General features: G+C 65.6%; 48 protein-coding genes. 31 read left to right on the top strand and 17 right to left on the bottom strand.

The genetic code is table 11. From position 1 onward, the window contains the following. Positions 1-255: 255 nt before the first annotated feature. A complete protein-coding gene (locus CJ014_RS18540; RefSeq protein WP_100081986.1) occupies positions 256-681 on the bottom strand; it encodes a winged helix-turn-helix transcriptional regulator in 426 nt (141 codons plus the stop codon). A gap of 76 nt (positions 682-757) precedes the next feature. Between CJ014_RS18540 and CJ014_RS18545 the strand changes: the two genes are divergently transcribed. From CJ014_RS18545 to recQ, 3 genes are all read left to right on the top strand, one after another. Next, positions 758-1,081, top strand: coding sequence for a nuclear transport factor 2 family protein (locus CJ014_RS18545; protein WP_100081987.1), 324 nt, complete (start codon positions 758-760; stop codon positions 1,079-1,081). Continuing rightward, positions 1,078-1,860 carry an SDR family oxidoreductase gene (locus tag CJ014_RS18550; RefSeq protein WP_100081988.1) on the top strand — a complete coding sequence of 261 codons (783 nt, stop codon included), beginning with the start codon at positions 1,078-1,080 and terminating at the stop codon, positions 1,858-1,860. Before CJ014_RS18545 ends, CJ014_RS18550 begins: the two co-directional genes overlap by 4 nt. Positions 1,861-1,958: 98 nt before the next feature. Continuing rightward, positions 1,959-3,761 (top strand): DNA helicase RecQ, encoded by a 1,803-nt coding sequence (gene recQ, locus CJ014_RS18555; RefSeq protein ID WP_100081989.1) that lies wholly within the window; start codon positions 1,959-1,961, stop codon positions 3,759-3,761. Positions 3,762-3,874: 113 nt separating this feature from the next. On the opposite strand, the gene CJ014_RS18560 is transcribed toward recQ, so the two are convergent. Then, positions 3,875-4,753, bottom strand: coding sequence for a LysR substrate-binding domain-containing protein (locus CJ014_RS18560; protein WP_100081990.1), 879 nt, complete (start codon positions 4,751-4,753; stop codon positions 3,875-3,877). Positions 4,754-4,974: 221 nt separating this feature from the next. Between CJ014_RS18560 and CJ014_RS18565 the strand changes: the two genes are divergently transcribed. From CJ014_RS18565 to CJ014_RS18590, 6 genes are all read left to right on the top strand, one after another. Beyond that, a complete protein-coding gene (locus CJ014_RS18565; RefSeq protein WP_100081991.1) occupies positions 4,975-6,552 on the top strand; it encodes a cyclase family protein in 1,578 nt (525 codons plus the stop codon). Positions 6,553-6,661: 109 nt separating this feature from the next. Further along, a complete protein-coding gene (locus CJ014_RS18570; protein WP_165790903.1) occupies positions 6,662-7,882 on the top strand; it encodes an extracellular solute-binding protein in 1,221 nt (406 codons plus the stop codon). A 180-nt stretch (positions 7,883-8,062) separates the two neighbouring features. Continuing rightward, the gene (locus tag CJ014_RS18575) at positions 8,063-8,989 is read left to right on the top strand and encodes a carbohydrate ABC transporter permease (protein WP_100081993.1); all 927 of its coding nucleotides are present in this window, start codon (positions 8,063-8,065) and stop codon (positions 8,987-8,989) included. Further along, positions 8,986-9,825, top strand: a complete 840-nt coding sequence (locus CJ014_RS18580) for a carbohydrate ABC transporter permease (protein WP_100081994.1) — start codon at positions 8,986-8,988, stop codon at positions 9,823-9,825. The genes CJ014_RS18575 and CJ014_RS18580 overlap by 4 nt, the downstream gene beginning before the upstream one ends. A 34-nt stretch (positions 9,826-9,859) precedes the next feature. Further along, positions 9,860-10,948 carry an ABC transporter ATP-binding protein gene (locus CJ014_RS18585; protein WP_100081995.1) on the top strand — a complete coding sequence of 363 codons (1,089 nt, stop codon included), beginning with the start codon at positions 9,860-9,862 and terminating at the stop codon, positions 10,946-10,948. A 161-nt stretch (positions 10,949-11,109) separates the two neighbouring features. Beyond that, positions 11,110-12,168 (top strand): NAD(P)-dependent alcohol dehydrogenase, encoded by a 1,059-nt coding sequence (locus CJ014_RS18590; protein WP_100081996.1) that lies wholly within the window; start codon positions 11,110-11,112, stop codon positions 12,166-12,168. On the opposite strand, the gene CJ014_RS18595 is transcribed toward CJ014_RS18590, so the two are convergent. Together CJ014_RS18595 and CJ014_RS18600 are read right to left on the bottom strand one after the other, a co-directional pair. Continuing rightward, a complete protein-coding gene (locus CJ014_RS18595) occupies positions 12,156-13,073 on the bottom strand; it encodes a LysR family transcriptional regulator (protein WP_100081997.1) in 918 nt (305 codons plus the stop codon). The genes CJ014_RS18590 and CJ014_RS18595 overlap by 13 nt on opposite strands. A 180-nt stretch (positions 13,074-13,253) precedes the next feature. Next, the gene (locus CJ014_RS18600; RefSeq protein ID WP_165790904.1) at positions 13,254-14,201 is read right to left on the bottom strand and encodes a helix-turn-helix domain-containing protein; all 948 of its coding nucleotides are present in this window, start codon (positions 14,199-14,201) and stop codon (positions 13,254-13,256) included. 227 nt (positions 14,202-14,428) lie between these two features. Here CJ014_RS18600 and CJ014_RS18605 point away from each other — a divergent pair, with 227 nt between their 5' ends. From CJ014_RS18605 to CJ014_RS18620, 4 genes are all read left to right on the top strand, one after another. Continuing rightward, positions 14,429-14,989, top strand: coding sequence for a cupin domain-containing protein (locus CJ014_RS18605; RefSeq protein WP_207765805.1), 561 nt, complete (start codon positions 14,429-14,431; stop codon positions 14,987-14,989). A gap of 12 nt (positions 14,990-15,001) precedes the next feature. Next, positions 15,002-15,571 (top strand): carboxymuconolactone decarboxylase family protein, encoded by a 570-nt coding sequence (locus tag CJ014_RS18610; protein ID WP_100082000.1) that lies wholly within the window; start codon positions 15,002-15,004, stop codon positions 15,569-15,571. Between the two features lie 55 nt (positions 15,572-15,626). After that, positions 15,627-16,373: an alpha/beta fold hydrolase gene (locus CJ014_RS18615; protein ID WP_100082083.1), complete on the top strand. Its 747-nt coding sequence runs from the start codon at positions 15,627-15,629 to the stop codon at positions 16,371-16,373. A 68-nt stretch (positions 16,374-16,441) separates the two neighbouring features. Continuing rightward, on the top strand, positions 16,442-16,657 hold the full coding sequence (locus tag CJ014_RS18620; protein ID WP_100082001.1) for a 2TM domain-containing protein: 216 nt from the start codon (positions 16,442-16,444) through the stop codon (positions 16,655-16,657). A 160-nt stretch (positions 16,658-16,817) separates the two neighbouring features. Here the strand turns inward: CJ014_RS18620 and guaA are convergent, their stop codons facing one another. Next, positions 16,818-18,392 (bottom strand): glutamine-hydrolyzing GMP synthase, encoded by a 1,575-nt coding sequence (guaA, locus tag CJ014_RS18625; RefSeq protein WP_100082002.1) that lies wholly within the window; start codon positions 18,390-18,392, stop codon positions 16,818-16,820. Positions 18,393-18,574: 182 nt separating this feature from the next. Here guaA and CJ014_RS18630 point away from each other — a divergent pair, with 182 nt between their 5' ends. The 3 genes from CJ014_RS18630 (at position 18,575) to CJ014_RS18640 (ending at position 22,409) form a co-directional block, all read left to right on the top strand. Beyond that, complete coding sequence (locus CJ014_RS18630; protein ID WP_100082003.1) at positions 18,575-19,621, top strand: ABC transporter ATP-binding protein; 1,047 nt, start codon at positions 18,575-18,577, stop codon at positions 19,619-19,621. A gap of 62 nt (positions 19,622-19,683) precedes the next feature. Beyond that, positions 19,684-20,688 carry a Fe(3+) ABC transporter substrate-binding protein gene (locus CJ014_RS18635; protein WP_100082004.1) on the top strand — a complete coding sequence of 335 codons (1,005 nt, stop codon included), beginning with the start codon at positions 19,684-19,686 and terminating at the stop codon, positions 20,686-20,688. A 47-nt stretch (positions 20,689-20,735) separates the two neighbouring features. Further along, on the top strand, positions 20,736-22,409 hold the full coding sequence (locus tag CJ014_RS18640) for an ABC transporter permease (protein WP_100082005.1): 1,674 nt from the start codon (positions 20,736-20,738) through the stop codon (positions 22,407-22,409). Positions 22,410-22,529: 120 nt separating this feature from the next. Here the strand turns inward: CJ014_RS18640 and CJ014_RS18645 are convergent, their stop codons facing one another. Both CJ014_RS18645 and CJ014_RS18650 read right to left on the bottom strand, forming a co-directional pair. Continuing rightward, positions 22,530-23,792 (bottom strand): TIGR03808 family TAT-translocated repetitive protein, encoded by a 1,263-nt coding sequence (locus CJ014_RS18645; protein ID WP_100082006.1) that lies wholly within the window; start codon positions 23,790-23,792, stop codon positions 22,530-22,532. Positions 23,793-23,860: 68 nt separating this feature from the next. Further along, positions 23,861-26,143 carry a heavy metal translocating P-type ATPase gene (locus CJ014_RS18650; RefSeq protein ID WP_100082007.1) on the bottom strand — a complete coding sequence of 761 codons (2,283 nt, stop codon included), beginning with the start codon at positions 26,141-26,143 and terminating at the stop codon, positions 23,861-23,863. A gap of 82 nt (positions 26,144-26,225) precedes the next feature. Between CJ014_RS18650 and CJ014_RS18655 the strand changes: the two genes are divergently transcribed. From CJ014_RS18655 to fba, 3 genes are all read left to right on the top strand, one after another. Continuing rightward, entirely contained in the window at positions 26,226-26,648 is a 423-nt protein-coding gene (locus CJ014_RS18655; protein ID WP_100082008.1) for a MerR family transcriptional regulator, read from the top strand. 392 nt (positions 26,649-27,040) lie between these two features. Next, a complete protein-coding gene (gene pfkB, locus CJ014_RS18660) occupies positions 27,041-27,997 on the top strand; it encodes a 1-phosphofructokinase (RefSeq protein ID WP_100082009.1) in 957 nt (318 codons plus the stop codon). Between the two features lie 217 nt (positions 27,998-28,214). Continuing rightward, positions 28,215-29,279 carry a class II fructose-bisphosphate aldolase gene (gene fba, locus CJ014_RS18665; RefSeq protein ID WP_100082010.1) on the top strand — a complete coding sequence of 355 codons (1,065 nt, stop codon included), beginning with the start codon at positions 28,215-28,217 and terminating at the stop codon, positions 29,277-29,279. Positions 29,280-29,601: 322 nt separating this feature from the next. Here the strand turns inward: fba and CJ014_RS18670 are convergent, their stop codons facing one another. Beyond that, positions 29,602-30,582, bottom strand: a complete 981-nt coding sequence (locus CJ014_RS18670; RefSeq protein WP_165790905.1) for a helix-turn-helix domain-containing protein — start codon at positions 30,580-30,582, stop codon at positions 29,602-29,604. Positions 30,583-31,357: 775 nt separating this feature from the next. Here CJ014_RS18670 and CJ014_RS18675 point away from each other — a divergent pair. The 6 genes from CJ014_RS18675 to CJ014_RS18700 all read left to right on the top strand — a co-directional run bounded on the left by CJ014_RS18675 (position 31,358) and on the right by CJ014_RS18700 (position 37,361). Beyond that, the gene (locus CJ014_RS18675) at positions 31,358-33,115 is read left to right on the top strand and encodes a methyl-accepting chemotaxis protein (protein WP_133121882.1); all 1,758 of its coding nucleotides are present in this window, start codon (positions 31,358-31,360) and stop codon (positions 33,113-33,115) included. Between the two features lie 40 nt (positions 33,116-33,155). Then, complete coding sequence (locus CJ014_RS18680; protein ID WP_165790906.1) at positions 33,156-34,346, top strand: HD-GYP domain-containing protein; 1,191 nt, start codon at positions 33,156-33,158, stop codon at positions 34,344-34,346. A 1-nt stretch (position 34,347) separates the two neighbouring features. Further along, positions 34,348-34,692, top strand: a complete 345-nt coding sequence (locus CJ014_RS18685) for a hypothetical protein (RefSeq protein WP_100082013.1) — start codon at positions 34,348-34,350, stop codon at positions 34,690-34,692. A gap of 50 nt (positions 34,693-34,742) precedes the next feature. Further along, complete coding sequence (locus tag CJ014_RS27575) at positions 34,743-35,174, top strand: hypothetical protein (protein WP_133121883.1); 432 nt, start codon at positions 34,743-34,745, stop codon at positions 35,172-35,174. A 284-nt stretch (positions 35,175-35,458) separates the two neighbouring features. After that, on the top strand, positions 35,459-35,923 hold the full coding sequence (locus tag CJ014_RS18695) for a peroxiredoxin (protein WP_100082015.1): 465 nt from the start codon (positions 35,459-35,461) through the stop codon (positions 35,921-35,923). Positions 35,924-36,056: 133 nt separating this feature from the next. Then, positions 36,057-37,361 carry a peptidoglycan DD-metalloendopeptidase family protein gene (locus tag CJ014_RS18700; protein ID WP_165790907.1) on the top strand — a complete coding sequence of 435 codons (1,305 nt, stop codon included), beginning with the start codon at positions 36,057-36,059 and terminating at the stop codon, positions 37,359-37,361. An 85-nt stretch (positions 37,362-37,446) separates the two neighbouring features. Here CJ014_RS18700 and prfB read toward each other — a convergent pair. The 3 genes from prfB to CJ014_RS18715 form a co-directional block, all read right to left on the bottom strand. Beyond that, positions 37,447-38,578 (bottom strand): peptide chain release factor 2 gene (gene prfB / locus CJ014_RS18705; RefSeq protein ID WP_100082017.1). Its coding sequence is split into 2 segments (ribosomal slippage): positions 37,447-38,508 and positions 38,510-38,578, totalling 1,131 coding nucleotides; the frame shifts between segments, so codons are not numbered across the junction. 196 nt (positions 38,579-38,774) lie between these two features. Then, positions 38,775-41,252 carry a penicillin-binding protein 1A gene (locus CJ014_RS18710; protein ID WP_100082018.1) on the bottom strand — a complete coding sequence of 826 codons (2,478 nt, stop codon included), beginning with the start codon at positions 41,250-41,252 and terminating at the stop codon, positions 38,775-38,777. Between the two features lie 224 nt (positions 41,253-41,476). Continuing rightward, positions 41,477-42,715, bottom strand: a complete 1,239-nt coding sequence (locus tag CJ014_RS18715; RefSeq protein WP_245427441.1) for an N-acetylmuramoyl-L-alanine amidase — start codon at positions 42,713-42,715, stop codon at positions 41,477-41,479. Positions 42,716-43,547: 832 nt separating this feature from the next. Here CJ014_RS18715 and CJ014_RS18720 point away from each other — a divergent pair. Then, positions 43,548-46,196 (top strand): Rne/Rng family ribonuclease, encoded by a 2,649-nt coding sequence (locus CJ014_RS18720; protein ID WP_100082019.1) that lies wholly within the window; start codon positions 43,548-43,550, stop codon positions 46,194-46,196. 104 nt (positions 46,197-46,300) lie between these two features. On the opposite strand, the gene CJ014_RS18725 is transcribed toward CJ014_RS18720, so the two are convergent. Beyond that, the gene (locus CJ014_RS18725; protein ID WP_207765806.1) at positions 46,301-47,449 is read right to left on the bottom strand and encodes a pyridoxal phosphate-dependent aminotransferase; all 1,149 of its coding nucleotides are present in this window, start codon (positions 47,447-47,449) and stop codon (positions 46,301-46,303) included. A gap of 131 nt (positions 47,450-47,580) precedes the next feature. Between CJ014_RS18725 and CJ014_RS18730 the strand changes: the two genes are divergently transcribed. From CJ014_RS18730 to accC, 5 genes are all read left to right on the top strand, one after another. Next, positions 47,581-48,957: a M48 family metalloprotease gene (locus CJ014_RS18730; RefSeq protein ID WP_245427443.1), complete on the top strand. Its 1,377-nt coding sequence runs from the start codon at positions 47,581-47,583 to the stop codon at positions 48,955-48,957. A 35-nt stretch (positions 48,958-48,992) separates the two neighbouring features. Then, a complete protein-coding gene (locus tag CJ014_RS18735) occupies positions 48,993-49,757 on the top strand; it encodes a DsbA family protein (protein WP_100082020.1) in 765 nt (254 codons plus the stop codon). Between the two features lie 153 nt (positions 49,758-49,910). Further along, entirely contained in the window at positions 49,911-50,354 is a 444-nt protein-coding gene (aroQ, locus tag CJ014_RS18740; RefSeq protein ID WP_207765807.1) for a type II 3-dehydroquinate dehydratase, read from the top strand. Between the two features lie 26 nt (positions 50,355-50,380). Beyond that, on the top strand, positions 50,381-50,857 hold the full coding sequence (accB, locus tag CJ014_RS18745; protein ID WP_100082021.1) for an acetyl-CoA carboxylase biotin carboxyl carrier protein: 477 nt from the start codon (positions 50,381-50,383) through the stop codon (positions 50,855-50,857). 8 nt (positions 50,858-50,865) lie between these two features. Then, positions 50,866-52,218 (top strand): acetyl-CoA carboxylase biotin carboxylase subunit, encoded by a 1,353-nt coding sequence (accC, locus tag CJ014_RS18750; protein ID WP_100082022.1) that lies wholly within the window; start codon positions 50,866-50,868, stop codon positions 52,216-52,218. 77 nt (positions 52,219-52,295) lie between these two features. Here the strand turns inward: accC and pncB are convergent, their stop codons facing one another. From pncB to CJ014_RS27375, 5 genes are all read right to left on the bottom strand, one after another. Further along, positions 52,296-53,600 carry a nicotinate phosphoribosyltransferase gene (gene pncB, locus CJ014_RS18755; RefSeq protein ID WP_100082023.1) on the bottom strand — a complete coding sequence of 435 codons (1,305 nt, stop codon included), beginning with the start codon at positions 53,598-53,600 and terminating at the stop codon, positions 52,296-52,298. A 226-nt stretch (positions 53,601-53,826) separates the two neighbouring features. Then, a complete protein-coding gene (locus tag CJ014_RS18760; protein ID WP_100082024.1) occupies positions 53,827-54,555 on the bottom strand; it encodes a TerC family protein in 729 nt (242 codons plus the stop codon). A gap of 74 nt (positions 54,556-54,629) precedes the next feature. After that, entirely contained in the window at positions 54,630-55,346 is a 717-nt protein-coding gene (locus tag CJ014_RS18765; protein WP_165790908.1) for a CDP-alcohol phosphatidyltransferase family protein, read from the bottom strand. A 158-nt stretch (positions 55,347-55,504) separates the two neighbouring features. Further along, complete coding sequence (locus CJ014_RS18770; protein ID WP_100082026.1) at positions 55,505-56,245, bottom strand: DUF2182 domain-containing protein; 741 nt, start codon at positions 56,243-56,245, stop codon at positions 55,505-55,507. A 104-nt stretch (positions 56,246-56,349) separates the two neighbouring features. Continuing rightward, a complete protein-coding gene (locus CJ014_RS27375; protein WP_118847930.1) occupies positions 56,350-57,225 on the bottom strand; it encodes an OmpA family protein in 876 nt (291 codons plus the stop codon). Positions 57,226-57,671: the final 446 nt, after the last annotated feature.

Genomic DNA, 57,671 nt, shown 5'->3' on the forward strand with positions numbered 1-57,671 from the left:
GCAAAATGCGTCGATAGCGTCAGCATGAGGGCGGTTTGAACGGCGGTCATCTCTGAAGATCCTTTTGGCGAAGAATCTTCAATCTTACCCCTTCATCCCGCTCTCACTTAAACTGTCGTGTACGGTGAACAGGTTCGCCAAAAATGCTCTATCTCTTTGATTAGGCGCAATTTCGGACACAAAACCGGTTCCCACTTTTGCTGAAATTGCTCTAGAGCCGCGGGCGCGGGACCAGACGGATGGCCCTCGCCCCTGTCAAGTCTCGGCCATCTTCGCCGGCGCTCCCGGGTCCGCCGTGTCGGCGGCGTCATCGGGCGCCGGGCGATTGGCCGCCCACGTGAGCAGGGCATCCAAAGCCGGGCACAAATCCTGCCCCCAGTCCGTCAGGGCATATTCCACCTTCGGCGGAACCTGATGATGGACGATGCGGCGGACGATGCCGTCGCCTTCCATCTGCCGGAGCTGCTGGATCAGCATCTTCTGGGAAATGCCGGGAATGGCGCGTTCGAGATCGGAGAAGCGCATGATCCGGCCGCCGAAGAGATGGAACAGGATCACCAGCTTCCATCGGCCTTCCAGCAGTTTCAAAGCCTGTTCGACACCTTCGGCGGCCGTCTCGCGCGTATAGGCATGAGACTTACTTTCAGGTGAGTACCTAACTTTTTCGTGCGTTCTTGTCATTTGGTAAGGCTACAGCCATTTTCCGCCTCACGCAATCCGATGGCCGGATGCAAGCGCTCACCAAAGGAAGAACCACATGATCAATCTGCCGGCGCCGATAGCCGCCTACTTCACAGCCGATCTGAAAGACGGCGACGCCGTGGCGCAATGCTTCACGGATGCCGCCGTCGTCAAGGACGAAGGCCAAACCTACACGGGGCGCGAAGCCATCCAGGCATGGAAGACCGATGTTTCCGCCAGATACAGCTACGTCAGCGAGCCCAGGGCAATCGCCGTCGAGGGCGACAGGACCGTGGTCACCAGCCGGCTGACCGGCAACTTCCCGGGAAGCCCGGTGGATCTGCGTTTCCTTTTCCGCCTCGACGGCGACAGGATCGCCGCGCTGGAGATCACTCCATGAGCTTCGACCTCGAACTTGCCGGCCGCCGCGCGCTGGTCACGGCCGGCACGAAGGGCGTCGGCGCGGCCGTGGTCGCCACCCTCGCCGCCGCCGGCGTCGAAGTGATCGCCACGGCACGCACCGTGCCGGACGGTTCCCCGGAAAACGTCCACTATGTCGCCGCCAATATTACGAAGGCCGACGGTTGCGGCAGGGTCGCCGAAGCCGTCCTCGACCGTCTGGGCGGCATCGACATCCTCGTCGATGTGCTGGGCGGCTCGTCGGCGCCTGCCGGCGGCTTCGCGGCGCTGACCGACGAGCAGTGGTCGAGGGAACTCGATCTCAACCTCATGCCGGCGGTGCGCCTCGACCGGGCGCTGCTGCCGTCGATGATCGCGCAGGGGTCCGGCGTCGTCATCCACGTGACGTCGATCCAGCACGTGTTGCCGCTGCCGGACTCGACGACGGCTTACGCCGCCGCCAAGGCCGCGCTGTCGACCTACAGCAAGAGTCTCTCCAAGGAGGTCACGCCCCAGGGCATCCGTGTCGTTCGCGTCTCGCCGGGCTGGATCGAGACCGAGGCCGCGGTCGCGCTGGCCGAACGTCTGGCGGCCGGCGCCGGAACCGACTACGAGGGCGGCAAGCGGATCATCATGGATGCGCTCGGCGGCATTCCGCTCGGCCGGCCGGCCAAGCCGCAGGAGGTCGCCGACCTCATCGCCTTTCTCGTATCGCCGCGAGCCGCTGCGATCACGGGAACCGAATTCACCATCGACGGCGGCACGGTTCCCACCGCTTGATGCCATACCAATGAAGCATCATCGCGCTTCTCCATGCGGGCGGGCCGGCGACGAACCTGTTATGACATCTCGTCCCTCCGATTCTTTTCCGAGCCGTCGTGATCGCCGATCCCCTGCATATCCTGAAAACCGTCTACGGCTACGATGCCTTCCGCGGACTCCAGGCTGACATCGTCGACCACGTCATGGCCGGCAACAACGCCTTCGTGCTGATGCCGACGGGCGGCGGCAAATCCCTCTGCTATCAGATACCGGCGATGGCCCGGCCCGGCATGGGCCTCGTCGTCTCGCCGCTGATCGCCCTGATGGCCGATCAGGTGGCGGCGCTGCGGCAGGCGGGCGTCAAGGCCGCCGCGCTCAATTCCGACCTGCAGGGCGACGAGCGGCATATGCTGTGGCGCGAGATATCGAGCGGGGCGCTGGATCTCCTCTACGTCGCGCCCGAGACGCTGCTGAGACCCGACATTCTGGACCTGCTGCACCGCACGCCGCTGTCGCTGATCGCCATCGACGAGGCGCATTGCCTGTCGCAGTGGGGGCACGATTTCCGTCCCTCCTACCGTCAGCTCGACGCGCTCGTCGCGCAATTCCCCGACACGCCGCGCATGGCGCTGACGGCGACCGCCGATGCGCCGACGCGCGCGGAAATCCTGTCGCATCTCCGGATCGCCGAAAGCGATGCCTTCATTGCCGGCTTCGACCGCCCCAATATTCGCTATGCCATCGCGGAGAAGGACAATCCGCGGGCGCAACTGAAGCACTTCCTGAAGGAGCACGAGGGCGAAAGCGGCATCGTCTACTGCCTGTCGAAGCGAAAGACGGAGGAGATGGCGGCCTGGCTCCGCGACCAGGGCTATACCGCGCTGCCCTACCATGGCGGCATGGACAAGGCGGAGCGCCAGACGAACCAGACGCGTTTCCATCGCGAGGAGGCCGTCATCATGGTGGCCACCATCGCCTTCGGCATGGGCATCGACAAGCCCGACGTGCGCTTCGTCGCGCATCTCGACCTGCCCGGCAGCATCGAGGCCTATTACCAGGAGACCGGGCGCGCCGGCCGCGACGGACTGCCGTCGGACACGCTGATGCTCTACGGCCACGAAGACATCGTCCTGCGCAGGCGTTTCATCGAGGAGTCCGACGCGCCGGAGCCGCGCAAGCACACGGAGCGGCAGAAGCTTGACGCGCTCCTGGGCCTCGCCGAGACGGCAGGCTGTCGGAGACAGGCGCTGCTGGCCTATTTCGGCGACCATTCCGGGCCTTGCGGCAATTGCGACACCTGCGCCGAGCCGCCGGACCTGTTCGACGGGACGGTCGCCACGCTGAAGGCCCTGTCCTGCATCCACAGGACCGGCGAACGCTTCGGCCAGGCCTACATCGTCGAGGTGCTGCTGGGCGGATCGGACGAGCGCATCGCCCAGTTCGGCCACGACCGTATCTCGACCTACGGCATCGGCAAGGAGCACGACAGCCGGACCTGGCGGGCGATCCTGCGCCAGTTGATCGCGCTTCGGCTTGTCGACGTCGACCTGGCCGGCCACGGCGGGCTGTCGATCTCGGAGGCCGGCCGCCGGTTTCTGCGCGAAAGACCGTCCCTCATGCTGCGGGTGCCGACAAAACCGCGAGCCACCCGGGTCAAGGGCGCCGCCTCCCGGACGCCGACCGCCCTGCCGGAGACCGACCGGACGCTGTTCCAGGCGCTGCGCGAGAAACGCACCGAAATCGCCCGCGCGCAGAGCGTGCCGCCCTATGTGATCTTCCACGACAGGACGCTCATCGAACTGGCCGCCGCGCGCCCCGGCTCGCGGTCCCAGATGGCGAAGATCCCCGGCGTCGGAGAGGTCAAGCTCGATCGCTACGGCGATGCCTTTCTCGCCGTGATCGCCGAGCACGAAGAATAGCCCGGATTCCCGTTGGATGTCGGGCCGACTGCTCCCTCGGGGGCCGGTACTCTCGGATCCGTACGTCGTCATCGTGCCGCATGAATCCGGCGACAGAGTTGCCTGTACCTGGCTCACGACGACGCGCGCGGGGCCGTGGCCTGGCGGACGAGCCATTCGCCGAATTCGCGCACGCCGGGCTTGGCGCCGGAGTTCGGGTACAGGAAATAATAGGACAGATCGTCCTGGTAGTTGAGAAGAAACGGATAAAACAAGCGACCGAGGCGGACGTCCTCCTCGACGAGGATCGTCTCGGCGAGCGCGACGCCGACGCCTTCGAGCGCGGCCTGATAGCAGTATGAGCCGTGATCGAAGACCAGCCAGCCGGCCGGTTCCAGTTGGGCGCGGCCGGCGGCCTGAAGCCATTTCGGCCAGATATCGGAGCGCGTCCGCGACACGATGAGAACATGGCGGCCGAGGTCGGCTACCGTGTCGAGCGCTGGGTCGCCGGTGCGAAGCGGACGCGAGACCGGGCGAAAGACGATCGGCGCTACGTGCGTGGCGTGAAATCCCGGCCAGTCATCGCGGGTGCCGGTACGGATCGCGCAGTCGGCCTGGCTGCGGCGCAGATCGACCGGCCCGTTGTCGGCCGAAATTTCTACCTGGATGTGGGGATGCTCGGCGTAGAAGCTTGCAAGGCGGGGGATCAGCCAGCGCATGTTGAAGCTCTGGTAGCCGAGGAAACGGACCGTGACGCGCTCCTGAGGCTTGGCCAGCGCCCGCGTTACCTCGTCGAGTTGCGACAGCAGCTCGGTGATCTTCTCGAAATAGCTCCGCCCTTTCGCGGTCAGTCGAATCTCGCGATGGAGCCGCTCGAACAGTGGCTCGCCAAGCCAATCCTCCAGCGTCCTGACCTGCTTGCTCACCGCGGACTGCGTCACGTGCAATTCGTCCGCCGCTTCCGACATCGATTCCAGACGCGCGGCGGACTCGAAAGCCCTCAGGGCATTCATTGGGGGAAGATGCCAACGGACCAACACATCACTCCGTCGACATGAGCAGAAGGAATGCGAACGAGGAAGTTTTATCGTTTGAACCCGATATCAGTCAATGGAATGTATTTCCGGCGCAAAGCACTCGGGATGCCCGGCGCATCAACTATCAGGCGCGTCATGCATAGGCTCAACCACTGCATGACGATCATTGTCCCGGTATCGGATCACGAGCGATAGCCATGTATAGACATGTCGACCTTACATTCAAACCCTATCCGGCCCCCGTGGGCGACGGCGACGGAGTCATCCGGCCCAATCTCGGCTACCGGCCGGAGGCACCGATTCATTACGAACCGGTCGGGGCGGAACGCGACAAGGTCGACATCCTGAGCTTCTACCGCTCCACGTATGCCATGTCGGGCGTGCAGCCGGGCGAGATCTTCCAGAAGCAGATTCTGACCACCAAGCCCTGGACCACCTACGCCACTTTCCACAATCCCAGCGAAACCGACGGGTGGGCGGGCAAGTATCTGGCCGAACTACCGGCGCGCGATCTGGTCGGGTCGTTCACGCTGATCGACCTCGGCGACGTCGCCGGTGGCGTGATCACCGCGGATGCCCTGCGCGCCGCGCTCGGCGAACGCAAGCCGGAGCGGATTCTTTTCGCCCGCACGGACTATTCGCGCGGCCGGCCGGTGGAGCCGTCGGCCGACTATCTCGCCGGCTCGCCGGTTCTCGACGCAGACGCGGCGGCGTTCCTCGCCGGCCTCGGCATTCGCGTCTTCGGAACGGATTCCCGCAGCATCGATCCCCGCTATGCCGGCAAGGGCGACGCGGCGATCTACGAACAGCTCAATCGCGCCGGCATCGTCGTCGTCGACGACCTCGCCAACCTCTCGGACATCGAGCCACGTCACGGCACCGCCTTCATCGGCATTCCGCTGCCGATCCGTTGGGCGGTCGGAGGGCCGGTGCGCGCCTTCGCGGTCGATCTCGACAACCCGACCGATTTCGTCGATCTGTCGCACGAGGTCGACTTCTTTCCGAACACCCACAAGAACGATCCCCTGCCCTTCACACTACCGGTCAGCGAGGTCGCCCTCGATGAGATCGGCGACTACCCCAACCCGTGGCCGGGCCGCATCGAGCCGCGCGAGGAACAAGGCAAGACCCAGCGCGCCACCCGCCTGACGCCGTTCCGCATGGTCGACGCCGGACGGGAAGTCGGGCCGGACATGTATATCGAATACGCACACGGCACCGGCACCCACATCGAGGCGGCATTCTTCGACCCGTGGGGTCGGCATGGCGTGCCGGAGGAAGTGCTGAAGCGCTACATCCGCATTCCGCGCGATCGGCTGGTCGGCGAGGCGGTGCTGATCGACCTCGCCGACCAAGTCGGGCCGCTGCAGCAGATCGACAGCCGTCATCTGGAACGCAACAATCCCGGCATCAGACCGGGCGACATCTGCGTCATGCGCGCCGACATCACCGACTGGAGCTTCTACGGCAGCACGCCGGGCAACACTCCCGGCCTGTCGCCCGACGCCGCCATGTGGCTGGTGAAGCATAAGATCCGCGCGCTCGTGCTCGACTTCGCCGTCGAGAAGAGCGACCCGATGCCGTCGAGCCCGCTGGTGAAGTACACCCCCAACAAGATCCACTACTTCCTGCACAAGAACGACATTCCGGTCGTCGAGTGGTGCGTGAACATGAAACTGCTGCGCCAGAAGCGCTTCGTGCTCGCCATCTGCGCGCTACCCGCCAGCCACCAGGGCGGCTTCCCCGCCCAGGTCTTCGCCGTCGAGAAATGGTGACGGACGAAAGGAAGGCATGACACGCGGCGGGCCCGAAGAGCGGCCCGCCGCGACCGACAGAAATGACGGGTGGGCGGACCAACCGCCACCGAAACCAGGGAGGACACCAATGTTTGCAAGAGCCCTCGTCGCCGCGGCGGCGCTTCTCGCGCTGACGGCCGGCCCCCTCGCCGCCCAGACGCTCAACCTTCTCGTATCGGCTGGCGGGTCCGGCCGGACGTTCGAGTCGTCGGCCAACCAATTTCGCGAACAGACCGGCATCAATGTGCGGGTAATCCAGTACCCTTACGCGGAAGTCCGCGAAAAACAGCTTCTGGAACTGGTCGGCCAGACCGGCAACATCGACATCGTCAGCATCGACGGTTCGATCTGGCTGCCGGAGCTGACGCCGTTTCTGAAGCCGCTTGACGACGTGAACACATCGAACCTGATTCCATCGATGGTCGACCTGTTCCGCAGCGACGGCAAGCTTCTGGCGCTGCCGGTGCGCATCGCCGGCTGGGTGCTCATCTATCGCAAGGACCTGCTCGACCAGGCGGGACTGACACCACCCAAGACCTGGGCGGAGTTCCGCGCCGCCGCCACAACGCTGACCAAGGATGGTGTTTACGGCTTTGTTCCCGCCTTGAAGCAGGGCAACTACCTCGTCGTGCAATGGATCCCGTTCCTGTTCGGCCATGGCGGCGCCATTCTGACGCCGGACAAGAAACACGCCGCTTTCAATACGCCGGCCGGCCTCAAGGCGACGGAATACTTCGTCGGCCTGGTCAAGGACGGCCTGGTCCCGCCCGGCGCCAAGGCCTATGAGCAGTCGGACATCATCACGGCGATGTCGCAGGGCATCGGTGCCATGGCGATCACCTATTCGCCCTACTACCTCAACATGAACAGCGCCAAGGAATCGAAGGTGGCGGGCAAGCTCGATATCGCTCCCTTCCTGCCTTACGATCCCGACGCGGGCCTGAAGACCGGCCGCACGTTGATTTCCGGCTGGGGGTTCGGCGTCGCCGACAGCTCGCGCCATCCGGACGAGGCGAAGCAATTCATCCAGTTCATCGCCGGCGATAGCGAACAGAAGCGGATCGCCGTCGACAACAACAATGCGCCGACCTCGGCCGCGGTCTACCGCGATCCGGACTACCTGAAGGCCTTTCCCGCCGCCGCCAGCGTGCTGACCGCGCTGGAGAGCGCCGAGGACCGGCCTCTGATCGAAAACTGGACGGAGGTCGAGGACATCCTGGCGCGGGAACTGTCCGCCGCCATATCGGGCCTAAAGACGCCGCAGCAGGCGCTGTCCGACGCGGAAAAGGCAGTGAATGCCGCGCTCTGACGGCTCGACCGTCCGCCAGCGAGCGGGGAGCGCCATGCGGCCCTCCCCGCATCCTCCAGTTTCCCTAGAGCGTCTCCGTGTTTCATGGCAACGCAGAAACGCTCTATCCTATTGAATTAAAGCATTTTCTTCACGCGAACCGATATCCGCTCCGCTCGAAAATTCTCCAGGGACCCCGACATGCACAGCCCTACGACGTTCCGACCGCCGACCGCCGCGGCGGGCCTGCAGCGGCTGATCCCGCGCAGCGACCGCAGCCTCGCCTACACGCTGCTGGCGCCGGCGATCCTGACGCTTCTGGTCATCCTTCTGGTGCCCCTTGCCTACAATCTCTGGCTCAGCACGTATCAGTACAACCTGCTGCGCCCGCGCCAGACCGCCTTTACCGGGCTCGGCAACTACATCGATATCCTGACCAACCCGGCGCATCTCAACGCGCTGTGGATCACGGTGGCGTTCACCGCGTTTGCCGTGCTGGCCCAGACGCTGATCGGCACGGCGCTGGCGCTGCTGCTCAACATCGATTTCCCCGGCAACCATCTGGTGCGCACGCTGGTGCTGATGCCGATGCTGATCTCGGAGGTCGTGGCAGCGCTGTCCTGGCGGCTGATCTTCCACACCGAATTCGGCCTGCTGAACGCTCTGCTCGGCGTCGTCGGCATCGGCCCGAAAGTGTGGCTCGGCGAGGATCTTTCCTTCGTCTCGGTATTGGTGGTGGAGATCTGGCAGCACACGCCGTTCGTCATGCTGATCATTCTCGCCGGGCTGCAGACCATCCCGAACGAACTGATCGAGGCGTCACGGGTCGACGGCGCATCGCGCTGGCAGCGCTTCCGCTTTGTCGTGCTGCCGCTGCTCGTGCCGATCATCCTGCTGGCGCTGGTGTTCCGCACCATGTTCACGCTGCGCGTCTTCACGCCGGTCTGGGTGCTGACGAGCGGCGGCCCGGCCGACAGCACGCTGGTGATCGGTATCGACATCTACCGCACCGCCTTCCGCTACTACGACCTCGGCGCGGCGGCGGCGCTGTCGATCATCCTGCTCGTCGTCACGCTGATCATCACGCTCGCCTACATGCGCCTGCTCAGGCGGGAGGCCCTGTCATGATCCTTCTTCAACGCCTGGAAAAGGTGCTGCTCGCGGTCTGCATCGTCGTGGTGGTCGCCGTTGCCGTGACGCCGCTTGCCTGGATGATGCTCACCAGTTTGAAGCCGTCGCTGATCGCGGTGGCGAGCCCGCCGCAAATCCTGTTCACGCCGACGCTCGAGCATTATATCGCGCTGTTCTCGGGCGGCGACGCGGGCTCGACATTGGGACTCGCCTTCGTCAATTCGATCGTGGTGACGGCGGTGTCGATGCTGCTGACCATCGCCATCGCCTGCCCGGCGGCCTACGCGCTGTCGCGTCTGCGGCCGGCAGGCACGGCGTCGCTCACCGTCTTCATCATCGGTGTGCGCATGCTGCCGCCGATCGTGCTCGTGGTGCCGCTGTTCCGCTTCCTGCAGCCGCTAGGCCTCAACGACACCTATCTGGCGTTGCTGGTGCCCTATGTCGGGCTCTCCATCCCGCTGGCGGTATGGATGTTGATCGGCTTCTTCCAAAACCTGCCGCGCGAGCTGGAAGAGGCGGCGATGATCGATGGGTGTGGCCGTCTCGGCGCGTTCTGGCATGTCATCCTGCCGCTGGCGGCACCGGGCATGGCGGCGACATCGATCTTTACCGGCCTCCTCGCCTGGAACGATCTGGTGTTCTCCCTGCCGCTGACGACGACCCGCGCGGTGACGATGCCGGTGATCGCGGCGCGGATGCGCGTCGAGGAGGGGGTGTTGTGGGGCCAGCTCGGAGCCGTGTCCACCATCATGATCGTGCCGGTCATTCTGCTCACCTTCTTCGTCCAGAGGCACATCGTCAGCGGCATCGCCTCCGGCGCGGTCAAAGGCTGAGGCCGTCCATCCATCGTCCAAAGGAGCCGTCGTCATGGCTGAGGTCGCAATACGCAACGTCCGCAAATCCTTCGGCGCCATCGAGGTGCTGCATGGCGTGTCCGTCGACATCGCGGACGGGGAATTCGTCGTGCTCGTCGGGCCGTCCGGCTGCGGCAAATCGACCCTGCTGCGCATGGTGGCGGGCCTGGAGAAGATCACCGCCGGCGAGGTCGCCATCGAAGGGCATCCGATCAACGATCTCCCGCCCAAGGACCGCAACATCGCCATGGTGTTCCAGAACTATGCGCTCTATCCTCATATGACGGTGCGCGAGAACATCGGGTTTCCGCTGCGGATGGCCGGGACGGCGCCGGAGGAGGTCGCCCGCCGGGTCGAGCGGGCAGCCGACACGCTGGGGCTTAAGCCACTGCTCGATCGCCACCCGCGCCACCTCTCCGGCGGCCAGCGCCAGCGCGTCGCCATGGGGCGGGCGATCGTGCGCCAGCCGGCCGCCTTCCTGTTCGACGAGCCGCTGTCCAACCTCGATGCCCAGCTTCGGGCGCAGATGCGCACCGAGTTGAAGGAACTGCTCCAGACATTGGGAACCACCGCCCTCTACGTCACCCACGATCAGGTCGAGGCGATGACCATGGCCGACCGGGTGGTGGTGATGCGCGACGGCGTCATCGAGCAGATCGGCACGCCGCTCGACCTCTACGACCGCCCGGTCAACACCTTCGTCGCCCGATTCATCGGCCTGCCGTCGATGAATCTGCTGCCCGGCATCGTTTTGGCCGAGAGCGGAACGATCCTGATCGACGACGGCACCGCGCTGCCGTGCCCTGCAGCGACATGGCTGCCGATGGAGAATATCGTCTTCGGGTTCCGTTCGGAGACGCTCGCCATCGACGATACCGAGGGCATTCCCGCCCGCGTAGCGGTGATCGAGCCGATGGGTGGGCAGACGCAGGTTCTGTTCAAATTCGGCAGCCGAGATATCGTCGGCACCTTCTCGGCGCGGATCGCCGTGAAGGTCGGCCAGCAGGTTCGGCTGAGGCCCGATATGACGCTGGCGCATTTCTTCGATGCCGCCAGCGGACGACGCCTCGACGGCGGCCCGCCCCAAAGCGCTCTGGCCTAAACCCTCGCAAGGCATAGCGGCCAAGACCTCGATTGCTGAGCTGCGCTCACAAACCCATCCCGCAACGGACCGCTAATGCCGAAGGACCATGGCGGTTATATCTGCTTGAGCGCGTTCGTTTGCGCGCCGCCGAATTCCGTCAGCCAGGCGAGGATGCACCATTGAAAACGTCCGGATTTGCCGCAACCGATGCAAACATGCCGTTGCAACCCTTTTCCTTCGAGCGCCGCGAACCGCGCGCCAACGACGTCGCGATCGACATCCTCTATTGCGGGGTCTGCCATACCGACCTGCACATGACCCGCAACGACTGGGGCGGGTCGATCTATCCAATGGTCCCCGGCCATGAGATCGTCGGCCGGGTTTCCGCCATCGGCAGCGCCGTCTCGCGCTTCAAGGTCGGCGATCCTGTCGCGGTCGGCACCATCATCGACAGCTGCATGCAGTGCGACCAATGCCGCCGGAACGAGGAGCAGATGTGCCGCAAGGGCGTCACCCTGACCTACAACGGACAAGACCGGGTGACCGGCGACATCACATATGGCGGCTACTCCAGCCACATCGTCGTCCGGGAGGAATTCGTTCTGCGCGTGCCCGATGGCCTCGATCTGGCCCGCGCCGCGCCGCTGCTCTGCGCCGGCATCACCACCTATTCACCGCTGCGCAACTGGAATGTCGGTCCCGGCAGCCGGGTGGGTGTGGTCGGTCTGGGCGGCCTCGGGCATCTGGCCGTCAAATTCGCGTCCGCCCTTGGCGCGCATGTCACCGTGCTGACCCGCTCCGAGGGGAAGGCGGATACCGCGCGCCAACTGGGGGCGGACGACGTGCTGCTGTCGACCTCGGCCGAGCAGATGGCGTCGGCCGCCTTTGCCTTCGACGTCATCATCGACACCGTGCCCTACGAGCACGATCTCGGCCCCTACCTCGACCTCCTGGATGCCGACGGCACGCTCGTCATCGCCGGCTCGCTGGTCGACACGCCGGCGTTCAGCAACCTGCGCCTGATCGGAGCGCGTCGCCGTATCGCAGGGACGCCGAGCGGCGGCATCAGGCAGACCCAGGAGATGCTGGACTTCTGCGCCCGCAAGGCCATCCTGCCGGAGTGCGAGATGATCGCGATCGGCGATATCGGCAAGGCGTTCGAACGGCTCGAACGCGGCGACGTGCGCTATCGGTTCGTGATCGACATGGCATCGCTGCCGGCCGATCAGGCGGCCTGAACCGAAGATTGACGCGAATTCGATCGCAGCGCCTCGACAAAGACGGCAAGCGCCGGCGGCATTTGCCGCCGGCTCGGGTAATAGATGTAATAGCCTGGGAATGGCTTGCAGTAGGCGTCCAGCACCCTGACCAGCCGGCCGCTCAGTAAATGCTCTTCGACGACGTCCTCGAATGTGTAGACCAGGCCCGCACCGGCAAGCGCCGCCGACAGCATCATTTCGAGATCGTTGACCACGAAGCTGCCGCTGACCTTGACCTCGACGTCGCGGCCATCTTCCTCGAACTCCCAGGAGTACGAGGCGCCGGCCGTCCTCATGTAGTAGTTGACGCAATCGTGGCTCGCGAGATCCTTCAAGCTCAGCGGCGGCGGGCGGCGGGCGAGATAGGAGGGCGCGGCGACGACGGCGGCGCGCAGGTCTGGGCCGATCCGGACGCTGATCATGTCCCGGTCGATCCGTTCGCCAAAGCGGATGCCCGCGTCGAAGCGCGAGGCGACGATGTCGTCGAGCCGGTCGTCGACGATCAGTTCGATCCTGATATCGGGATAGTCCTGGTGGAAGCGCGGCAGCATCGGAGCCAGCAGGGAAACGGCCGCATGCTTGCCTGCGGTTATGCGAACCGTGCCCGAAGGCTTTTCCCGCAATGCGCCGAGCGATTGCAGACCCCGGTCGATGTCCTCGAAGGCCGGCCGCAAGGTCAAAAGCAGTCGCTCGCCGGCTTCGGTCGTCGCCACGCTGCGGGTGGTGCGCGCGAGCAGCCTCACCCCGAGCCGTTCCTCCAGAAGCCTCATCATGTGGCTGAGACCTGACGGCGACATGCCAAGCCGGGCCGCAGCGCGGGTGAAGCTGTGCTCTTCCGCTACCATTACGAAGGCCGCGAGATCGTCGAAGTCATGGCGCTTCATGCTTGACCAGCCCTCATCAATAGCGCGCGATTGCGAAGATTCAGCCCCCATTTATGGCTGCTCGAATGACGCTTTCAATTGCTTCGGACATTGAAGGATGCAGCGTCGTCATCTTGACCGCCCGACAAGGCGCACCACGATATGTGGTATCCAACTGAAACTTCTTGACCATTCGGCGCGTCAGGCCCTCGCGCGGCGGTAGTTGCCGGGGGTCAGGCCGAGATGACGTCGGAATGCCGTCGTCAGATGGGCCTGACTGGAGAAGCCGCAGGCCATTGCCACTTGGGCCAGACCGTTGGCGCCGCGATCCAGAAGCCATTGCGCCCGGCAAACGCGGCGTGACAGGACGTAGGCGTGCGGGCTCATGCCCACGGTTTCCTTGAAGCGGTGGGCGAAGTGATAGACGCTCATCGACGCAACGCCCGCCAATTCGGCAAGATCGAGATCGCGCTCGATATTGGCCTCGATATAATCGACGACAAGCGCGGTGCCCCTGGACGGGATCTTGCCCTTCGTCGGTCTTGCGTGGCGTCCGGTATGGCTCGAAAAGCGCCGTACCAGGATCTCGGAAAGGATCAGCGCCCAACTGTCGAGAAGCAGGCTGGTCGGCTCGGTTATCAGAAGCCCGGCCTGGACGGCACTGACCGCGGCGAACAGGCGCTCATCGCGCGTCGCCATCGGAACCCAGAGGTTCTCGCGGCCAAAATCGCGGCTGAACAAACTTTCGCTGACATCGCCAAGCAGCACCAGCGGCACGAAGATGTGCGCGAAACTGACCATGCCCTCGAGCCGCCATCGCGTCGTCTCGAACGGCTGCATCGTCATCGATCCCATCTCTCCCGGAATCGGATCGGCGTTGCGCCAGACGCGACCGCCGCCGAGATGGATCATGACGGCGCCGTAGTCGGGGTCGCCGCAGACCTCGGTATCCTCGAGGTCGGTCCGCCAGAACGACGCCTTCAGGGAAGACTTCGCGCCGATGCCGATGCTCCGAACCGGCGCCATGCGAAACCGTTCGACATTCTCGCGATAATTGCTCGGGATCGCCTCGGACGCGGCGGCATCGCAAATCGCAAGGCCACGTGCCGCGCGCGGATCTTCCAGATTCGAGGGGGCGGACTGGGGCATGCAGTGACCTGTCGCAAAATCCGGAGGGATGAGAACATTCGCATCTGCAGTCGCGACCGAGACAATACCAGAACGGCGTGTCGTCGCCGACGGGAGAATCGCAAGATTCTGAAATAAACGCCGCGCGCCCATTGCTAGGATTTCCACGTACTGACCGCCCGGCAAAATGCACCTCAAGCCTCAGCACGTGCGTTTTCCGAGCGGCCGCAGCGTCACGGGGGATATCGATGATGGGCGGCATCTTCAGGCGCATCGTGACCGGCCATGACGAGGCCGGCGAAGCCGTGATCCTGTCCGACGCGCCACCCACGCGGGTGGTTGAGGTCGGCGGCCCGGGCGGACCGACCTTCTTCGAGATATGGAGCACCGGCGCGGCCCCCGCCGAGATCGCCCGGCAGGCCGAGGAGCCCGCCGAAAGCGGGTTGGTCCTGGCTCCGCCGACAAACGGAACCCGCATCCGGATCATCGACTTCCCGCCGGAAGGCGAGGAAATTCGCCGGCTGGACGAGGCGGGCGCCCATGAGAAGTTCGGCGCCATGGGGAGCGCAACGGCGTCGCAGTTCAAGGCGGGCGCGCCACATCCCCTCATGCATCGCACGGAAACGATCGACTACGGCATCGTGATCGAGGGCGAGATGACGCTTGTCGTCGACCGTGGCGAGACGCTGCTTCACGCCGGCGACGTCGTCGTGCAGCGAGGCACCAACCACGCCTGGGCCAACCGTTCGGGCAGCAATTGCCGCATGGCATTCGTGCTGATCGACGGCCGTTTTGCCGACGGCTTGTGACGGAGGTCCAGCATGCGCCTGCCGCCTCTGCCGCCGGATGGTCTCGCCCCGGATCTGCGCAGCGTTCACGACACGATTGTCGATCTGATGGTGCGCAGACAGCCCGAGATCATCGCGCAGGATGCGCAAGGGGCACTCGTAGGCCCCTTCCCGGCAATGCTGCATTTCCCTCGGTTCGGTATTCCGGCGCTTCGGCTGCTGGCGGCGATCGGCACCGAGGCCCGGCTTCCCGCCGGCGTGCGCGAGACGGTGATCCTGACGGTCGGCGCGCGTTTCAATGCCCGTTACGAACTCTATGCCCATGAGATCATGGGAAAGGTGGCGGGCCTCACGGCCGGTCAGATCGCGACGCTGGCGGCCGGCGGGCGACCATCCGACCTCGGGGACGAGACCGCGGCCGCGCATGATCTCGCGCGGGCGTTGCTCGACGGTCGAATTCTGCCGGCTTCGACCTATGAGCGTGCGACCGACCTTCTCGGAAGGGACGGAGTCGGAGAGCTCGTGTTCCTGATCGGCGCCTACTGCCTCATCGCCATGGCGCTGAATTGCTTCGACGTGCCGGTTCCCGAACTCGGCTCCTGAGCGGATGCCATCCGACACCGGCTATCCGGCCCTTTCCAAATCGATGGAGACCAGAATGCAAACTGTGCTCGGAACCCTGATGCTCGCCGCGGCCACCCTTGGCGCCACCTCGGCTTTCGCCCAGGAAAAGGCAAGGAACATCGTGCTTGTCCACGGCGCCTTTGCCGATGAATCGAGCTGGGACAAGGTTGCCGCCATTCTGAAGGCAAAAGGCTTTGAGGTTACGCAGGTTGGAAATCCGCTGACCTCTCTGCAAGACGATGTCGCTGCGACAAAGGCCGCGCTCGACGCGCAGACCGGACCGACCGTGCTGGTCGCCCATTCCTGGGGCGGTGTCGTCATCGGCGAGGCCGGCAACGACCGGAAGGTCAAGGCGCTGGTCTACGTTTCGGCCTTCGGACCGGACAGAGGCGAATCGCTCACCAAGCTGTTGGAGGGCGGAGAGCCCAGCGAGGGCACCAAGGCCATTCGGCCGAACGAGCAAGGCGGCCTGATCTTCGATGCCGCCGCCTTCCCCGCCATCTTCGCCGGCGACCTGCCCAAAAGCGAAGGCGAAGCCCTGGCCGCGAAACAGCTCCCGTCCAATCCGGCCAATTTCGACGCGGTGACCGAGGTGGCGGCGTGGCATGACAAGCCGAATTTCTACGTGGTGACGACGCAGGACCTGGTCATTCCGCCCGATGCCCAGCGCTTCTTCGCCAGCCGAATGAAGGCCGATATCACCGAGATTCCGGCCAGCCATGCCGGCCTGATCTCGCGGGCCGACGACGTCGCCAAGGTGATCGAGCGCGCAGCGCAATGAGCGCGAAACGCAGTTCGTCGGTGCCCCCATGGTCGCGCCTTTAGCCTGATCCAACCCGGAAGAACGCCATGAAACACGCCAGCCTTGCCGAGCGGAAGCTCGGCTTTCAAATCCATGCGGTCGTCTTCGTGCTCACCCTGGCGGTGCTCGTCGTCGTCAATCTGTTGACGGGGCGGCCATATTGGGTGCTGTGGGTCGCCCCGAGCTGGGGCGTGGGCCTTCTGATGCACGGCTGGTTCGGATTGAAACCGACCGCCGGCACGGGCAGCCGCGATCAGCCATGATCGACGTCAAACGTCCGCCGCGAGCCTGAGCGTCGTAGAGGCCGATGGCGTTCGGTCGTTAATTGCATCGAGAATTGCAGCCGGCAACTTGGCCAAGATTATCATGCGCCCTTATGTCGAGCGCGCAATCCACGCAATTGCCGGCTTGCGCCGAGTCAGATCATTCCCACTCGATGGTTCCCGGCGGCTTGCTGGTCACGTCGTAGACGACGCGGTTGACGCCCTTCACCTCGTTGATGATGCGGGTGGCGGCGCGGCCGAGGAAGCCCATGTCGAAGGGATAAAAGTCGGCCGTCATGCCGTCGACCGAGGTGACGGCCCTGAGCGCCAGCACACGGTCGTAGGTGCGGCCGTCGCCCATGACGCCCACCGTCTGCACCGGCAGGAGCACCGAGAAGGCCTGCCAGATCTTGTCGTAGAGGCCGGCCTTGCGGATCTCCTCGAGGTAGATGGCGTCGGCCTTCCTGAGGATGTCCAGCTTCTCGCGCGTCACGCCGCCCGGCAGGCGGATGGCGAGGCCCGGCCCCGGGAACGGGTGGCGGCCGATGAAGCTGTCGGGCAGGCCAAGCTCGCGGCCGAGCGCCCTGACCTCGTCCTTGAACAGTTCGCGTAAGGGTTCTACCAGCTTCATGTTCATGCGCGCCGGCAGGCCGCCGACGTTGTGGTGGCTCTTGATGGTGACGCTGGGGCCGCCGGAGAAGCTGACGCTCTCGATGACGTCCGGATAGAGCGTGCCCTGGGCGAGGAAGGTCGGCGCGCCGCGACCGTCGGCGGCGATCTTCCCGGCCTCGGCCTCGAACACCTCGATGAACAGCCGGCCGATGGTCTTGCGCTTGGTCTCCGGGTCGGCTTCGCCTTCGAGCTGGCCGATGAAAAGATCAGACGCATCAACGTGGACGAGCGGAATGTTATAGTGATCCCTGAACATGCCGACCACCTGCTCGCTCTCGCCCAGGCGCATCAGGCCATGGTCGACGTAGACGCAGGTGAGCTGATCGCCGATCGCCTCGTGGATCAGCACGGCGGCCACCGATGAATCGACGCCGCCGGACAGCGCGCAGAGCACGCGCTCCTTGCCGACTTGCTGACGAATCTTGGCGATCATCTCGGCGCGATAGGCCGACATCGTCCAGTCGGACTTCAGGCCGACGATGCGGTGCACGAAATTGGACAGGAGCTTGGCGCCGTCCGGCGTGTGCACCACCTCGGGGTGGAACATGGTGGTGTAGTAGCGCCGCCGCTCGTCGACGGCGATGGCGAAGGGCGCGTTCTCGGAGATGCCGATCACCTCGAAGCCCTCCGGCGCCCGCGTCACCCGGTCGCCGTGGCTCATCCACACCGGATAGCGCTTGCCGACTTCCCACAGCCCCTCGAACAGCGGCGACGCTTTCAGGATTTCCACGTCGGCGCGGCCGAATTCGGCGGCGTGGCCGCCCTCGACGCTGCCGCCGAGCTGCACGGCCATGGTCTGCTGCCCGTAGCAGATGGCGAGGATCGGAACGCCGCTGTCGAACACCGCCTCAGGCGCCCGTGGGCTGCCGTCGCGGGTCACTGAATCCGGACCGCCGGAGAAGATCACGCCCTTCGGCTGCAATCTTTCGAAGGCCGCCGCCGCCGACTGATAGGGATGGATTTCGCAGTAGACGCCGGCTTCCCGCACCCGGCGGGCGATGAGCTGCGTCACCTGGCTGCCGAAATCGATGATCAGCAGGCTGTCGTGGGCGGGCTTTTCCATGGGGAGGACTCTTTCCGGTAAGGGGCCAGAAGGATCAAGCGGTTCCGCTAAGCCGAATCCGCCCGCCGGGCAAGCGAAAACTCGCGGATATCGGAGGGATTGCCCGGCAAGGAGGACACCAGCTTGCCGATATCCACCCGACTTTCTATTGTTGAGATCTACATCCAACAAATGGAGACGGCATGCCTGCCCTTCCCGCACTGGAGGTTTTGTCGCTGGCCCGCCGTTTCGGGGATACGGCGGCGGTGCGAAACCTCGATCTCGCCGTGGGGAGCGGCGAAATCGTCAGCCTGGTCGGGCACTCCGGTTGCGGCAAATCCTCGCTCCTGAGGCTGATCGCCGGTGTCGACACGCCCGACGCCGGTTGTATCCGCATCGACGGCGAAGAGGTCGCCGGCCCCAACCGCTTCGTCGAACCCGAAAGACGGCGGATCGGCTTCGTGTTCCAGGATTATGCGCTGTTTCCGCATTTGACCGTGGGGAGCAATATCCGCTTCGGGCTCAAGACCGTGCCGAAGTCCGAGGCGGGCAAGAGAGTTCGGGACATGCTCGAACGCGTTGGCCTTGCCGCCCACGCCGACCGCTATCCGCACGAGCTTTCCGGCGGCGAGCAGCAGCGCGTGGCATTGGCCAGGGCGCTGGCGCCCGCCCCTCGCCTTCTGCTGATGGACGAGCCGTTCTCCAACCTCGACCGCGCTCTTCGGGAAGGCGTCCGCAGGAAAACCCTGTCCCTGATCCGTCAGTTCGGCATCACGGCGATCATCGTCAGCCACGATCCGGAAGAGGCGCTGTCCTCGGGCGATCGCGTGGTCCTGATGCAGGCCGGCGAAATCGTGCAGGCCGGCAGCGCCTATGACCTCTACGACCGGCCGAGCAGCCCCTATGCCGCCGAATTCTTTGCCGCCTGCAATCGCGTTCCAGGTCGTGTCAGGAATGCCCATGTCGACACGGCGCTCGGTGCGTTCCCGGCGCCGCACGGGCTCGACGACGGCGACGATGCCCTGGCCCTGATCCGTCCGACCGGGATCGACGTCGTCGCCGACGGCGGCGACGGCGAGGTGATGGCGCGTGAGCTGATGGGCGAAATCGAGACCATCCGCGTCCGCCTGCCGGGCCTTGCCGAGCCGCTGACGATCAGGTCGACCCGCCGCCTGCCGGCCGGCATCCGCCGCGTCGGCGTCAGCATAGCCCCCGGCGCCGCAATGATCTTCCCTGTTCGCCCATGTTAAGTTGACTATCATACTCGACTATGTTGTTGATCGTCCCGCTCAGAAACACAGGAGAAACATTCATGCGCCAGATGCTGTTGGGACTGACCACGCTCCTCGCCACCGCAGGCACCGCCGCCGCCGACGTCAACATCTACACGACGCGCGAACCGGGACTGATCCAGCCGCTGATCGACAGCTTCGCCAAGGCGACGGGGGTCGCCGTCAACACCGTGTTCCTGAAGGACGGCCTCGCCGAGCGGGTCGTCACAGAAGGCGAAAGCTCGCCGGCCGACATCCTGATGGCCGTCGACGCCGGCAATCTCGTCGACCTCGTCGACAAGGGCGTGACGCAGCCGATCGATTCCGCGGTGCTCAAGGAGGCTATCCCGGCGCAGTTGCGCGACGAAAACGACCACTGGTTCGGCCTCTCCTACCGCGCCCGCGTCGTCTACGCGGCCAAGGATCTCGACCTCGCCGCCATCACCTACGAGGATCTCGCCGATCCCAAGTGGAAAGGCAAGGTGTGCATCCGCTCGGGCCAGCATCCCTACAACACGGCGCTGTTCGCCGACTACATCGCCCACCACGGCGCGGAAGCTACCGAAACCTGGCTCGCCGGTCTCAAGGCCAACCTCGCCCGCAAGGCGGCCGGCGGCGACCGCGACGTTGCCCGCGACATCCTCGGCGGTATCTGCGACATCGCCGTCGCCAATTCCTACTACGTCGGCCTGATGCGCTCGGGCGCCGGCGGCGAGGAGCAGGTGGCCTGGGGCGAGGCGATCAAGGTGATCCTGCCGACCTTCGAGGACGGCGGCACGCAGGTGAACATCTCCGGCGCGGCGGTAGCCAAGCACTCGCCCAACAAGGACGAGGCGGTGAAGTTCCTCGAGTATCTGGCCTCGGGCGAGGCGCAGGAGATCTACGCCAAGGCCAACTACGAGTATCCGGTGAAGGCCGGCGTCGCCCTCGACCCGATCATCGCCTCGTTCGGCGAGCTCACCGTCGACAAGACTCCGCTCGGCGAGATCGTCAAGCACCGCAAGGCGGCGAGCGAACTGGTCGACAAGGTCGGCTTCGACGGCTGATCCCACAAAAGGGCGGGACGTTCCGGCGTCCCGCGTTCTCCTGCTCGATGGCTTTAGTCGCCGGGACTGCTCCCTCCGCACAGACGGCGCCGCGCGGGCGCCGGCCGATCTGGTGCCTCGCCGCCGGCATCGTCGCCGGGCTCGTGGTCCTGCCGGTACTGGCGCTCGGCTCCGAAGCGATCGGCGGTTCGCTCGGCCTGTGGTCGCACCTCGCCGGCACCATCCTGCCGGCGGCGCTCGCCGACACGCTGCTCCTGCTCCTCGGCGTCGGGCTGATCGCCGGCTTCCTCGGCGTGACGCTGGCCTGGCTGGTGACCGCCCACGACTTTCCCGGACGCGGCATCCTCGAATGGGCGCTGCTGCTGCCGCTGGCCGTGCCCACCTATATCGTCGCCTACGCCTATCTGGACATCCTGCATCCGATCGGCGCCTTCCAGGGCGCGGTCCGCTGGATTCTCGGCTATTCGAGCCCGCGCGAGTTCCGCCTGCCGGATATCCGCTCGCTTGCCGGCTGCGTGCTGCTGCTCTCCCTGGTCCTCTATCCTTACGTCTACCTCACGACGCGGGCGATGTTCCTCAGCCAGTCGGCGAACCTCCTCGATGCGGCGCGTACGCTCGGCACGCCGCGCCGGCGGCTGTTCCGGCGGGTGGCGTTACCGCTCGCCCGACCGGCGATCGCCGTCGGCGTCAGCCTGACGCTGATGGAGGCGCTCAACGACATCGGCGCCTCGGAATTTCTCGGCGTCCGCACGCTGACGGTGTCGATCTACACCACCTGGGTGACGAAGAACGATCTCGCCGGCGCCACCCAGATCGCACTGCTGCTGCTGGCGATCGTCGTGGCGCTGGTCTCCTTCGAGCGCTGGGCCCGGCGCCGGCAGGGTTACGTCTCGGGCTCGCGCGGCCGGACCATGCAGCCGGAACGCCACGACGGCCTCAAGGGAATCGGCCTCTGCGCGCTGGGTGTCCTGCCGGTGGTGTTCGGCTTCGTGGTTCCTGCCGTCTATCTCGCCGCCGAGGCGTGGAAGCGGTGGCGCTTCGCCGGACTGTCCGACCGCCTCGTCGGGGAGGCGGTCGACACCCTGCTCTACGCGGGCGGCGCCACGCTGCTGACCCTGGTGCTGGGCGTCGTCGCCGCCTTCGCGTTGCGCCTGTCGCCGGGTTGGACCGGTCCGCTGATCTACCGCCTCGCGACGACGGGCTACGCCATGCCGGGCACCGTGGTCGCCATCGGCGTGCTGCTGGTGGTGGCGCCGTTCGATCGTCTCGTCGACGGCGCGGCGCGCGACTGGTTCGGCGTCTCGACCGGTCTTCTCCTGATCGGTTCCGGAACGGCGCTGATCTACGCCTATGTCGTGCGCTTCCTGGCGATCACGGCCGGCAGCGCCGACGCCGGCCTCGCCCGGGTGCCGAAATCGCTCGACGATGCCGCTCGCACGCTCGGCCGCTCGGCGGGCGGCACGCTGTGCGCCGTGCATCTGCCGCTGACGCGTGCCTCGCTGGCGGCAGGCGCGCTGCTGGTGTTCGTCGACTGCATCAAGGAACTGCCGGCGACGTTGCTCCTGAGGCCGCTCAACATGGAAACCTTCGCCACCCATCTCTACGGCGAAGCGGCGCGCGGCACCTACGAGGAAGCCTCGCTGGCCGCGCTGGCCATCGTTCTGATCGGCATCCTGCCGGTGATCGTGCTGTCACGGGTGGGGCGAAACCCTTCCTCCTGAGGGCACAGGATATCCACAGGTCTTGCAGCGGGACGCCCCTGGTCCCTGCAAGGGTTTGCCACGGCGCGGCGCACAGCTTTTCCGTTGCCACCGCACAGGCGCTCCACAGGCCATCCCCGTTCAGGCCACGCGGTTTTCCCCAACCGTCAGGCCGGGCCAGGCAGCGGCGCCGACCCGCGTGAGGTCGTCCGTCGCGAATTCGGCAAAGCGCATGCCGCGCACCGCGCCGCCCGGCACGTCGACCAGAAGATTGCCGGTGACGACGGTCGCCTGCTCCGGCGCCAGCACCGACACGCCGATGCCCGTTCCGGCCCGGCGGACGACATTGCCGGAGGCGACGACATTGCCCAGGGTCGTGCCCCAGCCGAGCGACAGGCCGAGATGCGGCGCGGCCTCCACGACGTTGCCGGTCACCGAGCCGTGCGTCTCGACGTGGATGCCGACGCCGCTCGCCCGGCCGCCGGCTGCCGGCAGCGGCCCGTCACCGGCGATGTTGCGGACGACGTTGCCTTCGACGAGCGACAGGCGGTCGCCGGCCCCGCCGAGCAGCGCGATGCCGAGGCTCGCACCATCGATCGTGTTGCCGCTGACCGATGCGCCCGCCGACAGCGCGTCGGCAACGATGGCCGCGCCGTCGATCGCCTGCAAATGATTGCCGGAGATGCGAACGTCGCCAGCCGACGACAGGCGGATTGCGGCGCCCGTCACGTGGTCAAGGCGGTTGTCGCGCAACGTGGAGCCGTCGTCGCCCGCCGTCCAGCGCCGCAAATGAATGCCGCCGCCGAGGCAGTCGCTCACCGCGTTGCCGGTGATGGCGAGCGCCCTGCCCTCGGTCGACACGATGCCGGCACCGGCGGCGCCGGAAACGCGACAGTCGCGAAGGCTGCCCGCCGACCGCGTCAGGGCGATGCCGTGGCCGGCGCTGCCCTGCACGACGAGGCGGGAAATATCGAGATCCTCGACGAAGGCCAGCGACAGGAGGCCGTCGTCCCCGTCGGACAGCACCCGGTTGGCGCCGTCGAGCACCAGTCCGTCGAGCGACAGCCGGCGCGCGTCTTCCGAATAGAGAAGCCGGCCGCCGCCCGAATAGACCAGCCGCGTTTCGCCGGGTACCCCGACGAGGCGGGCGCGATCCGGCAGGCGGATGTTGGAGACGTCGTAGCGGCCGGCGCGAATATAGAGCGGCCGACCGGCGGCGGCGGCGCGGTTGACGGCCGCCTGCAGCTCGATGCTGCGGTCGCCCTTCGGCCGGGCGATGGCGGCCCGGGCTTCGGGCGCGGTAAGGCTGCCACGCAGTTCGGGCAGGCCGAGCGTGCCGGAACGAGCCACCGCCGGCAGGGCGAGGCTGGTGATCGTCCCGAACAGGAACGCGCGGCGGTTCATCGACGCCTCCGGCAGACAGACATGTCGTCCACCGAGCAAGCTCCGTTCCAGCCGCTGCGCGCCGTCCGCTACCGGCCGCTGCGCAAGAGGCGGAGCGCGTTGGCGGTCACCAGCACCGTGGCGCCGGTGTCGGCGAGGATGGCCGGCCAGAGCCCGGTGATGCCGAGCACCGTCGTCACCAGGAAGAAAGCCTTCAACCCCAGGGCGATGGTGATGTTCTGCCGGATGTTGGCCATCGTCCGGCGGGAAAGGTCGACCAGCGCCGCGACGTCGCCGACCCGGCCGTAGAGCAAGGCCGCGTCGGCCGCCTCCAGCGCGACGTCGGTGCCGCCGCCCATGGCGATGCCGATATCGGCGGTGGCGAGCGCCGGCGCGTCGTTGATGCCGTCGCCGATCTTGGCGACGACGAGCCCCTTGTCCTGCAGCGCCTTGACGGCGTCCTGCTTGTCGGCCGGCAGCAGACCGGCCCGCACGTCGTCGATGCCGAGCTCGCGGCCGACGGCGGTGGCGGCGCGCGGATTGTCGCCGGTCAGCATCACGGTGGTAATGCCGCGGCGGCGCAGATCGGCGACGGCGGCCACCGCGTCCGGACGCGGCGCGTCGCGCAGGGCGACAAGGCCGAGCACCGCGCCGTCCGCCAGCAGCAGGCAGATGGTCTTGCCCTCGGAAGAATGGCGCTCGACGGCGGCGCTCACCTCGGCCGGCACCGCCGTCCGTTCGGCCGCCGCGTCGGCCGAGCCGAAGAACAGGTCTTGGCCATCGACGCGACCGGTGACGCCCTTGCCGGGAACGGCCCTGCCGTCCTCGATCCGTGGCAGACCCGTGCCGCCGGCGGCGGCGAGCACGGCTTTGGCCAGCGGATGGCTGGACGAGGCTTCGAGCGAGGCGGAAAGGCGCAACACCGTGTCGCGGTCGGCGCCGTAGGCCTCTACGTCGGTGACCTGCGGCGCGCCCTCGGTCAGCGTGCCGGTCTTGTCGAACGCCACGGCCGTCACGTCGCGCAGGCGCTCGAGCACCGAGCCGCCCTTGATCAGCAGGCCGGTGCGGGCGCCACTGGCCAGCGAGGCGGCAATGGCGGCCGGCGTCGAGATGACCAGCGCGCAGGGGCAGCCGATCAGCAGAACGGCGAGGCCCTTGTAGATCCAGCCGGCCCAGTTGCCGTCGATGAGCGGCGGCAGCACCGCCACGGCAACGGCGACGGCCACCACGGCCGGCGTGTAGTATTTCGCGAAGCGGTTGACGAACCGCTCCACCGGCGCGCGGGTCTCCTGGGCCTCGGTGACCAGACGAACGATGCGGGCGATGGTGTTGTCGGCGGCCGGCGCCGTGACGCGCACCGTGAGCACGCCGTCGCCGTTGATGGTGCCGGCGTAGACCGAGGCACCTTCGCCGCGCGTCACCGGCACGCTCTCGCCGGTCACCATGGATTCGTCGATGGAACTCATGCCGGCGACGACGACGCCGTCGCCCGGCACGCGGTCGCCCGGGCGGACGAGCACCTCGTCGCCGATGGCCAGCGCCGAGGCGGCGACCTCGCGCGTGGCGCCGCCGGTGAGGAGATGGGCGGTCTCCGGCACGAGGCCTGCCAGCGCCTTGATCGACGACCGCGCCTTGCGCGCCGCGAGGCCCTCCAGCAGTTCGCCGACCAGGAAGAAGAAAACCACGGCCGCCGCTTCGGCGGCGGCATCGAGGAACACGGCGCCGACGGCGGCGATGGTCATCAGGCTTTCGATGCTGAACGGCTCTCCGGCCTGCAGCAGGCGAAAGGCGCGCCGGGCGATCGGCGCCAGCCCGGCCAGCATGACCGCGAGGAACAGCCAGCGCTCCGCTTGCGGCACCAACTGGCCGACCGCATAGGCGACGACGATGCCGATACCGACGCCGATCGCCTGCAAGCCGGCCGCCGACTGCCACCAAGCCCCCTCGATCTCGGCATGAACGTGGCCGGCGTGATCATGACCGGCGTGCTCGTGGGCCGCGTGATCATGGCCGGCACGGCCGTCTTCTTCATGCGCGGCATGGCCGTGGTCATGATCGCGATGGTCGTGCCCTTCGTGTCCGGCATCGCCATGTCCGCAGCAGTCGCAGGAATGCCCGTCTTCGTCATGCCGGGTGGCGGGGGGCTCGGGGCGATCGGCGCTGATGCCGTAGCCGAGGCGGCTCACGGCGCTTTCCAGCGCCGCGAGGTCGGTCGAGTCGTCGTGATGGACCACCATCGAACCGGTCATCACCGAAACCGAGACGTCCTCGACGCCGCCGATCCTGGCGACGGCTCCCTCGACGCGGGCGGCACAGGCGGCGCAATCCATGCCATCGACCTTGAAGCGGGTTCTCAAAGCTGTGTCGGCCATCGCGAATCCTTGATTTGCGGTCTTCTTGCCTTTGCCGTGTCGAAGCTGCATCCTCTAGTCACTAGAGGAGCAAGTATGAAAAATGACGGATTTGTCGATCGGTGAAATCTCCCGGCAGAGCCGCGTGAAGGTGCCGACCATCCGCTATTACGAGCAGATCGGCCTGCTGCCGGCGCCGCCGCGCAGCGAGGGCAACCGCCGGCTTTACGGCGCGCGCGACCTCAGGCGCCTTTCGTTCATCCGCCACGCCCGCGATCTCGGCTTCGAAATCGATGCGATCCGCACGCTGTTGACGCTTCAGGACAACCCGAACCAGCCTTGCGCGGAAGCCGACGGCATCGCCCGCGACAAGCTCGCCGAGGTCGACGCCCGCATCGAGAGCCTGATGGCGCTCAAGGAAGAACTGGAAGCGATGGTCGGCGGCTGCGGGCATCGCTGCGTCGGCGAATGCCGGGTGATCGAGGTGCTGGCCGATCACCACAAATGCCTGCACGCCGAGCACTGATACCCATTCGCCAAGATGCCGCCGCATCCGCTCGTTGAGGTCCTTGCCGATTTCTCATCTGCAGCAAGGGCATGAGAAATCGGCAAGCGGAATACCGGGAGGCATTTTCAATGCTTCCCGGGATGAGCCGGCAGCCGGCTCTTTCCCGGCGGAAGGGCTTGCCGAAACGCTGCCATCCTGCGAAACCGCTATACGGGTCGTTCGGCCCCGACATTTGTTTTCGCTCGCCCCAAGCCAGCGGGCAAATGTTGGAGCATAATGAACCGCCGACATTCTTGTTTCGGTGGAGCTTTTGAATTTGGCATGCGATCTGCGCCCGACGTCCGCCAGGTTTCCCAATGCCAAATCCGCTCCGCCGGCGACGCTAGAGACGTTTTCGCTTGGAGCCGACAATGACCTCGCCCATCATCACCGTTACGCTCAATCCGGCGATCGACCTTACCGTCACGCTCGATGATCTGACGCCCGGCAAGGTCCACCGCGCCCGCGCGGCGCAGTCGAACGTCGGCGGCAAAGGCATCAACGTCGCCGGCTGCATCGCCGACTGGGGCATACCGGTGGTGGCGACCGGCGTGCTCGGCCGCGGCAACGACGCCACCTTCACCGACTTCTTCAAGGACAAGGGCATCCAGGACCGCTTCGTCCGCACGGCCGGCGATACCCGCACCAACATCAAGATCGCCGATGTCGTCACCGGCACCACGACGGACATCAACCTGCCCGGCCTCACCTTCGACGACGAGACCTACGACATGGTGCTCGACGTGTTGCGGAGCGAGGTGGTGGAAAGCGCGCTGGTGGTGCTGGCCGGCTCGCTGCCGCTCGGCCAGCCGGCCAGCGTCTGGGCGCGGCTGACCGCCGATCTCTGCTTCCTCAAATGCCGCGTCATGCTCGACACCTCCGGCGCGCCGCTGGCCGCCTCGCTGGCGGCGCCCCGCGAAAGCCTGCCGTTTGCCGTCAAGCCCAACCGGGTGGAACTGGAGGCCTGGGCCGGCCGGCCGCTCAAGGAGGTGGCGGACATCGTGGCCGCCGCCCGCGACGTCCAGGCGCTCGGCATCGAGCTGGTCGCCGTGTCGCGCGGCGAGCAGGGCGCCATTTTCCTGCGCGGCACCACGGCCCTGTCGGCCCGGCTGCCGGTGGTCAACGCCCTGTCGACGGTGGGGGCCGGCGACGCCATGGTGGCCGGCATCGCCTCCGCGCTGGCCGACAACCTCGGCCTCGAGGCGCTGGCCCGCCGGGCGGTGGCCTTCGCCACGGCCAAGCTCGGTCGAATCGGACCGAACCTGCCCTCGCCCGACGACGTGCGCCAACTGGCTCGGCGGGTCGACGTCGCCGTGCTTGCAAGCTGATCTTCGGGACGGTATTTTGCCTATTGAGGAAAACACGAAGATTCAGCCGAACTATCAATTGCGTTCACGTTTTTTTGGCGCAACGCACGGCCTTGACCGAACTCGGCTCTGGTAAATTGTGCTAAAGTCGTAGATATGAGCCAGTCTGTTTCGCCGGTCGCATGCGATAGGCGGGAAGGGCTCGGGACCACAGAAGAATTCGCGAAGGAGTTCCCTTATGGCGCTGGTTTCACTGCGGCAGCTGCTCGATCATGCCGCCGAACACGGCTACGGCATGCCGGCCTTCAACATCAACAACATGGAGCAGATGCTGTCCGTCATGGCCGCGGCCAAGGAGACCGACAGCCCGGTGATCATGCAGGCCAGCCGCGGTGCCCGCGCGTTCGCCAACGACATCGTGCTCAGCCACCTGATCAAGGCGGCCATCGAGCTCTATCCCGACATCCCGGTCTGCATGCACCAGGACCACGGCAACTCCGAGGCCACCTGCCTTTCGGCCATCACCAACGGCTTCTCGTCGGTGATGATGGACGGCTCGCTCAAGGGCGACGGCAAGACCCCGGCCGACTTCGAATACAACGCCGGCGTCACCGGCCGCGTTGCCGAGCTCAGCCACATGGTCGGCGCCTCCACCGAGGGCGAACTCGGCGTGCTCGGCTCGCTGGAGACCGGCATGGGCGACAAGGAAGACGGCCACGGCGCCGAGGGCGTCCTCTCCAAGGAGCAGCTCCTGACCGATCCCGACGAGGCCGTGAAGTTCGTCAAGCGCACCAAGGTCGACGCCCTGGCCATCGCCATGGGCACCAGCCACGGCGCCTACAAGTTCACGCGCAAGCCGGACGGCGAAGTGCTCGCCATCTACCGCATCAAGGAAATCCACGAGCGTATGCCGAACGTGCACCTCGTCATGCACGGCTCGTCGTCGGTTCCCGAAGAGCTGCGTGAGCTCATCAACCGCTATGGCGGCGAGATGCGCGAGACCTATGGCGTGCCGGTCGAGGAAATCGTCAACGGCATCAAGCACGGCGTCCGCAAGGTCAACATCGACACCGATTGCCGCATGGCCATCACCGCCGCAATTCGCCGGTTCTTTGCCGAGAAGCCGGCCGAATTCGATCCGCGTTCGTTCATGAAGCCGGCGATGGCCGAAATGCAGAAGGTCTGCAAGGCGCGTTACGAGGCCTTCGGCGCCGCCGGTCACGGCTCGAAGATCAAGCCGATCCCGCTCGCCGACATGGCCAAGCGCTACGCTTCGGGCGAACTCGATCCCAAGATCGCCTGACAGGCTCACCACCGATCACGAAAACGGGGCGCTTCGGCGCCCCGTTTGCTTTCGAAGGAATTGGTCCGTCGGGATCGGCATCTAGAGCATTTCCGGTGAAAACAGGTTCACCGGAAATGCTCTAGCTCTTTGATTAGGCGCAATTTCGGACGCAAAACCGGTTCCCACTTTTGCTGAAATTGCTCTAGAGCATCGGACCGAAAAGTGGACTCCGGTTTTCGGAAAATCCGATGCGACGACAAAGAGCTAGATCGTCATCTTGCGTCCGCCAGGACGCACGACGATCTAGGTACTCAAGTCGGCCCATCAACAACATCTGCGTTCAGCCTCGGGGCGTAACGCCCACGGCCTGCTTCAACGTCTCGGAAGGCAGCTCGCCGAAAGCCGCTCGATACGATCTGGCGAAATGGGCGAAGCTCGAGAAACCGCATTTGATGGCCGCGGACATTGTCGAGGTCTCGCCGCCGGAGGTCAGCATGTCGCGGGCCTTTTCCAGCCGCAGTTTTCGGAGATACTGGCTGGGCGTCGTTCTATGCTTCTTTAGAAACATCTCATAGAGAGTCCGGCCACTGATTTGAACCGTTTCCGCGATCTCATCGGTAGTCATGTGCCTGTTCCAGTTTGCCTGGATATAATCCTCGGCCTTGCGGAGGCGGCTTGAGCCTGCCGGTTCCGGCGGACGGTCGACGAGACCACGATAATTGTGGGGCGCATGTAAAACGATTCTTGTCAGCAGCAGAGTTTCGAGTGCTTCCATATAGGCCCCAACGCATTGAGGCGACACGAATTTGAGTTCCCGCGCCGCCTGAAACAAAGGACGGCGTACGAATTCCAAAAACCGTTCATTTCCGCCGAGCGGCTGATCGAAGCGTATGGGCTGATCTACTGCGTGATCCGTCAGATTTTGCAGCCGTCGGGCAAGCGCCTCCGGGCTGACGCGCAAAGCGAGACTGCTATAGCCGTCGGGATGATGCTCAACGGCGCATTCATCATTCGGCATGATATAGGCTGACCCGGTATCGACTAGCTCCTGTTTCGTCGCCCCAAGAATGAGATGGCAACCGCCTCGGATCAGGAAGACAAAACGGATGTAATCGACAGGTTCGAATGAAACCTTTGTTGAGAACTGGTTTAAAAGATAGAATATTGATACTGACGAACCTTGGACGGTGTGCATCCGAAAGCTCGATTTTTGAGATATACGCTTAACGATATCGATATGTCCACGCGCAACGCTTTCGTATAGCCCGGAGATGGCGTCTATCGTGGTCGAATCGAACGCTTTATATTGACTCAAAAACAAGTGCATACTCCCCGTTAATCAATCAAAAGTAGTATTCATAATTTGTCGAAAGCACACAAGCAGAAATAATGATTGCTTCCGATTCGGGCAATTATTTGATCTGATCTCTGAAAAAGGTTTTTTCATTAATTAATCCTATTATTATACATATTTCGTATGAATATGCGCACTCACAACACAATCTTTCCCAAGCACGGTGCTTGATGGAAGTACGCTCCCGTGTCAGTCGCCCTGATTTTCCTCATCGGAGCAGGGAATATGTCGTTCAAGAAGTGGCCCTGATCTGGAAAAACTTGAGTCTGCTGCAGAGATCGGCTGACGGATGCACATCGGGTGATGCAGAACTTCTCCGGTGCCGGATACGCCGACAGAGCACCGGCTCCGCCTTGACCCAGATTGTCGCGGTCGGGGGGCAATGATCCAGGCGGACGGCCTGCGTACCGCTCTGTCAAGGACTTCGCCGCAGCACAAACGCAAGCCGAAAACTTCGTGAAAGCATGGAGGGCAGCATGATGATGGATCATCGAACTTCGTTGACTTACCAACACCTGCGGACGCGGGGTGCTGTTCCACGAAAAGCAGAGATAGCCCTTGCGGCGTTTTCCGCCAGAATCCGCCGTTCCTGCCCAAAGCGTTTCCGAAATCGTCGGGATAACGATTATCCGGGGCGGCGGCCCGTACTTCTCCCGAGAGTGGGGAGTCCTGAAGAATCCTATTCGACCCAGGTCGTCCTCGCCTTTTCAAATGCGAGTCTCCCAGCGCACATGCGCAGGAAGTGACGACATCCAAAGGCGGCGGATGCTCCGCCCATGCCACCATCGACAGGAGAGAGACCATGTCATACAAGAATCTGCCGCTGATAGTGAAGGTTGTGACGCTGTTGCTGCTTCTCGCGGCATCGGCCATTCTGACCGGTCTTTATATTAGCTCCAGGATTATTCAGGTCGACACGCAGTATTCCGATATGTTGACCGGAATCAGCGAGGCGGCGACCTCAAACGTGCGCGCCGGGCGGTTCGCCGAGCAGATCGTGGGGGTCATCTATTCCAACATCGTCGCCGTGACCGACGAGCAGAACAGCCTCGCACGGCAGCGCTTTCAGGAGGCCGTCGCGGGGTTTGACAAGCAGATCGATCATATCGAGGCAGCCTATCCCGATGTGAAGAGTGACCTCGACGTGATGTCGGGAAATATGCACGGCGCTTTGACGGGGGCCTGTGCCCAAACGATCCAGCTCGCCAACGCGGACAGTAGCGCCGCGGGTATCGCGAAGGCCGGCGAGGAAATGGAAGCCAAGTGCAAGCCTCAGCTGCAAATGATCATTGATAGCATGGTGAAGTTGTCGGACAAGCTCATGGCGGAGCGCGACCGGCAGAGCGATGCGCTCACGGCCAGCTCCTGGTGGACCGCCGAGTTTTCCATGGCGATTCTTGTGATCGCGACGCTTGTCGTCTTGGGGATCTCGGTCTGGAGCCTTCGCGCTGGTGTCGTGCGTCCGCTGAACGGCTCGCTCGACGTAATGGACGCGCTCGGGAAGGGCGAATTGGCTGTCGCGATCGCCGGCGCCGATCGGCGTGACGAAGTGGGCACCATCGCCAAGGCGCTCGAAGTGTTGCGCGGCCAGCTCCGGACGGCCGAGACGGCACGCCAGGAGCAGAAGGCCCGCGAGGAAGCGGAACGCCAGCTTCTGGCTCGCCGCGAGACGCTCGCCAACGCCTTTGTCGGCCGCATGCAGGATCTTGCCAACGGTTTCGCCCAATCCTCCGGCGAAGTGGCCGACGCCGCGCGCAATCTCTCCGCCACGGCGGAAGAGACCTCGCGTCAGGCCCAGGCCGTCGCCTCCGCCGCCGAGGAGGCCGCCAGCAACGTCCAGACCGTGGCTTCGTCATCGGAAGAGATGGCCGCCTCGGTCAAGGAGATCAACGGCCAGGTGGCCCACTCGGCAGCCGTCGCCGATACCGCCTTCAACGAAGCCGAGGCCTCCAACGTCCGCATCACCGCCCTTGCCGCCGCCGCCGCGGCGATCGGCGACGTCATCAACCTGATCAAGGGCATCGCCGACCAGACCAACCTTCTCGCCCTCAACGCCACCATCGAGGCGGCGCGCGCCGGCGAGGCGGGCAAGGGCTTCGCAGTCGTCGCCGCCGAGGTCAAGCAATTGGCCGACCAGACGGCCAGGGCCACCGGGGAGATCGGCGCCAAGGTGGCCGAGATCCAGCAGGCGACCGACGGAACGGTGAAGTCGATGACCGAGATCGTCCGGGTCATCGCCAACATCAAGGAGATCGCCTCGGCGATCGCCGGCGCAGTCGAGCAGCAGGGGGCGGCGACCACCGAGATCGCCAGCAACTGCCAGCAGGCGGCGACGGGCACGCAGCAGGTGACGCAGAACATCTCCGGCGTGGGTCAGGCCGCCGAGATGACCGGTTCGGCATCGACGCAGCTGATGACCCTGTCGGATGGGCTGTCGGCTCAGGCCTCCGATCTGCGCACCGTCGTCGAAACCTTCGTCAAGGACTTCGCGGCGGCCTGACATCCGCAACGGCAGCTCGAAGCCGGAAAGGGGCGCTAGCATGCCAGCCAGGATCTGTCTCGTTCACGACGACGTTTCCGAACAGGAGCGCCCCTATCTCTTTGCGCTCTCCATCCACTGCCCCGTCGTTCAATGCCATTGGCGCGAGCGGGAAAAGCTCGCCCACCGCGTTGCGATGCCATGGTTGATCGACGTGAAGCGCCTCAACGCCGAGGCGGCGGAAGCACTCAGGCCGTTCACCATCCCTCCCCTGCTCGGCTTCCGGCTGGTTGCCGTCGACGGTGATCAGCCGGCCTTGTCGGATCGCACGGCAGGATGGTGGGGACCGACAATCGCCGTTCCCCGTCCCATCGAAGCAACGACGGTACTCCGGCTGGCCGGCCTCTGCCGTCCCGAGCAGGACGTTCCGGCGCGCCGCGAGCCGTCGACACTCTCTTCCGACCGTCCACCCGGCGTTCCGCCAGCTCTTTCGAAGCCTCTCCCACCCTCGGCGCATTCTTTGATCGGAGAAGCGATCCATGACGCCGCGACCATCCTCGATCTGGTTTTCCGGTCGTTCGACGGGAAACAGCGGATCGCCTCGGACGATTGGCACGCCGCCGTACCGGTGATCATCGACATGATATCCGAGAAGGGACTGAGGCTGTGGCTCGACCGAGTCAGGGAACACCACGTCGGCACCTATCAGCACTCGCTTTTGGTAATGGGAATTGCCGCCGAATTGGGCCGCGTACTTGGCCTCATGGAGTCGAATGTCGAGCAACTGGCACTCGGCGGCCTACTGCACGATGTGGGCAAATTCGAGGTGCCGCAAACGATCCTCGACAAGCCCGGCCAGCTCTCGTCCGAGGAATTGGCTGTGCTGCGCCGGCATCCGCGTGACGGATGGGCCGCGTTGCTCTCGACCATCCCATCCCTGGATCCAGCCATCCTCGATCTGGTGCTGCATCATCACGAGCAACTCGACGGGGGCGGTTATCCGGATGGCCTTCCCGGCGACCGGATCAGCCCGATGGTGCGGATGCTGACCGTTTCGGATGTGCTCGGCGCCTTGCTCGAGCGACGCCCCTATCGGCCGCCGCTGCCGCGGCGCGAGGCGTTGGAAATCATGCGGGCGATGGCGGACAGTGGCAAGCTCGATCCAGCTTTCGTCCGAGCCGTCGCCGACCTCGATATTGAACCGATTGTCGATCGCTCGATGGACTTGCTCCGAAATCGCGACAGGAGATGACATGATGACCGTTGTTCAACTGGCTCTGGACCCTGATCGGGCTGCGCGGCTTCTGCAACAGTACGATCGCGATCTGATGGGACTTCTCGGAACTTTCATCGAGGAGATCAGCCAAGAGTTCATTTGGGACGATAGGCCGATTTTCAGACAGAGAACCATCGAGCTGATGGGCGAGATCATCAGGCTCGGATCGCTTCCGGCGATATCGGTCGAGAGCTTGCACGTCCGAAGGCGGCTCCCCTGTCTTTGCACCGATATCCTCGTTCTCATTCGTGAAGCAGGGGACGGAAGTCCAGACAGACCGATGCAGCGCGAAATGCCCGGTGGGGCTGAAGAAGAAATATAATTGAGCTCTCTTCGACGATAACGAGCAGAACCATAATGGAATCGCCAGCGATGACATTGGCACTTGGGCGCGGTCGATGGATCAACGGTGCTGCCGATCCAGCTGACTGTCAGTCAAAGACCATCACCGATCAATATCGGATGAACGACGATCTAGGCGACCGCATCGACTGCCGGCTCCCGAATCAGGAAGCGGATGATGCCGTGCTCGGCATCCGCGGCGGCGATCCGGACACCGATTTTGCGACGGCCGGCGCCAAGGCTGATGCGTCCGCAGACGCCGATCAGGCAGGTGAAATCCTGCTCGACGTCGGCTTCGCCTTCGACCGACAGGCTGCCGTCGCTCCGGAAGCCGGCCCTGACGCGGCAGACGACTGGAATGGGCGGCAGGCCCTCGAATTCCAGATGGGTGGTAAATCCTTGTTTCGACGATACAACCACGGCTCATTCCTCCTTCAAGGGGATGGACGGCACGACGGCTAACGCTCATGCAAAAAAATGGCTCAAAACCGGGACTTATTTTACAACACAGGTATATTTGCTTATATCCCGGCATTTGAAAAGTACAATTTTTGGTGGGAATATTCTGCCCTGGCGTATCTATTTGTTTCTGTTGGGCCGGATGTCCGGCCCGGCCATGGCCCGTCGGGAGGATGGCCCCGCAAAACGGATCGGCGGGGATATCCTTCGCCGGCCTGCCCGGTGTTCCTCTTGCCCTCGCGCCGGGGCGGGAGGATAAAGGCGACGTCGAAGCCGGAGACCGCTCCATGACCGCCGTTGCCGTTGGATCCCCTGCCCCCGATTTTACCCTGCCGACCGACGAGGGCGAGGTTTCGCTCGCCGCCCTGCGGGGCCGGCCGGTGGTCGTTTACTTTTATCCCAAGGACGACACGTCGGGCTGCACCCGAGAAGCGATCGGCTTTTCCTGTCTGGCCGACGAATTCGAGAAAGCAGGCGCGACGGTGATCGGCATCTCGCCCGACACGGTCGAGAAGCACGGCAAATTCCGCGTCAAGCACAAGCTGACCGTGGCGCTCGGTTCCGATCCGGAGCACAAGGTGGCGGAAAGCTACGGCGCATGGGGCGAAAAGTCGCTCTACGGCAAGAAGTATCTCGGCATCATCCGCTCCACCGTGCTGATCGCCCGCGACGGAACGGTGGCGAGAGTCTGGCCGAAGGTTAAGGTGGAAGGCCACGCCGAAGAGGTGCTGGCCGCCGTCAAGGCGCTCTGAGCGGACGCCGCCGCCCTTGCGCGACCGGGCTTCAAGCCTTCATTAACCCTAACGGTTTCTAATCGCTGCCAACGAGGCCCCGCCTTGCCGCATGCCGGCGAGGCGGCCAGCATCCTCTTGGAGCGTCGCGTTGATGATGAGACCGCAAGCCGCAGACCGATATCGCAGCCAGAATTCGGCGAGACGTATCGTCATCATCAGCAGGGACAATACGCGCACCTACACCTTCAGCCCGCTGGCCTTGTTCGGCGGCCTCACCCTGTTCCTGACTGTGTCGCTCGGCTTCCTCGCCGCCACCACCTATCTGGTGTTTCGCGACGACCTGTTCGACCTGGTTCGCGAGCGCAACGCCGACATGCAGCAGGCCTACGAGGACCGCATCGCCCGGCTGCGCTCGGAAATCGATCGTATCTCCAGCCGGCAGATTCTCGACAGCGTGGCGATGGACGAAAAGGTCGAGAAGATCATGTCCGCCCAGCAAGGCATCGCCGATCGCCAGCGGGCGGTCGGCGACCTGATCGACAAGGCGCGCAGCATCGGCCTCATCGACGGCCGCAATGCGGCGATCACCGCCGACAAACGCGCCGCCCTCGATCCGGCCGACGTGACCGGCTCGGTCAACGCCTATGCCGATGCCGGCGGCGCCAACCTGATCGATCGTCAGTTCGACGCGCTGACGTCGACGGCGCCGAAAGCGGCCGCAGCCAAGGTCGATTTGCGCACCACCGACGGCAAGCCGGATTTCAAGGCGATCGCCAGCCATCTCGCCGCCGTCGATGCCGAGCAGGCCAAGGCGGTGGAAGCCATTGCCGACGCCGCCAACTCGCGCGTCGATGCCGCCGTGGAAATCATTGCCGACGCCGGCCTGCGGGTCAACGTGCCGGAAGCGCCGGCGGATTCGCAGGACGCCGTCGGCGGCCCCTATATTCCGATGGCAGGCGCCCAGGCGCTTGCCGCCGCCATGCAGGAGGCGGACCAGGCGTTCGGCCGTATCGCGCTGGTCAAGGCCGCGGCGGCCCGCCTGCCGCTTGTCCGCCCCATGCCCGGCGGCGACATGACGTCCAATTTCGGATCGCGTCGCGATCCCTTTCTCGGCTCGCTGGCCTTCCACGCCGGCATCGACTTCCGCTCCCCCACGGGCACCGATATTCGGCCGACGGCGCCGGGCGTCGTCACGGTGGCCGGCTGGTCGGGAGGGTACGGCAACATGGTGGAGGTCGACCACGGCAACGGCGTCACGACACGCTACGGCCACATGTCGCGCATCATCACCCACGTCGGCGATCGCGTGACGCGGGACACCGTCATCGGCGAGGTCGGTTCCACCGGCCGTTCCACCGGCCCGCATCTTCACTACGAAACGCGCATCAACGGCACGCCGCTCAATCCGATCAACTACATCAACGCGGGAAACCGGCTGGCGAGCCTCCTGCCCTGACGGCCGGCCGATACGCATCGTGATAGCAAAAAAGGCGGAGTGCCACGGCACCCCGCCTTTTCAATTTTCAATCCGTAGCGGCCGGTCAGTCGATGTCCGAGATCTCGGCCGGCTGCTTGCCGAAGGCGCGCTGGGCCAATGCCGCTTCCATGAAGCCGTCGAGGTCGCCGTTCAGCACGTCGGACGGCGAGGTGCTCTCGACGCCGGTCCGGAGATCCTTGACCAACTGGTAGGGCTGCAGGACGTAGGAGCGGATCTGATGGCCCCAGCCGATGTCGGTCTTGCCGGCCTGCTCGGCGTTGGCCTTCTCCTCGCGCTTCTTCAGCTCGGCTTCGTAGAGCCGGGCGCGCAGCATGTTCCAGGCCGTGGCCCGGTTCTTGTGCTGCGAGCGTTCGGCCTGGCACGACACCACGATGCCGGAGGGATAGTGGGTGATGCGCACCGCCGAATCGGTGGTGTTGATGTGCTGGCCGCCGGCGCCCTGAGCGCGGTAGGTGTCGATGCGGCAGTCGCTCTCGTTGATTTCGATCTCGATCTTGTCGTCGATCACCGGGTAGACCCAAACCGACGAAAACGACGTGTGGCGCCTTGCCTGGCTATCGAAGGGCGAAATGCGGACCAGCCGGTGAACGCCCGACTCCGTCTTCATCCAGCCGTAGGCGTTGTGGCCCTTGACCAGCACCGTCGCGCTCTTGATGCCGGCCTCCTCGCCGTCGTGGACCTCGAGCACCTCGACCTTGTAGCCGCGCTTCTCCGCCCAGCGCGTGTACATGCGCAGGAGCATGTTGGTCCAGTCCTGGCTCTCGGTGCCGCCGGCGCCGGAGTTCACCTCGATGTAGGTGTCATTGGCGTCGGCCTCGCCGGACAGCATCGATTCCACTTGCTGGCGGGCGATCTCGTCCTTGAGGCCGCGCAGGGTGTTCTCGGCGTCGGCGACGACGGTGGCGTCGTCCTCCATCTCGCCGAGCTCGATCAGTTCGACGCTGTCCTTGAGGTCGCGGTCGAGCTTGAGATAGCCGTTGATTCGGTTTTCCAGATCGGTCCGCTCGCGCATGATCTTCTGCGCGCGCTCGGGATCGTTCCAGAGGGTCGGGTCTTCGACGAAACCGTTCAGTTCGGCCAGGCGCTGCTGAGAGGCATCCCAGTCAAAGATGCCTCCTCAGCAGGGCCATACCCTGCTTGATCTCGTCGACGATGGCCTCGATTTCGGCTCGCATGGGTGTGAGCTCCGGTCAGGAGGTTGAGGTATCGCCGCGGCGGTCACCGTCGGCGGGTGCCCGTCGTCGATCACGGGCGCGGCGGACCATAGGAATGGATGCCGCCGATGTAAACTGCCTTTTCCGCCTCGAGCGCCGGCGGCCGCGGGGGCGGCTTCGAGCGACTACCCTCGCAGGTGGAGCCTTGAGGTCCCGGTCAATAGAGGCCGCCGGTGCCGCTCACCGCCGCCTTGTCGGCCTCGGGGTTGACCTGGGTCGGCACGCCCCAGGCGACGCCGTCGCCGCCGATCACCGAGTAGATGTCGGACGGGCCGGTCCCCGGCTTGAACGCCTCGATGATGGCGCTCTCGCCCTCATAGGCACGCATGCCGGTCTTGCGGTTGATTGGGATGAGCGTCATGCCCTCGGGCACCTTGAATTCCTGCGGCGGCTGGCCGGCCAGGGCCTGCTCCATGAAGTCGCGGAACACCGGGGCGGCCATGGTGCCGCCGGTCGAACCGTGGCCCATCGGCTTCGGCGTGTCGAAACCGAGGAAGATGCCGACGGTCAGCTCGGGCGTGAAGCCGACGAACCAGGCGTCCTTCTCGTCGTTGGTCGTGCCGGTCTTGCCGGCGATCGGCCGATTGAGGCTCCTGATCACGGTGGCCGTGCCGCGCTGGACGACGCCTTCCATCATCGAGGTGATCTGGTAGGCGGTCATCGGGTCGAGCACCTGCTCGCGTTCGTCGATCAGCTGCGGCTCGTCCTGCCCCTTCCAGTCGTCGGCGTTGCAGCCCTCGCAGACGCGCTGGTCGTGCTTGTAGATGGTGCGGCCGAAGCGATCCTGCACGCGGTCGATCAGCGTCGGCTGCACGCGGCGGCCGCCGTTGGCGATGATGGCGTAGGCGTTGACGAGGCGCATCACGGTGGTCTCGCCGGCGCCGAGCGACATGGCGAGCACCGGCTGCATGTTGTCGTAGATGCCGAAGCGGCGGGCATATTCGGCGACCAGCGGCATGCCCATGTCCTGGGCGAGGCGCACCGTCATCAGGTTGCGCGACTGCTCGATGCCGGTCCGCAGCGTCGCCGGGCCGATATAGCCGCCGCCGTAATTCTGCGGCCGCCAGATGCCAAGGCCCGCCCCCTGGTCGATCTCGACCGGCGCATCCATGATCACCGAGGCCGGCGTATAGCCGTTGTCGAGGGCGGCCGAGTAGACGAAGGGCTTGAAGGACGAGCCCGGCTGGCGCATCGCCTGCGTCGCCCGGTTGAACTCGCTTTCGGCGAAGGAGAAGCCGCCGACCATGGCGCGCACGCGGCCGGTGGTCGAGTCCATGGCCACCAGCGCGCCGGAGATGCCGGGGAACTGGCGCAGGCGATAGGCCTCGAGCGTGCCGATGGCGTTGCCGGTCTTCTCGACGTAGATGACGTCTCCGACCGACAGCACGTCCGAGGCGGCTTTCACCGGCGCTCCGCGCTTGGGGCCGCTCTGCCACCTTGCCCATTTGAGCTGATCGAGCGGAATGACGCCTTCGACGCGCTCGTCGTTCACCTTGCCGGTCGGCCCCTTGGAGGGCTGCAGGCCGACGCGGGCGGCATCGCCGTCAAAGCCGAGCACGACGGCAAGATTCCATTCCGGCACGTCGGACAGCGCCGGCTCGGCGGCGAGCGGAATGCCCCAGTCGCCGGAAACCTCGATCTGCTTGTTGGCGCCGCGCCAGCCATGCGCCTCGTCGTAGCGCAGCAGCGCCCGCTGAAGCACGCTGCGGGCGACCACCTGCATCTTCGGATCGAGCGTCGTGCGGACCGACAGGCCGCCCTCATAGAGCCCCTTCTCGCCATACATGGCGAGCAGCGAGCGGCGGACCTCCTCGACGAAATAGTCGGAGGCGAACACCTTGGACGACTGGTTGCGCTCGGCGACGACCAGCGGCGCCTTCAGGGCCGCGTCGCCTTCCTCGCGCGTCACATAGCCGTTCTGCACCATCTGCTCGATGACGTAGTTGCGGCGTTCGACGGCGGCCTGCCGGCTGCGATAGGGGTTGTAGTTCTCCGGCGCCTTGGGCAGCGCGGCCAGGTAGGCCACCTCCTCGAGCTTCAGGTCGGACAGCGGCTTGTCGAAATAGGCGAGCGAGGCGGCGGCGACGCCGTAGGAGCGGAAGCCGAGATAGATCTCGTTGAGATAGAGCTCGAGGATCTGGTCCTTGGTGTAGGTCTGCTCGATCTTCAGCGTCAGCATGGCTTCGCGGATCTTGCGATCGATGGTGCGCTCGTTGGTGAGCAGGAACACCTTGGCCACCTGCTGGGTGATGGTCGAGGCGCCGACCATGCGCTTGTTGGAGCCGGAAACGATCGTGTCGAGGTTCTTGACCGCCGCGCCGGCAAGGCTGATCAGGTCGATGCCGGGATGGGTGTAGAAGACCTTGTCCTCGGCGGAAATGAAGGCCTGCTTGACCCGGTCGGGAATCATCTGGATCGGCAGGAACAGGCGGCGCTCGTGGGCATATTCGGACGCGAGCTCGCCGTCGGCGGCATGGACGCGCGTCACCACCGGCGGCTGATAGTTGCGCAACTGGTTGGTATCGGGCAGATCACTGCTGAGCGAGTGGATGTAGACGGCGACGCCGCCGGCCGCCACCAGCAGCAGCAGCGCCGCGATCGAGAAAACCCAGCCGAAGAATCTTACGAAGACCATATCCCGTCCATCATTCCCGTCGACACCGGCCGCGCCTTCATGCCCGTCCGCCGCCGCGGTGTGGCAAGGCCCGGCGCGTCCGAATGCTCATGCGTCGGCCTGGGGCAGCCGATACCGCAAAACGCCGCAGAATGCGAATGTTTCCGTGATGCGGACGTTCGTCGCTCTTTGTGGCGAAGGCGGGGCCGTGGCGTTGCCGGACCGCAACAGTCGGCCGGTTGCGCTCATTTGCCGAGGTAGGCGTATTTCTGGCCGAAGAAGCGCAACACCGCCTGCGTGACCGCGTCGGCAACGCGGGAGCGCCATTCGTCGGAGGTCAGCAGCTTCTCGTCCTGGTCGTTGGAGAGGTAGCCGATCTCCACCAGCACCGACGGCACGTCATGGGCGCGCAGCACCTGGAAGCCGGCGGAACGCCGCGGATTCTTGATCATCCGCGTCGCCGAGGCAAGGTCGCCGACCAGACCGTTGGCGAAGGCGGCGGAGAAGTTGCGCGTCTCCCGCCGGGTCAGATCGACCAGGATGTCGGTCACGCCGTCGGCGTCCTGCTGCAGGTCGAGGCCGGCGATGAGGTCGGAGGCGTTCTCCTTGGCGGCGAGCGCCGCCGCCTCGCGGTCGGACGCCTTGTCGGACAGGGTGTAGACGGTGGCGCCGCGCACCGACCCCTCGTGCTCGGAATCGGCATGGATCGACAGGAACAGGTCGGCCGCGTGGTCGCGTCCGAACTGCACCCGCGCGCCGAGCGGCAGGAAGGTGTCGTCGGTGCGGGTGAGCAGCACCGCCACTTTGCCGGTCTGCTCCAGGCGCTCCTGCAGTTTCTTGGCGAACGCCAGGACGATGTCCTTTTCAAGGATGCCCGACGCCGAGATCGTGCCGGAATCGACGCCGCCATGGCCGGCGTCGATGACGATCAACGGCTTCTCCCGCTTGCTGCGGTCGGGCGGCGGCAACTGATCGGCCTTCTGCACCGGCGCTTCGTTGGCGCTGTCGCGCGCCAACTGGTTTTTTCTGAGGTCCTCCTCGAAAGCCGCCGCCGTCGTCTTGAGGAGGTCGAGCACCATGCGGGCCGGCTGGTCCTCGACGGCCGGCAACACGAAGGCCTTGTCGATCTTCACCGGACCGGTGACGTCGAGCACGATGCGCGACCGCCCGGCGGCAAACTGGCCATAGCGCCAATCGCTGACCAGGCCCCGGCCGGTGGAACCGGTGCCCGATGGCAGGCGAAAGTCGATCTCGGGCAGATCGATCACCACGCGGTAGGGTTCGGCGAGCGTGAAGGCGCTGAGGTCGACCTCGCCGGAAAGATCGAGCACGAAGCGGGTGCGGTTGTCGTCGCCGACCACGCGGCCGTCGGTTGCCACGGGCGCACCTTCGGCAAGCGCGCCGGCCGCAAGGCAGACGAGCGCCATCGTCGCCACGACGGCGAAGCGGAGAAAGACTGCGAAGCGGTTTGCGACGGTCGACAATGATCGCTCCCACGATCCCTTGGGCGGCCCAAACTGCCACAGACGGACAAGATGGCAACTCCCTTTCCGGACGGAGACGTTTTCCGCGGATCGGCGGCCATTCACATATCAGTAACTAAGGCAATTTGGTTAAGCATTCCTGCGTCACCCCGCCCGGAATGGCGGACGCTTCACATTGCGAGGAATTGATCGGCGGCCTATTTGATCGCCTTGCATATGGGACTTCACGCAAGTAATAAGGGATCGGAGCCCGAATCCTTGCTCTCGGTACTTGAGAGCGTCCAGCCGGTTCGCCGTCTGCTTGAAAAAGCGGCGGAACGAGACCGGTAGCCGGGGGTCCGAGAGGTCAGCGCGACCGCCGGTATGGTTTTCCGGCCGATGCGCGGAACCCGGACCTTCGCTTGTTGCGTCCCGACCGGCCGTGCGCCGCGTTGCGGGAAGCATATGAGGACGCCCATGGATCCACCGGAAAGATCGGCGCTCCGGCGCGTGGCCGATGAGGCCACCCGACAGGCATTCGTCGCCGTTCCCCCGTATTGGCTTTTGCCGAGCGGGTCTTTTTCAGGAACGACGGTGTTGAAAAGAAAGAATGTGCCGGACGTGAAAGTCGTGAGGCCACAGCAGATTGTCGAAGGGGCAGGATGGCGTCAAGCATCGGCCTTTTCCCGATTTGCGGCCTCGGTTGGTCCGGCGCCCTTCCCCATTCCCTTCCCCCTTATCGACGGCCGATGCCGATCCTTCCAGCGCGCGGCGATCCCAGGGAGAGCTCTCAGGAGCTTCCCATCGGGGTCGCGGCGGTGCCGAGATCGCATGCGGCCGGGAGTCAGTCTTTATGGCCAACAAGATGCTGATCGATGCCACCCACCCGGAGGAGACCCGGGTGGTTGTGGTGCGTGGACACCGCGTTGAGGAGTTCGATTTCGAGTCGGCGACAAGGAAGCAGCTCAGAGGCAACATTTATCTGGCCAAGGTGACGCGTGTCGAGCCGTCGCTGCAGGCGGCCTTCGTCGAGTATGGCGGCAACCGCCACGGCTTCCTCGCCTTTTCCGAAATCCACCCCGACTATTACCAGATCCCCCAGGCCGACCGTCAGGCGCTGATCGAAGCCGAAGAGGCGGAGGAGCGCGAGGAGGCCGAACGGCGGACCCGCGTGCACCGCGAGCGGCAGGCCCGCGCCCAGGCGGCCAAGGCGGCCGCCCGGCCCGCCGAGACGGTCAGCGAAGCGCCCGTCGATGACGGCGAGCCGCGGCCGGCCGATGACGCGTCGCTCGTCGAGGCGACGCCCATCATCGAATCCGGCGACGACGAAGTGCCGGTGCCCGAGACCGGCGGCATCATCGACATTCACGACGACCAGACGGTCGAGACCATCAACGACGACGGCGAGGAACGCTCCGGCGACGACGAGGAAGAGCACGTCGAAAGCGTCGGCGCGGAGGACGCGCTCGAGGAAGTGCCCGAGCGCCGGGTTCGCCGTGCCCGCCAGTATCGCATCCAGGAAGTGATCAAGCGCCGGCAGGTGCTGCTGGTCCAGGTGGTCAAGGAAGAGCGCGGCACCAAGGGCGCGGCGCTGACCACCTATCTGTCGCTGGCCGGTCGCTATTCGGTGCTGATGCCCAACTCCGGCCGGGGCGGCGGCATTTCCCGCAAGATCACCAACGTTCAGGATCGCAAGCGCCTCAAGGAGATCGCCCACGAGCTCGACGTGCCGGAAGGCATGGGCGTCATCCTCAGGACGGCCGGCGCCGCCCGCACCAAGACCGAGATCAAGCGCGACTTCGAGTATCTCCTGCGCCTGTGGGAAAACGTGCGCGAGCTGACGCTGCGGTCTAGCGCGCCGAGCCTCGTCTACGAGGAAGGCTCGCTGGTCAAGCGCTCGATCCGCGACCTCTACAACAAGGACATCGACGAGGTCCTGGTGGCTGGCGAGGATTCCTATCGCGAGGCCAAGGACTTCATGCGCATGCTCATGCCAAGCCATGCCAAGAACGTCCAGCCCTATCGCGATCCGATCCCGGTGTTCGGCCGCTTCGGCGTCGAGCCGCAGCTCGATGCGATGTTCTCGCCGCAGGTGACGCTGAAGTCGGGTGGCTATCTGGTCATCAACCAGACGGAAGCGCTGGTCGCCATCGACGTCAACTCCGGCCGGTCGACGCGCGAGCACAACATCGAGGACACGGCGCTCGCCACCAACCTCGAAGCCGCCGAGGAGGTGGCCCGCCAGCTCCGCCTGCGCGACCTCGCCGGCCTCATCGTGATCGATTTCATCGACATGGAGGAGGCCAAGAACAACAAGGCGGTGGAGCGCAAGCTCAAGGATTGCCTGAAGAACGACCGCGCCCGCATCCAGGTCGGCCGCATCTCGCACTTCGGCCTGATGGAAATGAGCCGCCAGCGCATCCGCACCGGCGTGCTGGAAGGCTCCACCGAGCTCTGCCCGCACTGCCTCGGCGCCGGCATCGTCCGCTCCACCGAAAGCGTGGCGCTGCATGTGCTGCGTTCGCTGGAAGACCTGCTGATCAAGGGCGTGACGCACCATCTCACCGTGCGCACCCGGTCGGCGGTGGCGCTCTACATCCTCAACCAGAAGCGCAAGCACCTTTCCGATCTCGAGGCGCGCTTCGGCCTGACCATCACCATCGCCGCCGACGAGCATCTCGGCTCCCAGCACTTCGCCGTCGAGCGCGGCGAGATCATCCTCAATCCCGCCCCGCCGCCGCCCGCGCCGACGCTGACGCCCGAAAGCGTCCAGCCCTACGACGAGGAGATCGACGAGGACGTCGAGGAAGAGGACGACGAGGAGGAAGAGGCCGAGAAGGCGCAGTCGTCGCGCGAGGAGCGCGGTGACGGAGACAACCGGCGCAAGCGCCGCCGGCGTCGTCGCCGGCGGACCGAGGGCGGCGAGGCCGTCGCCAACGGCGAAGGCCAGGATGCTGCTGCCGAGGGTGGCGAGCAGCCGGCGGCCGAGGGCGACGAAGGCGACGAAGAGGGTTCCGACGAAGACGGCGAAGAGCGCGCCGAGAGTGAAGGCGACAGCGAGCAGCGCCGCCGGTCGCGTCGTCGCGGCCGTCGCGGCGGCCGCCGCCGGCATCAGCTCGAAGAGGATATCGGCTCCGAATCGATTGTCGTGGCGCAGGACAACGAGCCTGTTTCCGAAGACGACAGCGAAGCCGCGCCGGTCGATGAAGAGCCCGCCGCCGACGCCGGCGATGCGGGGGCGGCGGTGGCCGCGCCAAGCGTAGCGGACGACAAGCCGATCGAGACGCTGGCGGAGGAAGCCGAGGAAGCCGAAGAGGCGCCCGAGGAGACTGCGGAAGCGGCCGCGCCCGTCCATGCGCCGCTCGAAAGCGTCGCCGAGCTGGTCGAGAAGTCGGTGGAAGCCAACGAGCCGGCGCAGCAGCCGGAACCCGAGCCGGAGCCGGAACCCGACAGCAACCATCCGAAGAAGACCGGCTGGTGGCAGCGCCGCTCCTTCTTCTGAGAACGGACTGAAACGAACCGATCGAGGCCGTCCGATGATATCGGGCGGCCTTGATTTTTGCCGAAGCGGCGGGCGCATGTCGTCTTGAGATTGAAGTCCGGCGCCTACCTCAGCCAGCCGCCAAGTCGTTCGCAGGCCGCGGCGATCGCTTCCGTGCGTCCGGCGAAGGAAAAGCGCACATAGGACGACCCGCGCCCGGTATCGAAGTCGAGGCCGGGCGTTGCGGCGATGCCCGCCTCATGCAGCATGCGGCGGCAGAAATCGAGACTGTCGTTGGTGTAGCGGCTGACGTCGGCGTAGACATAGAAAGCGCCGTCGACCGGCAGGAAGCGGCCGAGACCGATCTTCGGCATATGCTCCAGCAGCAGCCGGCGGCTCGCCGCGTAGCCGGCCTTCACCGCTTCCAGCTCCTCGTCCGCCTCGAAGGCGCCCAGGGCGGCGCGCTGCGACAGTTCGGACGGCGAGATGAAGAGGTTCTGGGCGAGCCGCTCGACCGGCCGCACCAGCCGGTCCGGCAGCACCATCCAGCCGACGCGCCAGCCGGTCATGCAGAAGTATTTGGAGAAGGAGTTGACGACCACGGCGTCGTCGGAGAATTCCAGCGCAGTCACTTCGTCGCCGTCATAGATAAGGCCGTGATAGATCTCGTCCATGACCAGGGCGACCTTCATGTCGCGGCAGGCGGCGACCAGCGACTTCAAACTGTCGCGCGTCATGGTGGTTCCCGAGGGATTGTTGGGGCTGGCCACGACGACGCCGGCGAGCGGCCGCTCGGAATGCGCTTTCTCGATGGCGGCGGCGCTCGCCTGCCAGCGCGCCTCGGCGGTGGTCGGGATCTCCACCACCTCGAGGCCGAGCGCCGTCAGGATGTTGCGATAGGCCGGATAGCCCGGCGTCGGCAGGCCGACGCGGTCGCCGACGTCGAACATGGCAAGGAAGGCAAGGTTGAACGCGCCCGACGAGCCGCCGGTGACGGCAACCCGCCCGGCCGGCACGTCGACGCCGTAGCGATCGGCATAGAGGCGGGCGATGCGAGCGCGCAATTCCGGAATGCCCAGCGCCTCGGTGTAGCCGACGCGGCCGCGGGCGAGCGCGGCCTCGGCGGCGGTGCGCACCGCGGCGGGCACGGGCGCGCCCGGCTCGCCGAGCTCCATGTGAATGATGTCCCGCCCGTCGCGGGCGAGGCGGTTGGCGTCCGACAGCACGTCCATGGCCAGGAAGGGCGCCACATCACTCCGCCGCGAAACCAGCATGTCCCTCTCCACGATTTTGCCCGAGATGCCCGGCAATCTGCCGCAGGCAAGGCCGGCCCGGGATTTTTTCCGTTGCGCCGGGCATATGTTCTGCCCTTTATCAGGCTCCGGACACACTGACGAGACTTCCGATGGTGAATCGCGCCATGACGACCAGTTTCCGCCACGCCTCCGTTGCCGTCATCACGGCGGCGGCGATCGCCGTCTCGTCCTGCATGCCTTCATTCGCCGCCGAGCGTGGAGGACGCAGCATTTCGCTGCTGCGGGACGCCGAAGCGGAAGCGCTGATCGCCGATTATACGCGGCCATTGTTGAAGGCGGCCGGTCTCGGCTCGGCCACCGTTCAGGTCAAGCTGGTCAACGACGATACCTTCAACGCCTTCGTCGCCGACAGCCGGCATATCTTCGTCAATGCCGGCGCCATCATCGATTCCACGACGCCCAACCAGTTGATCGGCGTCCTGGCGCACGAGATCGGTCACCTCGCGGCCAACCACCTCGCCCAGCTCCGCTCGGAAATCCGCCGCATGCAGATCCTGTCGGCGCTGGCCCTGCTCGGCGGCGTGGCGGCGGGCGCGGCGGGCGGCGGCGGCGCGGCGGCCGGCGCGGTCGCCACCGGCGGCATGCAGTTCGGCCAGCGCGGCCTCTTGATGTATGCCCGCGAGAACGAGACGGCCGCCGATCAACTGGCGCTGAAATATCTCGCCCAGACCGGCCAGTCGGCCAAAGGCATGCTGGAAACCTTCCAGCGCTTCTCCGAGCAGCAGATGTTCATGTCGGCGCACATCGACCCTTACGTCCAGACCCATCCGCTGGCCGCCGACCGGATCGCCATGATCGATGAACTGGCCCGCAAATCGAAGTTCTTCGACAAGCCCGACGATGCCGCGCTCAAGGCGCGGCACGATCTCGTCCGCGCCAAGTTCGCCGCCTTCACCCGCAACGGCCAGAGCGTGCTGCGGCTCTATCCGCCATCCGATACCAGCCTTGCCGCCGATTACGCCCGCGCCATCGTCGCCTATCGCTTCGCCGATCCGAAGTCGGCCCTCGCCCGCATGGACGCCCTGATCAAGCGGTCGCCGAATAATCCTTATTTCTGGGAGCTGAAGGGACAGATCCTCCTGGAGACCGGCAAGCCGCGAGACGCCATAGCGCCTCTCCGGAAGGCGGTGGCGCTGGCCCCGAATGCCGGCCTCATCCGCGTCATGCTCGGGCAGGCGCTGGTGGGCACCGGCGACGCCAAGCTGACCGACGAGGCGATCGCCACCCTCACCAAGGGCATCGGCGACGACCCGGACCAGCCGGTCGGCTATCGCCAGCTCGCCATCGCCTATGCCCGCAAGGACAACATCCCGCTGGCCGACCTCGCCTCGGCCCAGGGCAGCTTCGCCTCGGGCGACATCGACACGGCCAAGAAATACGCCATGCGCGCCCAGGAAAAGCTGAAGACCGGCTCACCGGCCTGGCTGCGCGCCGACGACATCATCACCTACAAGGCACCGAAATGACCGGGTGCCTTCAGTCCGGGACAAGGAGCAGTCGCATGTTCGCCCACCTTCGGAAAGTTCTGTCGGCCACGCTCGTCGTTGCGGCTCTCCTTCCCTCCGCCGCTCTCGCCGAAGAGTTCACCGACGGCCAAAAGGCGGCGATCGGCGATGTCGTCAGGGCCTATCTGATGGATCATCCCGAGGTGATCACCGAGGCGCTGCAGGCGCTCGACGCCCGCAACAAGGCGGCCGAGGAACAGGGGCGGACCGATGCCATCCAGGCCAACCGGCAGGCCATCTTCTCTTCGCCCTACCAGGCGGTGCTCGGCGATCCCAATGCCAAGATCGCGCTTGTCGAGTTCTTCGACTACAACTGCGGTTACTGCAAGAAGGCCCTTTCCGACACCCGCGCCATTCTCGACAAGGAGAAGGACGTCAAGATCGTCCTCAAGGAATTCCCGATTCTGAGCGAGGGGTCGGTCGAGGCGGCCAAGGTGGCGGCGGCCGTCAATATCCTCGATCCCAAGGCCTACGAGGCCTTCCATTTCGAGCTGATGGGCATTCGCGGCCAGGCCGACGGCGACCGCGCGCTGGCGGCGGCGGCCAAGGCCGGCCTCGACGAGGCGAAGGTGAAGGAGACGGCCGCCAAGCCGGAAGTGGCCGAGGCGATCAACCACTCCTACGATCTCGCCCGCAAGCTCGGCATCAACGGCACGCCGGCCTATGTGATCGGCGACGAGCTGGTCTACGGCGCCGTCGGCTTTGCCGAGCTCGACCGCCGGATCGAAGCGATGCGCGCCTGCGGCAAGACGGTCTGCTGATCTTTGGTCGGAACGCGGGGAAGGCGGTCCTTCCGGACGGGGATGAATTGGCGCGGCCTCTTTTTTTCGGCGCGGCATATGCCTATAAGGAAGCCGGCCGCCGCCCGCACCGGGGGCGGCCGCTCAGCTCCGGCCTGAAAGGGAACCGACCGATTGCCCATTGAAGCGTTCATCCTCAACGGACCGAACCTCAATCTTCTCGGGACACGGGAACCGGGCGTCTACGGATCGGCCACCCTTGCCGACATCGAGGCGAATTGCCGCGAAAAGGCTGCCGCGCTGGGCTTTTCGGCCGTCGAGTTCCGCCAGTCCAACCACGAAGGCGTGCTCGTCGACTGGATCCAGGAGGCCGGGCGGCGCAGTGCCGGCGTGGTGATGAACCCCGGCGCCTATACGCACACGTCGATCGCCCTCCACGACGCGATCAAGGGGACAGGCGTTCCCGTGATCGAGGTCCACATTTCCAACGTCCATGCCCGCGAGAGTTTCCGGCATCGGTCCTTCGTGTCGCCCGCGGCGGCCGGAGTGATCGTCGGCCTCGGCCCCCTCGGCTACACGCTCGCGCTCGAAGCCCTCGCCGGTCTCCTGAAAAGGTGACCGCCGTCCCAATCCGGTGAGAACCGATGCCCCAGATCTTTGACTACGAACTGATCCGCCAGCTTGCCAACATCCTCGACGAGACCAATCTCACCGAGATCGAGGTGGAGCAGGAAAAGCTGAAGATCCGCGTGGCTCGGACGGCGGCGCCGGTCACCATCACTCAGGGCGGCGGTTGGGCCGCGCCGGCGGCTGTGCCGGCGATGGCGGCGCCCGCCCCTGTGGCAGTCGCCGCCGAGGCGCCGAAGGCCGCCGACCCCGCCGCCAATCCCGGCGCCGTGCCCTCCCCCATGGTCGGCACCGCCTACGTGGCGCCCGAGCCCGGTTCGCGCGCCTTCGTCGAGGTCGGCGACGTGGTGAAGGAAGGCCAGACGGTGATGATCATCGAGGCGATGAAGCACCTCAACCACATTCCGGCGCCGCGCGCCGGTCGCGTCACTGCGGTGCTCGTCGAGAACGGCCAGCCGGTCGAGTTCGGCGAACCGCTGCTGATCATCGAGTGACCGGCCCCATGTTCGAGAAGATCCTCATCGCCAACCGCGGCGAAATCGCCCTCCGGGTGCTGCGCGCCTGCAAGGAGCTCGGCATCGGTACCGTCGCCGTGCATTCGACGGCGGACGCCAACGCCATGCACGTCCGCCTCGCCGACGAGAGCGTGTGCATCGGCCCGGCGCCGGTGCGCGAAAGCTACCTCAACATCCCCAACATCGTCGCCGCCTGCGAGATCACCGGCGCCGAGGCGGTGCATCCGGGCTACGGCTTCCTTTCCGAGAACGCCCGCTTCGCCGACATCCTGGCCGCCCACAACATCGCCTTCATCGGCCCGTCGGCCGACCATATCCGCATCATGGGCGACAAGATCGAGGCCAAGGCGACCGCCAAGCGCCTCGGCATCCCGGTGGTGCCCGGCTCGGACGGCGCCGTCGAATCCGAGGAGGAAGCGCTGCGGATCGCCGCCGAGATCGGCTATCCGGTGCTGGTCAAGGCGTCGGCGGGTGGCGGCGGCCGCGGCATGCGCGTCGCCATGACCGAGGCGGAGATGCCCGGCGCCCTGTCGGCGGCCAAGACCGAGGCGAAGAACGCCTTCGGCGACGACGCCGTCTACATCGAGAAATATCTCCTGAAGCCGCGCCACATCGAATTGCAGGTGCTGGGCGACGGCCAGGGCAACGCCGTCCACCTCGGCGAGCGCGATTGCTCGCTGCAGCGCCGCCACCAGAAAGTCATGGAGGAGGCCCGCTCGCCGGCCCTCAACGACGACGAGCGGGCCAGGATCGGCGATATCGTCGCCAACGCCATGTCCGAGCTCAACTATTCGGGCGCCGGCACCATCGAGTTCCTCTACGAGAACGGCGAGTTCTATTTCATCGAGATGAACACCCGTCTGCAGGTGGAGCATCCGGTGACCGAGATGATCACCGGCATCGACCTGGTCAACGAGCAGATCAAGGTGGCCTCGGGCCAGGCGCTGAGCTTCCGCCAGTCGGACGTCCATTTCAACGGCCACGCCATCGAGTGCCGCATCAACGCCGAGAACGCCGCCACCTTCGCGCCGTCGCCCGGCAAGATCACTTACTGGCATCCCCCCGGAGGATTGGGGGTGCGCGTCGACAGCGGCGTCTATCAGGGCTACACCATCCCGCCCTACTACGACAGCATGATCGGCAAGCTGATCGTCCACGGCCGCAACCGCGTCGAGTGCCTGATGCGCCTGCGCCGCTGCCTCGACGAGTTCGTGGTCGACGGCATCGATTCGACGATCCCGCTGTTCAACAACATGCTGAAGAACGCCGACATCATCGACGGCGCCTACGACATCCACTGGCTGGAGAAGTGGCTGGCCACCAAGCCGTTCGAGGCTTGATCCAAAACGTAAGTCAGCGCTTGCTTACAACGGTGCCGCCCTCATGGGCGGCGTCGCCGTTTGGGTGGATGCTGCGCCTACACCAGCACCGGCCGCTTGACGCGCCCCGCCTCGCCGAAGACGCGCAGGTAGCGGGCGATCTCGGCCGGGTCGCCGGTCGCCTTCTCCGGGTTGTCGGAAAGCTTCACCGCCGGCCGGCCGTTGACCTGCGTCACCTTGCAGACGAGCGAAATGGCGTCGAAGTCGTCGGTGGGCTGCGGCGCGCAATCCTGGAAGTCGTTGGTCAGGTTGGTGCCCCAGCCGAAGCTCATGTGCACGCGGCCGCGGAAGTGGGTGTAGACCCGCTCGATCTCCTCGACGTCGAGGCCGTCGGAGAAGACGATCAGCTTGTCGCGCGGGTCCTCTCCCTTCGCCTTCCACCAGGCGATGATCTCCTCGCCGCCGTCGACCGGATCGGCGCTGTCGGGGCGGAAGCCCTTCCAATCGGCCACCCAGTCCGGCGCGTCGCGCAGGAACGAGGCGGTGCCGAAGGCATCCGGCAGAACGACCAGCAGATTGCCGTCGTAGAGCTGCTGCCAGTCGCGCAACACCCGATAGGGGGCGTGGCGCATCTCGTCCTCGGTGTTGGCGAGGGCGGCCATGGCCATCGGCAGTTCGTGCGCGTTGGTGCCGATCGCCTCGAGGTCGCTCCGCATGGCCATCAGCACGTTGGAGGTGCCGATGAAGGCCGGGCCGAGTCCTTCCTTCAGCGCGTTGACGCACCAGTCCTGCCAGAGGTGCGAGTGGCGGCGGCGGGTGCCGAAATCGGCGATCTTGATGTCGGGAAAGGCGCGCAGCCGCTCCACCTTGCTCCACAGCTTGGCCTTGGCCCGGGCATAGAGCACGTCGAGCTCGAAGCGGCGCATGGTCTTCATCACCGAGCGCGAGCGCAACTCGTTGATGATGGCGAGCGCCGGGATTTCCCACATGGTGGTGTGGGTCCACGGGCCGTGGAACTCGAGCTGATACTGGCCGTCGGCCTTGCTGAGGTCGTAAGGCGGTAGCTGGAAGTCGCGCAGGAATTCCAGATACTCGGGCGCAAAGATCTGCCGCTTGCCGTAGAAGGTGTTGCCGGCGAGCCAGATCCACTCCTTCTTGCCGAGCCTTAGCGACCGGGCATAGTCGAGCTGCGCCCTGAGCTCGCCCTCGTCGATATCGTCGGCGAGGCGGATGCTGCTCGCCCGGTTGATCAGCGAGAAGGTGACGTCGACATTCCGGTAGCGCTTCCAGATCAGCTGCTGCATCAGGAACTTGTAGATGTCCGTATCGAGCAGGCTGCGAATGATCGGGTCGAGCTTCCAGTTGTGGTCGTGTACCCGTTTGGCGATATCGGTGGTGCTCATCGGTCAATACCCGTGATGAAGCGAGGCGACCCACGAACGTCGAAAAAACGCCGACGAGGCGCCACCTGACAGAGGGGTAGCCTGAAACGATCTAGAACCCAAGCGAAATCCGTATAAACGCCGAGTGCGAAGGTCACGATTTCGGGACCGTCACGCTGCCCTTCCGGATGGCAAAAGGGCGACGGATCGCTCCGCCGCCCATCGCATTTCGCCGGTTCCGCCGTGCTCAGGCGCCGGCCTTGGCCTTGCGCCGCTTGCGGCCCGCCAGGATATTGATCATCTCGACGCCGGCCGAGAAGGCCATGGCGAAGTAGATATAGGCGCGCGGCACATGGAAGCCGACGCCATCGGCCACCAGCGACACGCCGATCAGCAGCAGGAAGGACAGCGCCAGCATCTTGGTGGTGGGATGGTCGTGAATGAACTTCGAGATCGGCTCGGAGGCGATGAACATGATGATCATGGCGATGACGACGGCGAGAATCATCACCGGCACGTGCTCGGCCATGCCGATCGCCGTGATGATGCTGTCGATCGAAAAGACGATGTCGATGGCGATGATCTGCGCCACGGTGGCGCCGAAGGCGGCATGCACGACATTGCCGCTCTCGTCCTCCTCGCCCTCGATGCCGGCGTGGATCTCGTGCGTCGCCTTGTAGAGCAGGAACAGGCCGCCGGCGAGCAGGATCAGATCGCGCCAGGAGAAGCCGTGCCCGAACAGGCTGAACACCGGCGCCGTCAGGCCGATCAGCCAGGACAGGGTGATCAGCAGCAGGACGCGGAAGATCAGCGCCATGGAAAGGCCGAGGGCGCGCGCCTTGCGGGCCGCATTGGTCGGCAGGCGGCTGGTCAGCACCGAGATGAAGACGAGATTATCGATGCCGAGGACAATCTCCATCACCGTCAGGGTGAGGAGGCTGGCCCAGGCATTGGCGTTGAAAACAAGATCGAGCATGGAGGCGGTCATTCCCCAGATATGGCCGTCGGAACAAGACCCTATCTGGCGCGCGCCGTCGGCATTTCAAGAACTCAGGCGGCTTTTGCGCCGAAGAATTTCTCGATGAGCTGCTGGACCGCCGCGACGAGGGTGAGATAAGCGGTGGAAAGCGCCAGGCCGATCTCGATGCCGACAGGCGGATTGAGCCCCCAGGCAAGCGCCGCGCCGGCAAACAGGAACCAGGCGAGCGTCACGGCCAGCGTCACCGGCCGCCATTTCTCGACGCGGACCGGGTGCACGAAGGCGATGGGGGCAAAGGTCAGGACCGACAGGGCAAGCGTGATGCCGATGACGGCGAACTGATTGAGGTCGAATACGAAATAAAGAAAGACGACGCCGTTCCAGACCACGGGAAAGCCCCGGAAAGCGTTGTTCTTCATCTTCATGCGGGTGTCGCCGTAATACATCGCCGACGTGAAGACGATGATGCCGGCGAGCGCCAGGGCGATGGGGATGGACGTGAACCCGGCCGTCGCCACCGCCAGCGCCGGCAGGAAGACGTAGGTCACGTAGTCGACCACGAAGTCGAGGGCGGCGCCCGAAAAGGTCGGCAGGCGGCTTTCGACGCCGACCTTGCGGGCGATCGGCCCGTCGACGCCGTCGACCACCAGCGCCAAGCCCAGCCACATGAAGAAAGCCGGCCAGTCGAGACTATAGGCGGCAAAGGCCGCGAGCATGGCAAGAACGATGCCGCTCGCCGTGAAGGCATGCACGGCAAGAGCGATCAACGCATTCTGATGTCTGCTCACAAGTGTCAGTTCCGTCATTGCGCGCCGTTCCTCTCGTCCGAACCGACGGCCGGGCTGCGAGCCATCATGAACGGACGATACGCGTCGTCCGACGGAGCCCAAAAGATCATCGCCCAAAACCTTACCGATCCTGCCGGATGGTTACATCTTGAGACAATCTACCCGATGACGAGGCCGCTCGCCAAGATGACACCGGCAAGAATGAGCAAAACCCCGAGGAAATACGTGGCCCTGACGCCGCCAACGAGCTTTTCCAGCCCCATCAGCACGCCGAGCAGGGCCATGGCGGCAAGATTCATCAGCCCGGCGGCGAACATCACCGCCATCATCGCCCAGCAGCAGCCCAGGCAGGCGAGCCCTTCCTCGACGCCGATCCGGAAAACTTTCGCCGTTCCGCCGTAGACGTCGGCAACGCGGGGATTGCGGCAGCGAACGAGGCAAGCCCATTTCAGCGGCGTGAACTGATAGATGCCGGCGGCAACGAGAATCGACGCCGACAGCGCGACCCCGGCCGGCGCCATATGCGGGGCGAGCGCGCCGAGATGAACGAGGGAGGCCTGACCGGCCGTCGCCAGCACGGAGACCACCAGCCAGACCGCCGTATAGCCGGCGATCAGCGCGATCGTTCCCATCCCAGCGTCATCGGCGTAGGCGCGAAAGGTCGGCGCCGCCGTCGGCAGCATCATGGCAAAGACCATGGCCACCCACATGGCGAGGACCAGCGCCACGCCGCCGACGCCAAGGCCCTCCCCCATCGCCGGCATCAAGGCGTCCGACATATCGCCGTGCCAGACGGCCGCGACCAGCCACAGCCAGCCGATGGCGGCCATCACAATGATGGCGGCGACCGTCAAGCGGCGCGGGTGGCTGCCGAGGACGGCAGCGAAGCGATTCGGCACGGCGCGATTCCGAGCGGAGGAGCCTGCGGCCCAAAATGAAAGCCCCGTCCGCAATCGGGACGGGGCTTTCTTTTAGCGGAGAAGCATGCGGCGAGGCAATTGCCTCACTGCCGGCTGTCGGTCGCCAGCAGCGGCGTGATGCGGCGCACCGTAACGCGGCGGTTGGCGCGCTCCGGTCCTTCGGTCTGTACCTTCAGGTAGCTCTCGCCGTAGCCCTGCGTCACGAGGTTTTCGGGCGGGATGCCGTAGTGGTCGGTCAGGACGTTGGCCACGGCTTCGGCACGGCGGTCGGACAGCGAAAGATTGTCCACCACCGAGCCGACCGCGTCGGTATAGCCCTCGACCAGGAACACCTCGTTGGGGTTGCGGCGAAGGGCAGCGTCGATGCCGCGCGCCACGGCCTCGATGCTGGCCACCTGGCTGTCCTCGACGATCCAGGCGCCGCTCGAGAAGGTGACGGTATCGAGGTCTACCGACCTGACCCGCTCCCGCAGGTCGGGGCTGTAGATCACCTGGTCAAGCGTGTAGCGCGGCTGGACATCGACCAGCGGCGGCGCGGTCAGCGCTTCTTCGACGTAGCGCGGCGGCGCCGAGCGCATTTCGACGCGATAGCGTTCGCGCGGCAGGTCGTAGACCGGCGGCGGCAGGCGGACCACCGGCTGCCAGTCCGCCCCGTCGACCGGACCGGGGCCGAAGCTCCGGTTGTCGAACAGCACGTAGGCGCGGCCATCGCGATCACGGCGCTCGCGCTGGATCATCATGCCGTTGGGATCGTAAATGGTGCGCACTTCGCCGCCATCGCGCGTCGCAACGGTGACCTCGCGGCCGCCGTCGCGCGTCTGGCGTTCGCGGACGTCGCGGCCTTCGCGGTCGAAGCGGCCGCGATCGTCATGGCGGATCACCGCCTGCTCGCCGCTCTGAACGATGACGCGGCCGCCCGGCTCCACCGTGACGCGGACGCCGTCTTCGTTGCTGATCACCCGGCGCTCGCGCTGGATGTCGCGGATGTTGCCGGCCTTCTGGTCGACGCTTTGATCGATAGCCTCGGCCGCGGCCGCGCCGGGGTTGCCGAGTTTCTCGATCAGCGCCGGCGGCGGCGCCTGCTTTTCAGCGGCATCCGGCGGCGGAGGCGGCTGATCGCCGGACTGGGTCCCGGGCTGGGCCGGCGGCGGGGGCGGCGTGCCCGGCGTCGCCTCACCGGATGCCGGCGGCGGCTGGGGAGCGTTGTTGTCCGGTGCGCCTGTGGGAGCCGGAGGCGGCGGCGGGGCCGCCGGCTCGGGAGCGGGAGCCGCCGGCTTGGAATCGGGCTGCGGAGCGGTCGTTTCGGCCGGCGGCGCAGGGCGGTCCGGCCGCGCGTCGGGCTTGGGAGCGGGGCGCTCGGGACGGGCTTTCGGCTCGGAGGCCGGCGCCGCGGGCTCCGGGCTGG

The organism is Pleomorphomonas carboxyditropha, assembly GCF_002770725.1.
In the GTDB taxonomy this organism is placed as follows: domain Bacteria; phylum Pseudomonadota; class Alphaproteobacteria; order Rhizobiales; family Pleomorphomonadaceae; genus Pleomorphomonas; species Pleomorphomonas carboxyditropha.

Coding starts and splice junctions, on each gene's coding strand:
- CJ014_RS18570 (WP_165790903.1), top strand. CDS start 6,662: ATGTTTGCAAGAGCCCTCGTCGCCGCGGCGGCGCTTCTCGCGCTGACG.
- pncB (WP_100082023.1), bottom strand. CDS start 53,600: ATGAGCACCACCGATATCGCCAAACGGGTACACGACCACAACTGGAAG.
- CJ014_RS18580 (WP_100081994.1), top strand. CDS start 8,986: ATGATCCTTCTTCAACGCCTGGAAAAGGTGCTGCTCGCGGTCTGCATC.
- CJ014_RS18695 (WP_100082015.1), top strand. CDS start 35,459: ATGACCGCCGTTGCCGTTGGATCCCCTGCCCCCGATTTTACCCTGCCG.
- CJ014_RS18700 (WP_165790907.1), top strand. CDS start 36,057: ATGATGAGACCGCAAGCCGCAGACCGATATCGCAGCCAGAATTCGGCG.
- accC (WP_100082022.1), top strand. CDS start 50,866: ATGTTCGAGAAGATCCTCATCGCCAACCGCGGCGAAATCGCCCTCCGG.
- CJ014_RS18655 (WP_100082008.1), top strand. CDS start 26,226: ATGACGGATTTGTCGATCGGTGAAATCTCCCGGCAGAGCCGCGTGAAG.
- CJ014_RS18760 (WP_100082024.1), bottom strand. CDS start 54,555: ATGCTCGATCTTGTTTTCAACGCCAATGCCTGGGCCAGCCTCCTCACC.
- CJ014_RS18720 (WP_100082019.1), top strand. CDS start 43,548: ATGGCCAACAAGATGCTGATCGATGCCACCCACCCGGAGGAGACCCGG.
- CJ014_RS18585 (WP_100081995.1), top strand. CDS start 9,860: ATGGCTGAGGTCGCAATACGCAACGTCCGCAAATCCTTCGGCGCCATC.
- CJ014_RS18735 (WP_100082020.1), top strand. CDS start 48,993: ATGTTCGCCCACCTTCGGAAAGTTCTGTCGGCCACGCTCGTCGTTGCG.
- CJ014_RS18610 (WP_100082000.1), top strand. CDS start 15,002: ATGCGCCTGCCGCCTCTGCCGCCGGATGGTCTCGCCCCGGATCTGCGC.
- CJ014_RS18605 (WP_207765805.1), top strand. CDS start 14,429: ATGATGGGCGGCATCTTCAGGCGCATCGTGACCGGCCATGACGAGGCC.
- CJ014_RS18565 (WP_100081991.1), top strand. CDS start 4,975: ATGTATAGACATGTCGACCTTACATTCAAACCCTATCCGGCCCCCGTG.
- CJ014_RS18550 (WP_100081988.1), top strand. CDS start 1,078: ATGAGCTTCGACCTCGAACTTGCCGGCCGCCGCGCGCTGGTCACGGCC.
- CJ014_RS18575 (WP_100081993.1), top strand. CDS start 8,063: ATGCACAGCCCTACGACGTTCCGACCGCCGACCGCCGCGGCGGGCCTG.
- accB (WP_100082021.1), top strand. CDS start 50,381: ATGCCCCAGATCTTTGACTACGAACTGATCCGCCAGCTTGCCAACATC.
- CJ014_RS18680 (WP_165790906.1), top strand. CDS start 33,156: ATGCCAGCCAGGATCTGTCTCGTTCACGACGACGTTTCCGAACAGGAG.
- CJ014_RS18685 (WP_100082013.1), top strand. CDS start 34,348: ATGATGACCGTTGTTCAACTGGCTCTGGACCCTGATCGGGCTGCGCGG.
- CJ014_RS18615 (WP_100082083.1), top strand. CDS start 15,627: ATGCAAACTGTGCTCGGAACCCTGATGCTCGCCGCGGCCACCCTTGGC.
- CJ014_RS27575 (WP_133121883.1), top strand. CDS start 34,743: ATGACATTGGCACTTGGGCGCGGTCGATGGATCAACGGTGCTGCCGAT.
- pfkB (WP_100082009.1), top strand. CDS start 27,041: ATGACCTCGCCCATCATCACCGTTACGCTCAATCCGGCGATCGACCTT.
- CJ014_RS18600 (WP_165790904.1), bottom strand. CDS start 14,201: ATGCCCCAGTCCGCCCCCTCGAATCTGGAAGATCCGCGCGCGGCACGT.
- CJ014_RS18645 (WP_100082006.1), bottom strand. CDS start 23,792: ATGAACCGCCGCGCGTTCCTGTTCGGGACGATCACCAGCCTCGCCCTG.
- CJ014_RS18620 (WP_100082001.1), top strand. CDS start 16,442: ATGAAACACGCCAGCCTTGCCGAGCGGAAGCTCGGCTTTCAAATCCAT.
- CJ014_RS18640 (WP_100082005.1), top strand. CDS start 20,736: ATGGCTTTAGTCGCCGGGACTGCTCCCTCCGCACAGACGGCGCCGCGC.
- CJ014_RS18630 (WP_100082003.1), top strand. CDS start 18,575: ATGCCTGCCCTTCCCGCACTGGAGGTTTTGTCGCTGGCCCGCCGTTTC.
- CJ014_RS18595 (WP_100081997.1), bottom strand. CDS start 13,073: ATGAAGCGCCATGACTTCGACGATCTCGCGGCCTTCGTAATGGTAGCG.
- CJ014_RS18650 (WP_100082007.1), bottom strand. CDS start 26,143: ATGGCCGACACAGCTTTGAGAACCCGCTTCAAGGTCGATGGCATGGAT.
- guaA (WP_100082002.1), bottom strand. CDS start 18,392: ATGGAAAAGCCCGCCCACGACAGCCTGCTGATCATCGATTTCGGCAGC.
- CJ014_RS18730 (WP_245427443.1), top strand. CDS start 47,581: ATGGTGAATCGCGCCATGACGACCAGTTTCCGCCACGCCTCCGTTGCC.
- CJ014_RS18725 (WP_207765806.1), bottom strand. CDS start 47,449: ATGCTGGTTTCGCGGCGGAGTGATGTGGCGCCCTTCCTGGCCATGGAC.
- fba (WP_100082010.1), top strand. CDS start 28,215: ATGGCGCTGGTTTCACTGCGGCAGCTGCTCGATCATGCCGCCGAACAC.
- CJ014_RS18545 (WP_100081987.1), top strand. CDS start 758: ATGATCAATCTGCCGGCGCCGATAGCCGCCTACTTCACAGCCGATCTG.
- CJ014_RS18540 (WP_100081986.1), bottom strand. CDS start 681: ATGACAAGAACGCACGAAAAAGTTAGGTACTCACCTGAAAGTAAGTCT.
- CJ014_RS18560 (WP_100081990.1), bottom strand. CDS start 4,753: ATGAATGCCCTGAGGGCTTTCGAGTCCGCCGCGCGTCTGGAATCGATG.
- CJ014_RS18635 (WP_100082004.1), top strand. CDS start 19,684: ATGCGCCAGATGCTGTTGGGACTGACCACGCTCCTCGCCACCGCAGGC.
- CJ014_RS18710 (WP_100082018.1), bottom strand. CDS start 41,252: ATGGTCTTCGTAAGATTCTTCGGCTGGGTTTTCTCGATCGCGGCGCTG.